The sequence below is a fragment of the Nitrosospira sp. Nsp11 genome (genome assembly GCF_900142705.1).
Classification (GTDB): domain Bacteria; phylum Pseudomonadota; class Gammaproteobacteria; order Burkholderiales; family Nitrosomonadaceae; genus Nitrosospira.
In genome coordinates this window covers 173015-229965 of record NZ_FRBV01000002.1, presented here as the reverse complement: position 1 = coordinate 229965, position 56951 = coordinate 173015, and the positions used below count along the sequence as shown (strand labels likewise).

Genomic DNA, 56951 nt, shown 5'->3' with positions numbered 1-56951 from the left:
CCCTTCGACCGACTGCATCCCTTTCCTGGCAATAAGATATTCGTGTTGCGCTGTGATCAGTTCAGGACTGTAAACATCCATCAACGCCTCGCCTTTTTTTACCGCCTGGCCGGTGGTGTTCACGTAGAGTCGCTGGATCCAGCCCTCGAACTTGGGCGCCATGGTATATAGCCGCCGCTCGTCTGCCTGTACCGTTGCTACCGCCCTTACGGTACGAGTGAGTTCGCGCAGCGCGACAATCTCGGTTCTCACGCCCAGCTTTTGTATTTTTTCGGTACTGATCTTCACCACGGAATTATCAGATGGGGATTCTTCGCCCTCATAAACCGGGAGATAGTCCATGCCCATGGAGTCTTTCTTCGGCACCGGCGATGTGTCGGGGTGTCCCATCGGATTGCGGTAATAGAGAATCTTCGGCTTATGTGTCGACGCCTCAAACTTTTGCGGCTCGACCGTAGAGGTCTCAAACTCAACGCTGCCCCACCAATATCCCGCGGCCACGGCCGCCGCGATAAAGGCGATAACCACTATCAATCTGGTGATGGTTTTCACAGAGGCTCCGCCGGAATGGGCAGGCGGACCGCCGACGGCAGTTTGCCGATGAGAAAATCAATTTCCGCCAGCGCCTTGTTATAGCCCGCCATGGCTGTTGCCAGGCTGATCTCATAGTTAAATACCGTCATCTGGCTATCAAGCAGTGTGAGAAAGTCCACACGGTTGACCTGGTATGCGGATATTGCCGATTCAACCGTAAGCCTGGCCTGCGGCAGGATCGCGGTCTGGTAGAGCCGTGCTGATTGCAAGTTTTGCTCGGCCATCGCCGTCTGCTGGCGCAGGCTGGCGGCCACTTCATTGCGTTGCGCTTCGTACATGCTCTGGGCCTGATCACGCTTCGCCAGTGCTTCCGCAACACGCGGGGCAAGCTTGTTTTCGCGCCACACCGGCAGGTTGACCGCTACAGTCAAGGACACCATGTCGGGGCGCCTGCTGCCGTCCAGCATGTTGTCGCGCTGGCCGTACGCCAGACGTACATCGAAGTCGGGGTAGTAGTTTTTGCGTGCGAGATCAAGCGCTTTTTCGTTCCGTGCCACCATGCTTTGCAGCGCCAGCAATTGCGGCCGCTGCGAAAGAGCGATCTCGCGCAACGATTCCAGGTTCAAGGTTTCTTCGCACAATTGCGGCGGCCCTGGCACAGGCGGGGTAACGATTGCGTTGCGTCCCAGCGCACGAATGAGTTCGGCTTCAGTTGTCGGCCGTTCACGCGCGAGCTTGAGCAGTTCGTCCAGCATTCTGGATACCTGCGTCTGTGCCTTCAGTGCATCGGCCTGGCTTCCCAAGCCTACCCCGTAATGTTGTTCGGCAATGTGGCGCATATCTTCCAGGATCAGTTTATTTTTCTCGACCAGCCGAGTCTTTTCAAGGATGAGTCCCAGATCGAAATAAGCTGCCTTGATATCGCGTGCTACCCGGTTCACGGTTTCCTGATAACCGTGGCTGACACTCTGCGCGTCCTGCATTGCGACGTCCTTGCGCAAACCGCGCTTACCGGGGAATGGCAGGCGCTGGGACAGACCGATCATTTTCATGGTCATGTCTTCACGATTGAAAGTTGATGATGCCAGCGGGGCATTGATCACCCCTGCTTCGAGAATGGGGTCATCCAGCGCTTCGGCCGGAGCTATTCTCTGGCTGGCGGCCTCGCGCTCCCGCAAAGCGGACTGGATTTCCGGATTGCTTTCCATAGCTTCCGTGATCAGCGCAGCCAACGCAGCAGCCCCATTTGTTGCAGAGGCTTCCATGGCTGGTCCAAAAGTAGTCGAGGAACTCTCTGGCGCAACGGCGCCAACGAGAGCTTCCGCCTTTACGTCCGCTGAAAATATAGCCATGGCAAAAAATGCGACAGTTGCCGCACTTCGAATTATTCCGGCTGCTTTTCCTGTACCTGTTGATCTGGTGCTTTCGGCGTTCCTTCCGATTTTGCACAAGTTCCTCGCGGGAAAGCGCCGCTGACCATGAGTAACTGAAATCCGAATGGCTGCGGGCGGCATTTCCTTTGAAAGCGGCTCAAAGTTTCGAACGCCGGGCCGCTGCGATGTAACAAGGAACGAGAGGTTCATTCTGATTTCCTTAACATGTGGTGGCAGAGCAGCCGATAAGCCAGCTAGTACATCGGCCAGCACTTGCCATTAGCACTCACGGCAACTGCAACCTCCATGAGGCGCTATCGCAAAAAATCTTGAATATGAATCACGTAGATGATCGCCGATACATCAGGCGGATTTCTTCTATCGAAGAACTAGGCCAGAGGAGGACGCTGGGGTTGCTGCAGAATGAATGAAGAAAAGCGGGAATTAAAAGAGACGGGATAAGAAAATCCGCCGGTAAAATTCAGGGCGGCGGGCACGGAAGGCAGGCCGTTGCCACTGATGTGGCAAACAACGCCATCGCAGGAAAGAGCGAAGCCCGCCTCATTTGCGGCGCCGTCGTCGCCATGGCTGCCATGGAGTTGCTCGTGAGCATTGCTGTCATGCTGGGCGCAGGCAGCTGGAGTAAAGGCGGATGGGATGGCGGAAGAAATGAGGTGCGTTTCGAGCCCTGCCGACATATTCCTGGCTTGCGCGCACAACGGCATGATTGCTGCGAGCGCACCTTGCAGCGGCAGCGCCGATATGATTAGAATCACTATAAATGTGCGTGTACGCAACATCATGTTATCTAGTATGCTTATTTCTTCTGCGTAGAGCAAGTCCATATACTACAAACGGGGTCTATGAGCGTTTTGAAGCTGAGTCCGAACTCAGGGTTGCGCATAGTTTCGTGAGTCGTGCGTTTCGACGAATATGAATTATCGTAGTACAGGGGCGGATAAATGCAAGTCGACGCCTCAACGCGATCCATAACGCCAATTCATTATGCCAGCGCATGATGAATAAGCCCTGAGTAAGCTTATGAAATTATTTCCATGATCGTGCCGAATGATGGATCGCACTTCACTCTACTTTCATGCTGAAGCAGTATAGAGGCATAATCCACAAGATTGGATTCCCAACTGACCATACCCATCCATGAGCAAAAAAGCCGAAAAAAAAGAAAAGGAATCGGACAGGTCCGAATCCGATATATCCAAAAAAACCTATGAGGATACGCTATACAAACTGCAGATTGAACTCGTCAAGCTGCAGCGTCACTTCATCAATTGCGACGACAAGATTCTCGTCATCTTCGAAGGGCGGGATGCTGCCGGAAAGGACGGCACGATCAAACGCATTACCGAGCACCTGAGCCCGCGCGAGACGCGGGTGGTCGCTCTCGGCGTCCCCTCCGACCGGGATCGGAGTTCCTGGTATTTCCAACGTTATGTTCCATATCTGCCTGCGGCGCGGGAGCTCGTGCTGTTTAACCGCAGCTGGTACAACCGGGCGGGCGTGGAAAAGGTAATGGGTTTCTGTACTGAAGCCGAATATGAAGAGTTCATGAACTCGGTGCTGGATTTCGAGCATATGCTGATTCGTTCCGGCATCAAGCTCCTCAAGTATTACCTCGACATCAGCAAATCCGAACAGGCAAAACGGCTGGATGAGCGCAAGAAGGATCCGCTCGCTCAATGGAAAATCAGCGGATTAGACAAGCACGCGCTGAAAAAGTGGAATCAATACAGCCTTGCGCGCGACAAAATGCTGGCCAACACGCACAGTTTTATATCGCCATGGATAATTGTGCATGCCGACGACAAACCGCTGACGCGGCTCAACGTCATCAAGGATATGCTCAGCCGGCTCGATTACGCAGACAAGGACGAGCGGCTGATTCTTTCAGACCCGCAGATCGTTACCCCGTTTGCGATCTCATCCATCGAGAAAGGCCTGCTGGCCCCGTAATGGAGATTAAGCCGAAATTGCAGTAGAGCCCTCGTGCTGAGGCCTGCCGGCGCTGACCAGCAAAGCCGGAAAGGTCTATCTGCACAGCCGGTAATTTCGATGTCGCAACAATTTCCACTGTAATCCAAGGCAAGGTGAACCCGCAAGGATTGCTATCCTCCGCGTTCCCGTTCGGGCAGCGGCATTCTTTACACTTTTCACAAACCACAGAACATGCTGCGCAAATAGGCCTTTTCGCCAATAGCTTGAGATACTTTAAACATAAGAAAGTTGACAAAGTGCCAGGCAGTTAGTAATCTATCCGTGGCAGCCGAGTTTGCGTGCAGCGCATCTCGTGCAGTCAATTCAGACTCTCAGCAGCTTTCGCATGAAAATAAACAGGTTTCTGATAATGATATCTTCTTTCGGTTTATTGGTTGCCTGCGCACCGATGAGTCGGTATGAGGCGGTAAAAAGTCCTGCCATCCTTAAAGCTGTGCAGGATGCCAGGACATACAACGATCACAACGCGTTGGCAAAGCGTTTTGAAAATCTGGCCAAAGAAATGCGCATGAAGGCAGAGGAACAAAGAAGATTACTTGAGCATTATCAGGAAAAAAGCTACCTCTACGGGAGGCAAGCGCAGGATCGGAAATCGCATACCTGGGCTTTAATGCACCGGTATGAACAAGCGGCAAAGACAAGCCTCGGTAAAGCGGCTACTCACCGGCAAATGGCAGCAAAACTCAAGCAGGACGGTTATGCTACTCCTATCCGGCAAACAGAGAACGCCGCCAATAATCCTAAAACCACTGAAAACAATTGAGATAAGCGTATCCAGGCGATCGTTTTTGTCATATTTATAGACCCGCAATTCGAGGTCACCGATAGCAAGGCCAACCAGGCTATTCCAAAGGTGATCTTTAATCGATGATATGAAATCAATCCGGCTAATATGCAGGGAAGTATCGTTGTTGTCATCAGTAAAGAGGTGCCTCCCGCTAATAATTCTTGTTATCTTTACCGTGATCAGTATCGCCGCGTTACACGGACTGGCGAGGAATATCGCCCAGAAAAGGGATTTTTTCAGCGATCCGTTGTGCACCGCGGCCTTATGGAAAAAAACCTATCACGCCGGCCACAATTTGCCTCAGGCAAGCACGCTGCCAGGAAAGATCAAAACGGCTAAAGGCAGAAAAAGCGTTTAGCTCACCGTAATTCGTCTGCGATCCAAAATAGTAATACTCGGCTATTTATAGGAGCGGATGAGGGAAGTATGCGTCTTTTGCTGAATAGACCGACGGCAGGAATTAAATCAGGGACCGATAATAGACGACAAATCAGGGTTTAACGGTGCCTTATACAAAGCACTGCGTTATCATGGCGGCAGTTCCCTCGACTTCCTCCATGCCTGATATCGAAACCTTCTTTTCCGCTGCCGGCGCGCTTGCCCGTACCGTGCCGGGTTACAGCGTGCGTGCGCAGCAACTTGAAATGGCGCAGGCAATAGCGGAAACCATCGCCGCAAATTCTCTCCTCGTCGCCGAGGCAGGCACCGGCACCGGCAAAACTTTTGCCTACCTGGTCCCGGCGTTGCTAGCCGGCGGCAAGGTGATTATCTCCACCGGCACCAAGACCCTGCAAGACCAGCTCTTCAACCGCGACATTCCTACCGTGCGGACGGCACTCAAGGCCCCGGTGACCGTGGCGTTATTGAAAGGACGAGCCAACTACGTCTGTCATTACCATCTGGAGCGCACGGTGCAGGAGGGCCGCGCCATCCTTGCCAGCCGTGAAGAGGTGAAGTATCTGAAGCTGATTGAACGCTACGCCGCCGCCACCCAAAGCGGTGATAAAAGCGGGTTGAGCGAAGTGCCGGAAAACGCCGCGGTCTGGCAGCAGGTGACTTCCACCCGCGATAATTGCCTCGGTTCGGAATGCCCGCATCACAAGAATTGCTTTGTCATGGAGGCTCGCAAACAGGCACTCGCAGCAGATGTAGTTGTAGTCAACCATCATCTGTTCTTCGCAGACGTCATGTTGCGCGATGAAGGCCTGGCCGAGCTGCTTCCCGCCTGCAACACAGTAATATTCGACGAAGCCCACCAGTTGCCGGAAACCGCCAGCTTGTTTTTTGGAGAATCGGTAAGCACCAGTCAATTGCTGGAGCTTGCTCGCGACACCGAGGCGGAAGCGCTGCGAGGCGCGAAAGATTTTGTTGCCCTGCCCCCTGTCATAGCGGCAATGGAAAAAGCGGCACGCGACTTTCGGCTGACTATCGAGGGCGAGAATACGCGTCTGCCGCTGGCCGCTACGATGAAAAATGCCAAGTTCGGTAGTGCCCTGGACGAGCTGCTGAAAAAACTTGAGGTAATGATAGATATGCTGGAAAGCCAGGCAGAGCGCTCTGAAGGACTAGAGAACTGCTGGCAACGCGCGCGAGAAATTTCCACCAACATAAAACGCTGGCGTGACCAGGCAGAAGCCGAAGGGTTCGTGCGTTGGGTGGAAGTATTCAGTCATGCACTGCAGCTCAACGCCACACCGCTTTCCATTGCGGAAATTTTCAACAAGCAGTTGAGCGGGTCTCCCCGCGCATGGGTATTCACTTCCGCAACACTTTCGGTAAAAGGCGATTTCTCGCACTACAAAAACGAAATGGGCCTGGATACGGAATCAAGCCCCGCACAGTCAGCCTGCTGGGACAGCCCATTCGACTTTGCCAACCAGTCCCTGCTTTATGTACCCGTCGGCATGCCCGAACCCAATAGTCGGGAATACACCGAAGAAGTGATAAAGGCCGCACTGCCGGTATTGAAGGCCAGCCGTGGCCGTGCTTTTTTCCTGTGCACCAGCCTGCGTGCAATGCAACGGGCTCACGAACTGCTGCTGGAGGCATTCAAGCGGGAGAAACTCGATTATCCCATACTGTTGCAAGGCCAGGGCTCGCGCTCCCATATGCTGGAACGCTTCCGTAAAATGGGCAATGCCATACTTATCGGTAGTCAATCCTTCTGGGAAGGCGTGGACGTACGCGGCGAAGCGTTGTCGGTGGTGATAATCGACAAGCTGCCCTTTGCCCCGCCGGATGACCCGGTGCTCGCCGCGCGCATAGACAAAATCAACAAGGAAGGACGCAATGCCTTCATGGAATATCAACTACCGCGCGCGGTCATCAACCTCAAGCAAGGCGCGGGAAGGTTGATCCGTGATGAAACCGATCGCGGCGTACTGATGATCTGTGACCCGCGCCTCATCACCAAATCGTATGGAAAGAAAATCTGGCAGAGCTTGCCGCCGATGAAGCGTACCCGAGAATTGGCTGAGGTGGAGGCATTTTTTGCCACGAATGATGAGGCCGCCGTGGCCAGTGACTCGTAACCCGGCTGGATATTCAGTTTCGTAAACGGTTTTGGTATGGTTGCGATTCTTGCAGGCTTATCCACTGCGCCGAGCTGGCGCAGTTGTTTCGGTTCCGTGCCCTGCTTGGCAGACCGGGCTCTACCCCAAAGCCAAAAGCGCGCTGGTGAGGCGAAGGGCTCAAACTGCGCAAGATCCTGCGCCGGTTAGCGCTTTTATACGCCCACATCCTGGAATGCCTGCAATGCCTCAGACAGAAACAAAATGAAGATGAACATCGATTAATGATGGCTGTTTGTTAAGGAAGAGGTTTTTCAGGGACGAATAACTTAGGTATATTGGAAAACACCTGGTTCGAATACCTCATCTGCCGATCGTTTCAGCGGCGCTAAAAGGCCCCCCATAGTTTAGCGCAGGCCATTGTAGCGAGGGACTTCCTAAGGGTTTCCCTTAGCATAAAATCAGAGTTTCCCCAATGTACTCATAGTATTAATCGAGCTACGATAAGGCCAACTAACCTATTTGCGTTCATTACTATTATGAAAACAAAATCTGGAAAATTCGTTGCCGCGATATCGATGATAGGCCTGCTGGCTTCGCTAAGCGCCCCCGCTACTGCGGCTGATAATTCTGCTGACACCCCTGAAATCCGTGCGGCGGTGCAGAATGCCACCACCCGGAGCGATCATGAGGCCATAGCAAAATATTATGAAGACGCGGCTTCGCAGATGCAGGCAAAAGTGAAGGAACAAAAGGAGCTGCTGGAACAGTATCAGAATAAAAGCTATCTCTATGGTCGGCGGGCGCAAGACTTGCAATCCCATACTGAAGCGTTAATCCGGGATTACGAGCGGAATGTCGCAACAGATATACAAGAAGCCGCTTTGCACCGTCAAATGGCTTCAAAACTCGACGATAACCACGCGACGTCTGGGACTCAGAGCCCAGCGCTTTAAGCGAGCTATTGGTATATTTTAAGTCGAGGCAACATTAGGGATAGTTTTAGTAACTCACCCTTAAATGGTGGCTTATTTCCGGCCGGGCCTTGCGGTGGTGGTAGTCATAAATTTTTGTGGTCGAAATGTTGTCAAGGTCGGCAACATTGTCCAACACATGAGTCGCGGCCTTGGCGCTGCTCATGTGCGGTTCCTTGTTTTCGTTCAAATACCAAGCTTGTTCAGATACTTCCGCACCGCCGTCCAATAAATAGAACTTGCCGCGAGTGTGGCCAGGGTGTGCTGTGCACATTGTTTATCACCGACCGAAAAGTGCATTTAAATCCCGTCTATGGCCGGCAGGGCCCGTAACGCCTTCTACAATGGGAGCTTGGAGCTACGCGGAGGCAACTCGGTTTCTGTTTAACCACCACCTCCGCAACCACCTCCACAGCCGCCATCACCTGAGCAACTGCCTCCATCACCTCCGCAACCACCTTCTGAAGCGTTATCATGCGGTCCACCACTGATGGCGTAGTTATTGTTCAGGACGTGGTTGAATCCGTCAGGTATCTTCAGCGCGTTATCAATCGCGAACAGAGATGGAAGCCGCTCAGGCGAGTACCGATTTATTCCCTCCCAGTCACAGGCCAATCTCCATGCTCTGCTTATGCCCTCAGCAAAGGAAACCGACGAGCTTGCCTCGCTTGCAGGGATATGATGGAGAAAACGACCCATGGTACTCCAGCAGAAACGCTCGTAAGATCGTGTTATCAGAATGAATTCATGCCACGCACGATCCACCACGCGGGAAGGCATCGAAATTTCCTCCTTCCCGCTCATATAGCAAAATTGAAAATACTGACTTAGCCCTTGCATGACGAGGCGCAGATGCTCGTCGGATAGATGAGGATAATGATTCCTTACTTGTTCCATTATTGAATCGGGGAACGCGTACTCATTAATGAAGGCGGAACGATATCCAGTTTGCGCACTTTGTCGGGATCTTTTCGGCTGAGATAATGAAAAAAATAGAAGGAAGCTCAAATAAAGAAAAAAAAGCAGAATATCGCTCTCTTCCGCCCCCCATTTAAACATTCCATACATAACGCAACTACTCCATAAAAGAAGATTGGGCCAAAAATCCGAGTAGTTCTTCTTTTCTTTCAGGAAGAGGTTTCAATGGAATTATTGCTTTCATCGGCATATATTTGCTCCTGCTCAGGAGCCTCCCGGTCATGGATATGCCGGTTTTTTCTCTGCCAACCAGCAATTGATATTCGACCATATTTCATTTCCTTCGGTATGCGTATAAATACGGTCAGTTGGTACGTAGTTGCCAGAAGAGGCTTGAATAAAATCATAAAAATTGGAGAATGAACACATATAAAGCAGCTAGTGGCCTTTATGGATGTCATGACGCGCACGCGATGGATGCGTCAGGAAAGCGTGATAAAAAATGCATCTGGAATTGCCTGCGGATGTCTCGCTTTCCAACCTGAGCTGTATAAAGGAGTCCAGCAGCAGGTTTTGAAAAAGCCTGGAGGTCATCCAGCAGTGGCGCGCCGGATCTGGGATGGTATAAGCCGATCCAGATGATTACGCGGCTTTACTCATGAACATTCGGCAATAGTTATCTGCTCGCCCATCATTACGGTCGTGCGAAGATGCCTGAATGCCCATCAAAGCGGGGTCACGGCTCGGCAGTCGGAATGACAAGTTGCTTCTGCGTTAGATGAGCCCGCGTGACGCGGCAAACAAATATCCGAACACGCACGAAGTGGATACGCCAATCAGTCCGGGGAGCATGAAGCTGCTATCTATAAGGTACTTGCCGGTATGCGTCGTACCGGAAAGATCGAACTGGATGGCTGCCAGGTCGCTTGGATAAGTGGGCAAGATAAAATAGCCATAGCTTGCAGCCGCAAAAGCGATAACATATCCCGGTGCCACGCCAATCGACATAGCCAGCGGCACCATTGCAGTGATGGCGGCCGCTTGGGAATTTACCAGCCTGGAAACCAACAGCAACGCAATCGCGTAAGTCCAAGGCTGGGCCTTCACCAGCCCCGACAGCGCGATCTTCACATCTTCCAGATTCGCGTCGAATACAGTGTTAGCCATCCAGGCCACACCGAATACCGCAACGACAGCAATCATGCCTGCACGGAAAACATCGTTTCGGGCTACGGCTGCGGGATCCGTTTCCGTAAATAAAATAATGAGGGCGCCTGCGAGCAGCATGAATATCTGAATGGTGATCACCATCGATAAAGGTTTACCATCGACAATGGGTCTCAGCGATTCGATTGCGCCAAGCATGGACACCACCATTATCGCGCCGACGAATATGCCCATTGCGATCCATTGGCCGGGCCGCAACTGCTTCTTTTCCAATGGAACGGTCTCGCCATAGACGCGCTTCCAGTTATCGGGGTCGGCAATAAGCGCCTGGAACCGTTTATCGTCATTAAGCTCCTCGCCGCGGAACGCGCTGAAAATACTGACTATTAATACGCCGGCTAACGTTGAGGGAATTGTAATTGACAACACGGTAATAAAATCGATTGCCGCGCCTTCCACGGGTATGACGGCAAGAAATGCCACCAGCGAAACCATTGCCACCGATACCGGGCTCGCGATGATGCCCATCTGGCTGGCAACAGCGGAAGCAGCCATCGGGCGCTCCGGGCGAATGCCGTTCCTGATCGCGACGTCATAAATGATGGGCATCATCGTATAAACGACGTGCCCTGTGCCGCATACCATCGTTAATCCGCAGGTCGTAAAAGGCGCCAGCAACGATATGAATTGCGGATTGCGCCGCAAGAGTTTCTCAACTCCCCGCAACACCACCTCCAATCCTCCCGAAGCCTGCAGCGTTGCCGAGGCAGCCACGACCGCGATGATTGTAAGTATCACATCCACTGGCGGTTTTCCTGGCGATAACTGGAAAACGAATATCAATATGACAAGGCCGATGCCGCTTAGCAAGCCCAGCGCGACGCCCCCTTTTCGCGTGCCATAAACCAGGCAGGCAAGAATGATGGCCAGTTCTAAAAGGAAATCCATGCTGTTCAATTTTTCCAGGTAAAAATGCACAACCGCTTATTTTGAATCCAGGATCAGCCGTTGTGAAAGCCCCCATATCACACAAACACAACAATCGTCCCCTGACTAATTCGTGCCATGGAAAAACAAGAAAGAACATAAATGACTATGTATTTGCCATAATTTCTCATAGTCAGCGAAATGAGCCCCTGCATCCCGGCCGATGCTTATGCAAGTGATTGATCGGAAAAAACGCGGCTGATATTATGCCCCCCTATCCTCGCTGAGTTAGAGCTTTTCACGGGGCAGGATGCGGACATAGCCGATGCGCTCTCGTTCGTGGAAGACCGGTTTAGCCAGATCTGCAACTCATCGATGTTTTATTGCTTTCATGCAATTAATATTTGGTACCAACCTGCTATCTCCAGCAAACGTACAAGCACGTAGCGCGAATACGTAGTTCTACGTATTCGCGCATGACGCACAAGCCATAAAATGGTGTTTATGAAACTAAGACAAAAAATCATTGTATTTGCCACTGTGCCGCTTGTTCTGGCACTTTGCATCATTGCATTTACTGTCTACCACCATGCAACGGATTTAAGTAAAGCTCAGCAAGAGGTTATTCAACCGGCTTTTCGCGCCATCAAGCAAGCCGAGCTGAAGAGCTACGTGACGCTGGCCAGGCATTCGATCGCCCATCTTTATGAATCGGGTCGCACAGACGCCGCCGCGATGGAGGAGGCAAAAGCCATTCTGACGCGGCTGGATTACTCGGAGGACGGCTATTTTTTTGTATACGATCTCAAAGGCACGCTGCTTGTTCATCCGCGCAGGCCGGAGCTAATCGGGCACAATCGCCTGGAATACAAGGATGTCAACGGCTATCCGACCATCCAGAGCCTGATCAGCCGGGCGAATGAGGGCGGCGGTTATGTACAGTATGCAACGGAAAAACCGACTACTAGATTACCTGTTCTCAAGCTCACCTATGTCATTCCGCTGCCTGAGTGGGGATGGGTTATAGGGACGGGAATTTATCTCGATGATGTCGAAAACGCATTAGCCACCGTAGATGCCCAGGTGTCGAGCAATAATTTCGACACCATGCGCTGGATTGGCGCCATTGCGTTCCTGGGAGTGGTCGTGGTGATTACTTCCGGCCTGGTGCTGAGCATCCGCGAGCGCCACGCCGCGCAAGCGGAGGAACAGGTCAGGCTGGCGGGCGAATTGCACGACGACATTTGCCAAAGACTGGTATCCGCCAGACTGCAAGCCGAAACAGGCATTATCCAGTTGACGGGAATTTCCGAGCAGTTCACGCCGGCGCAGAGCACATTCGAGCGAATGGCGGCACAACTGGATAATATCCTCGGAGACATCCGCAAAATTGCCCATGAGCGTTATCCAGATACAATTAGCCCCGGCCTCGATCTTGCAGCCTCCCTCCTTCGACTGGCTCATGATATGAAAAATGCCGCGACCCCTATCGAATTCACCACAGTGGGGATAACAGAGGATTTATCCGGCTCCGTCCATAAAGTCCTTTACCGGGTTGCCCAGGGAGCACTAAGGAATGTCATGGAGCACGCCGCTGCGAGGCAGGCATGGATGCGGCTGGAACGTAGCAAGCGTGGGGTCGTGCTCACCATTCGCGACAATGGCAACGGGTTTGACGCAGGCCGGATCGATAGCGACCCAAGGTTTGGCATGAGTTTGCGCAATATGAAAAAACGGCTGGAAGAGATCGGCGGGCACTTGAAGATTGATTCCACAAGCAGCGGCACAACGGTAATCGCCACCATTCCGCTATCCTTATTACATTACTTATTACATTATTTTCTTCCAAAGCCATGATATATGATCGGCCCATCAACATCATGCTTGTCGATGATCACGAACTGCTATTGAAGGGATTACGAGGCCTGCTGGAAACCAGGCCGGCTTTTCGCGTAGTTGCCGAGGCATCGGGCGTGGAGGAAGCCTTGCGCACGGCAAAAGATAAGGGGGCAATAGACCTGGTAGTGACGGACCTGGGAATGCCGCACGGAACTACCGCTGGCATTGAATTGACCATGAGGCTGCTTGCCGAATTCTCCACTTTACGCGTTCTAATATATACCATGCATAATGAAGACAAGCACATTCTTCAAGCAATCCAGGCGGGTGCGAGCGGTTATGTGTTAAAAGACAGGCCAGCATCCGATATTATTAATGCAATCAACAGGATCGTTAAAGGCAAAACTGTCTTTCCCCCGGTGTTGGAACTCGAACGGCTTTTGACGCCAACCGAGCGGCAAGTCCTGTGGCTTCTTGGCGATGGAAAGTCAAATACATATATCGCGGTGGAGATCGGCATTGCAAAAGGAAAACTCGGTATAACCAAGCGTACTGTAGAGGGTCACCGCTCCAGTATCTGGCAAAAACTAAAAGCCGTATTGCCTGAAGAAGAAGGGGAAAACCCAGCGGTTCTAATAAATATTGCCACAAGATATAGAGATCGCTCCCCTTTCCCCATCATCATTGATACAAAGATAAAGGATAAGTCCTCTCGCTAATTTTTTTGCGTGCGTCCTTGAGGCGTCGGCCCTGTCCAGGCATTGATAAGCTGCGTTTTTTATTGTTCGCAATGCTTGAAGTCGAGGACCGACGCAGAAGGCATGCATTCATGCGCCCTTTCCGCTCCACATGCTGCCTTCTGCGTGTTCGATAAAAGAACGGGACTACCTTTTATTCTTTCGCGCTCGTCACCGCTTGTGCCACACCTTCCGCAAATCCATGCTCCACGTCTTCAATGGACGTCGTGCCACCATAGATTCCGCCCCACGCGAACGTCTTGTCGATATCGAATTCGGAAACTTTCGCACGTTGGGGCAACAGGAATACAGATGCCTTGGCATCAATATGAATTTGTCCAAGCCCGGCAAGCATGAATCTGGCGAAAGCATTGCCTTTTTCATATCGTGTCAACAGCACCGCGATTTCATATTCACGCTTGCCCGAAGAATCGGGATTCTGCAATTTTTGAAAGTCGATCTTTCCCAGGATGTTCCGCGCCAACCGCTGTTTCTCATGTTCGTCGATAAAAACGCCCTCCCCCGCTTCTACTTTCACATCGGCGGTGTCGTTGGCGTCCAGGCGGTGGTCCTTCGGCAATGCTTGCCTGAATGCTGCATTAGGGGATGTTGTCGCGCAGCCGGAAAGCAATAATCCGGCGCCTATCGCTGCCAGGAAACCAACCCTCAATATCTTGATTGAATAGTACATTTTATTGATATTTCCTTTTTTAAGTTAAAATATTTGTGTTCATCAGCCAGCGCATTTATTTCTTCAATACCGTAACTTGATCGACCCTGTCGTCCTTATCGTATGAAACCTGGTAAGCCATCTCATCACCGCTGAAAACCGCTTCCGCAGGTGTGCCGACAACCTCCCACAAACCCAGCGTTGCTACATCGGCAGCGCCATGAAACAACGCCCTGCCGGCTTTTACCCCGGTGCTGTAACCCTGGATAAACTTGAAAACCTCATATTTCCTGCCATCCCGCGTCTCCGAGACGGCAGGAGGACCAAACTCACCCAGAAGCATATTTCTAGAGGTTCCCGACCTGAACAAATCCACATTCTTTTTGTCGGGCTGCTTCGCCGCCATGAAGACCGAGCATCCCGAGTTGAAGACCAATACGGGCGCAAGAAGAAATACTGCCAATAGCTTATGTGTCATGATTTTTTTATTCTCAAAAATTAAAGACGAATGTGTACGAATCCACGCTTTCCTTTAGGAGCGCCCTCGTATTACATAATTCATATCATTGTGTTTAAAAGTGACTATAACCAGGAACTGATATATCCAAATTGGAAGCACATTCCTTTGACTGGTGCGAATAGCAATCTGGCCCTATTTATTCGCCAATACATCGGCTTCAGAAAAAATTCGTCTAGCGATATCCTCCAATTCAGAAGGCCCCTCATCGCCATAGTTGACGCATTTTTCATAGCTGGCCGCGGTAAAGCAAATCCGCATGCCTCCGGCATCCAGCATGTGGAGTCCGGCCGTTTCGACAGTTTCCTCATCCTTCAGGAAGACTGAATAGCGGTTGGTATAATCGTCCGGCATATCGAAAAAGCGAATTCTGTAGAACTCGTTCATTAGGACCAGCAACTTCTTCACTTGGTAAGTGAATGGCATGATTTTGCCGTCCCGCTCCAGCGTTGCGCTACCGGAACCGGCCAAGCTGACTCGCTGAACCGGAAAGGCGGCGTTGCCGGGGTGACGAGTCAGATGGATACGCACGTCGTCGATGCGATAGGTCAACGGCGGTCCGCCTGGTCCAAGGCTGCCGGTAATGACAGACTCAGCGGACATGGCCGCCGGCATCCCCAGGCATGTGATAACCATCAGCAGGGTGCCGGCAAGGAATTCATTCGGTGTCCAAATAAAAGAGCCACGCTTGAGCTTGAATCCGGCAATGAATGCCGCATTCTCAAGCTCACATTTTGAATTAGTCGATTGATCCGTATCGGCTTTGGATATCATGTGACTTCACCCTCCTGGAAAATTGCTGCCAGCGGTTTTAACCGGCAAGAAATTCGGGATCTCGCGTCCGAGTCCCGAATTGTTTAGCCCATCGTGATAACGGATGCACGGCGACGTACAATCGCACCCAGCACAGCGAGACCCGCAAGTAGCATGGCGTAAGTTTCGGGTTCTGGCACGACCGCTACATAGCCGAGATCCTTTAGAATGCCGACTTCGATCGCACTATAGTCGCGCATTTGCGGACCTGCGTAGCTTGCGGGTGACATCAGCGTTCCTTCGATGCCGGGCATCCGGTCGTCCAGATGGGAAACACTGCTGCCCGGTTCCCAAGCGTCCGCTGTATAGAGCGTGACCAAAAAGCCGCCATTCGCGGCCACGGCGTTAGTCCCGTTGAAGAACAGCCCCTCAGACCCGCCTTCGCCCCAATTGCCGACACTGCCGGTATCCCACGCCCCCTGATTCAGCACAAAAGTATGCGGATCAATGATCGGATTGTTGTTCTTGTCCACAATGAAGCTGGAAAACGTGCTCCAGCTTCCATCTTTCATACCGAACGCGCTCGTCCCGGACTGCGTCATTACGGGACTGAAACCGAGCGTATGGGTAAATTCGTGATATAATGTACCGTAGAAGTCGTGCGTGCCTGGATACCATCCCCATCCCCAAGCCGGCGGCGTATTGAAATCAAGTTCCCAATTTGCACCAAAATTGACGTTTACCACACCATCCGCAACATTCCCGTTCAGATCGATTCCATTTTGAAGCTTGGTCCGGACAACCTCTCCAAGATTGAATCCCGCACTGCCCGGATTGGTAAAATAACTGCTTGCCGACGCCAACGTCCCGCTGTAAGGATCGTTTTGCGCATTCGCGGTCAGCACGATAGTGGCCGAATTGCTGAAATGGCTGCCGAACATGCTGGAGAAATTTTCGGCTGCCGTGTTCAGGGCAGCTTGCCGGCTCGCTCCATAGATGGGATCAAGGAATCCTGTTCCCGCGGGATCGCCATATTGAAACTGGAAGGTGATGCCCGCATACGCCGTGGTTCCCAATGACAGGCAGCCTGCCAGCAGCGCAGCGCGCACCATGCGCTGCATCCGATTCTGTTTCTGATGTATCATGGAATCTCCTTGGGTTGGGGTAAAAAAAACTGGTTAACTGTTTTGTATCGGTTTCATTTACTGCTCAGGTTGAACTTTAATCGTGTCCACCTTCGTCCGAATCCGCACAATTACGTCTAAAAGCTACGTAGAAATACGTATCGCGGGTTTTACCGGTGATCCATTCCGAGCCTAGCAACATCGCCCTACCCGTCCGTCATATCGTGCCGTCTGGCATTCCTGGAAGAACTCCTGATAGGACATAGGCGGTTTATTAGGATGTCTGCTGCGCATATGCGCAACATAAGCACTGTATTCAGGCACACCTACCATCAGACGCAGGCTTTGTCCGACATAACCTGCTACGCTCAGCAATCTGGTCATTCGGGTAATTTTTCTAATTGGGGATTCATGGAACATGATTGCCATCCATTATTTTCAAAATTGCGGGTGTCGCTCAGGCGGCGATAGCGGTTCGAACGGGGCTTCTTTGACGGTGGGAGCGTTCATGCCGCGTGCACGTATCACCGTTCGGATACCGAACGCCAATAAGCTGATCAGCATCAGTATGAAGAGGCCTGCCAGCGACGCATTGACATAGTCGTTAAAGATCACCTGCCGCATCTGCTCTATCGATTTGGCCGGCGCAAGGAACATCCCGCATGCAGATGCCTCCTTGTACTGGTCGGCATGTGCCAGAAACCCGATACGCGGATTCATATCGAAGATCTTCTGCCAGGCGGCAGTCAACGTGCAGACCAGCACCCAGGTAGCGGGTAGGATGGTGATTGCATGGTTTGTACACATCTCGATAATCTTCGCAAGACCATACCTGCGGCAGATGGCTATGAAGATTGCCTGAAGACTGAAGCTCCATGGGTACACGTACGCCCATATAGCCAAGTCGGCTGAAAGCCGCGATGAACGAAGTCGCCGGTAGATTGTTCTCGTCGACGCCTGGCCAAGTGGATGACGTTTCCGCCAATGCGGCGGATGTGCCGCTGCCTCCAAGTCTGGCATCGCGCCGCGAGCAGATGTTTCCTAAGCTCGCCCCTGCAGAAATTAACCGGTTACGGCGTTTTGGCACGACGCACACCTGGTAGCCGGGTGAACTATTATTCGAGGCCAGCAAGACCGGACCCGGCATGTTCGTTTTGTTAAACGGGCACGTCCTGGTTACGCGCAAAAATTGCCTTGGAATCGAGGTTCCCATCGTTGAGAACGGACCGGGCGACTTCATGGCTGAAATCGGCCAGCTTTCGGGACGTCCCTCCCTTGTCTATGGGCACGCGCTCGACGTGGTCGAAGCATTGCTGATAGATTCGCCTTCGTTGCGTGCCGTGGTCGTGGCCGAGGCCGAGCTCGGGGAACGAATCATGAGAGCCCTGATCCTACGACGCATGGGATTGATCGAAACCGGCGCAGGCGGTCCGATATTGATCGGTCCTCCCGGCGGCGCCGACATGGTGCGACTGCGGGGATTTCTTTCAAGGAACGGCCATCCTCATCTGGCGCTGGATCCGAAGCTGAATAGCGTCGCGGAAGGTGTGATGAAGCTCCACGAACCGCGTCCGAATGAGTTGCCGTTGGTCGTATGTCCGGATGGAACGATCCTCAAGTGTCCCACCGAAAGGGAACTTGCACGTCGCCTCGGCTTATATATCGAACTGAGCGCTGACCGCGTCTATGACGTTGCGATCGTCGGTGCGGGGCCCGCAGGCCTTGCATGTGCGGTATACGCCGCGTCGGAAGGGCTTTCCGTGCTGGTGCTCGACACCCATGCGTTCGGGGGCCAGGCGGGCGCTAGCGCCAGAATCGAAAATTACCTCGGCTTCCCGACTGGCATCTCCGGCCAGGCGCTTGCCGGACGCGCTTATGTTCAGGCGCAGAAATTCGGTGCTGAAATGGTGGTGCCTGTTGAAGTGACGTCGCTGGATTGCACCTGTTTTCCCTATGCGCTTAAACTGGATTGTGGCGTACGGATTTCGGCTAAAACCGTGGTGATCGCGACAGGCGCAAAATATCGGCGTCCCGCCATACCCGAACTCGAGAAATACGAAGGTCGCAGCATCTATTACTGGGTGTCGCCGATCGAGGCCGCGCTGTGTGGCCAGGAAGAAGTTATATTGGTGGGCGGCGGCAATGCTGCCGGGCAGGCAATAGTATTCCTGGCAAACTATGCGGCGCATGTGCATCACCTGATTCGCGGACCTGACCTTGCAAAAAGCATGTCGAAATCTCTCATTGACCGTATCGAGGCACTCGCGAACGTTACGCTGCACCCGGAATCAGAGATCGTTGCAATCGAAGGCGGTGAAGAAGGCGTGAGCGGCGTTCATTGGCGCAATCGCAAAAATGGCACCATGCAGACGAAATCAATCCGGCGCATTTTCCTGTTCGTGGGTGCCGACCCAAACACCGGTTGGCTCGATAAGTGCGGCGTGAAAGTAAATGATAAGGGTTTCGTTTGTACGGGCCTCGATCTCTCACCCGCCGACTACGCGCGGTTGGCGTATTCGACGGACGATCACTATCCCCTGCCGCTTGAGACTTCGGTACCGGGAGTATTCGCGATCGGGGACGCGCGTGCCAGCTCAACCAAGCGCGTCGCCGCCGCCGTGGGCGAAGGCGCCGCGGCGGTCGCGGAGGTGCATACCCGGTTGGCATAGCAGACAACTATCAAAATAGCATAGCCTGCGGCCGGACTGCTGCAGCATGTCGACAACATACTAATCGGGCGCCACCCTGAATCTTCTGGCAGAAAGAAACCTCTGCCCTCTCCCCTTCCGCCGGAAAATCCCTTATCCAATCAATTCGCGGCAAGCTGCAAGCGGATGAGAATACTCAATCCTCCATCTGGCTCGTTTTGTGCCACGATTTCGCCACCATATAGCCGAATAGCACGATCAGCGATGGCTAACCCGAGCCCGTGCCCGCCGCTTAGACTATCTCTGGCCTCCTCTACCCTCATGAAGGACTCAAAAAGATGGGGTAGCATTTTTTCGGGTACGCCGGGTCCGTGGTCCCGAACCTTAATAATGATGCTGTCCGGAATATCCCGATCTGCCAACATGGTTATTTCTACTGCCGTATCCGGTTTGGTGTACTTGATGGCATTGCGCACGACGTTTTCAATGGCACTGTGAAGCAGTCTGGCATTTGCCTTAACGCTTGCCGAAAACGCGTTCTTCAGCTTGACTTCGCAACCCTTTGACTCCGCTTCGAATTGTGCATCATCGATGAGTCCTTCGAGCAGTTCGCGCATATCAACCTTCTCAATATGCGCAACATCCACCCCTGCCTCCAGGCGAGAGAGTTCAAGAAGTTGCCCAATCAATTCATTCAGCCGTTCTATCTCGGTTTCGATGCGGTCAAGCTCTTGCTCCGCCCGACCGTTTGATCGCTGCCGGGCTAGGCCCAATGCGACCTGCAAGCGAGCGAGTGGAGAACGCAGTTCATGGGAGGCGTCACTCAGTAATTGCCGTTGCGCGCCAAATACCTTTTCGAGCCGTTCAGCCATTGTGTCAAATGCGCCCGCCAGGTCCGCAATTTCATCGCGGCGGTTGCCCATGGATGGGGCGACACGCTGGGTAAGATCACCGGCCGCAATATGCTGGGTGGCACGGCGCAACCGCTCAAGCGGAAAAGTCAGGTAACGGCTGAGCAACAGGCAAATCAGCGCACTTACCAAAGCTGCCACCGCCACGGGCAGCGCAATAACTCTCGGGCGCTGCAAAACTCTGCGCAAGGTAATGCTCTGGAAATCGGGAACCATGCGGTATGCGCTTCCTCCCGCCAACCGTATTCGCTGCAGATGGGACGGTCCTTTTCGTTCCATGCGTTCAGCGTGTTCACGCCTTCGATCCAGCCTTGCAATGATATAAGCGGGAATCTCTCGCTCAAGCACATCTTGTCCTGCTTCATCGATCAAAAAAATGGGTATTGCTTCGCTACGATCCAGATTTTCCAGCCATTCCTTTAGGCCTTCGATTCCATTCTGTTTCGCGGCTGCCTGGCCTTGATTGAAGTATTCCGACAGACGTACGCGCATGCTGCCGATATCTTGTTGTGTTCGTGTATGTTCGAGATAACTCGAAGCAGCAAACATAACCAATGCAGAAAAAATAATCAGCGTAAGCCAGAATGACAGAAATATTTTCCAGAAAAGTCTGTGCATCGTCAGTTACGTGAATAAATATAACCAACGCCTCGGACCGTCTTGATCCGCTCCTGTCCATCGGATAGCGGACCCAGCTTTTTACGCAGATTGCTTACATGCATATCTAGGCTGCGATCATAACGGCTCAATTTACGACCAAGCGCACGTTCGGAAAGATCGGCCTTTGACACCACATTGCCGGCTTCGCGCAACAGTACGCTCAACAGGCTGAATTCCGTGCTGGTCATCGATACGGGATCATCGCCGCAGGTTACGGTACGTGAACCAAAATGCATAACAAGATCATCCATCGCAATCTGATCAAGGCGTTCTTTACCACAATGCAGCTCGCCTTGTGCCTCTGCTCTTCTCAGGATTGCACGGATCCGTGCCACCAGGACACGAGGATGGGATGGTTTGGCTAAATAGTCATCCGCCCCGAGCTCAAGCCCGACGATGCTGTCGACGTCATCTCCACGCGCCGTTAACATCAACACGGGAAGCAAGGACTGCACTCGCAGTTCACGCAATACATCAAAACCGTTCCGGTTCGGCATCATCACATCCAGTATCAATAGATCATACTCGTTAGCCAGGGCCTTGCTCAAAGCCATGTCGCCATCATAAGCAGCGTCGACGTTGAATCCCTCTTCCGTCAGGTAGTCGACCAGCATGCGGCTCAGCTCGATATCGTCATCCGCCAGTAGTATGCTCGCCATCCGTTTTCCCAAGTCAAACTGTTGCAAATGCTTACGTGATCCATTTGTCTTGAATATTGCCAAATTGAGGCGAACAAATATAGCGGCCTCTGGCTTCTTTACACAAATTTACGCTTCCTTAACCCTACTTGACATTGCCTGGCTTTATCCTTTGTTCAAGCCGTGAAGGTTCACGGCGACATTCGTTAAACGCAATCTAGAGGACCAGGCTAATGAAAACAATCAAGAAAATTTCACTGATCGGTGGTTTATTAATAAGCAGTATCGCTGTGGCAGTTCCGCAACCTGACACGGATTCCAAAGATGGCGCACGCGGATGCCATCACGGCAAACACGCCAAAATGATGGGGCAAGGCATAAAAGGCGAAGGACGTTTGCTGGACAGGATGGCGGATCGCCTCGAACTTACTACGGAACAGCGTTCATCGGTTAAAGCCGCTTTGGAAAAGTCGAAGCTGCAAATGACAGCGATAAAAGAAAAGATGCGGACAAATCGCAAGGCGTTAAGAGAACTCGGGCGAGATGGCAGTGACGATAGCCGAGTACAAGCATTGGCACGAGAACGAGGTGATCTGGTGGCAAGCCTCGTCATTGAGCGAAGCAAAATACGCAGCGATATTCACCAGATTTTGACTGATACGCAAAGGGAACAGATGAAGCAGATGCGTTGGAAGCACAGACATGACGGGCATGGGCATGACGATAAGGGGTAAAGCATAACGCTCGCCAGCGGCTTGCCAAAGCGGCCGCTGTCATTTACCGATACTGGAATTCATACTCTCCGCGCGAACTCATGAACAGGGGGAGCGGATACCGAAAGGACACCAGATCGATGCAACCGTAGAGCAAACGCAATATGGATGCGAACGGGTTATGAGCGATCCCGCAGTTCCGTTACACCCTCTCTCTCTGCACAATGGTTACAGCAGAATATTACCCCGTTCTTTTCCAGACCATGACCTATAATTCGCACGCCGCAATGCGCGCAGGTAGGGGCGAGCATCTGAATTGCACATTCAAAGCTATCAAAAGTATAGGTTTTGTTAGAAGCGATAATCTGAAAAGATTTATCGTAGTCATTCCCGCATCCATCACATTTCGGCATAAAGCCCTCCTATATTAATATAGCTGAAAACCGGCAACGCGAAGCGGCAATTCGTACCTAACGTGATCGAAACAAAGCCTGCTCCCGTCCGTTTTGCATCTCCTGATAGTTTCCGTTAAAGATTGCCCTATGTAGTGCGGTACCTGGACTCTCTAATCTGCTCCCACGTCGATCGAGGCCTGATGGCCAAGCTCCTCTAATCAAGGCGCGGAGCAAGACCTCTGGCTCCCATCAGAACACTGCCGGAAACCTACACAGGGGCCACAGCTTGGGCGTGGCGGAGTACATTGTCGGCGGCATGCCGGGCCGCACTGAAATGGCGGAATGCCTTCCTGAATGCATTCACGGAAGCATTCGGGAAAACAAGACGGATCGGAATCGATCTGTGCAGGATTTATAACGCCATCGGCTTGGTGGAGCATGCCGATCATGTGGTAGGGGTTGATTGCCTTGTACAACGAAGCTTCAGCTGTAAACCCTGGGATGTTCGTTATGTTCATTTGTCACCTCCGAATTAGTGAGGATGGTAGTAGAGGATGCTGCTGCGCAGCCATGAAGGCTGGGCAGCAGCATCCTCAAAACGTCGCACGAACCAACCCCCATGGTGGGATGGGGCATAAGGTGGCGTCACAGCTACAAACTCCTGACGCGGGATTGCAATCGCAAAATAGTGTGCATCCCCGATTGAGATCTATCGTTCGTATTATTTGCGGGATTATCGCCGAGGAGTTATTAGCAAAAACATCCTGCTTATTCGCAAGATAATTCCCAGCTTTTTTATAGATCGACGATTCCGCAGTAAACCTTGGCATGTTCATGATTATCTCCTTTCAGCTGATTCAGTTTGATACCGGTTATCGATCGTAGTATGGCGACATCTTGGTGACCAAAAACGGAAATTCCTCGGTTGCATCAACGCGCACAAAGAACTTCTCGGTGAAATCGGTATTGCGATTGGTATATGAAAAGACGACTTTTAAAATTTTTCGGGTGCTGCTCAACGATGATTGGATCACTTCAATCCCCGTCAGTGAATACTCGTCGCCGAATTTTTCTGCGGCTTTGGCATAGATGGCGGGATAACGCATCGCCAGGTAGTTGAGCACCCGGTGCTCGTCGGTTGCCCCGGCGTTGTCCGTCATTTGCATGATCCGGTCGAACAGTTCCTCGGCCGCGGGCCCGAATTGCTCATCAGCCATTTTCTCCGGCTTGGGAATGGCTTTTATAAGTACATCACGGCCGAAAGAATAGATCTGGTCGAATACGACTATCGGCACCATCAAGCCGTTACACATTTCCGGCGGTGCAATAGGGCCGCGCAAACCAATGACGACATCGATGTCATTGGGAGCGGGAGCGGGGCGGATAGCATCCACCAGCATGTCGATATCCGCCGGGTCGCGCGGCTGCAACAAGTAGGTTTCCAGGCCCTGTACCGTCAGCACCCAGCATAACTGGCGCACGAGGTAACGGTTCTCCCGCTGGGACAGAACAGCATGAAAAGCTTGCTGGTCCGTCTTTCCGGCAGTTTCTGTACGTCCGGTCGCCTGGGAAAATTCCTTTTCCGCGGAAAGGTTCGGGAAGCGAGCTTCGACCCGGCCGATTGCATAGACATAAGAGACCACTCCAGTACCATTTGAACTTATGTCTCCAGCTCCCCCGCAACCACAGTTTCCGCTTCCCCCCTGCGGTGAGATTGCCATGTTTGAGCGGGCATCGGGATAAGGCGTGGCGTCCCGTACGTCATTCACCTTGATCGGTTGGTCCACTAGTTGTTCCCTCTGCTGTTCCTTTGCTTCAGTTTGTTCGCTCATATTGCTACTCCTTAAGTAGTAGGGGGTGTTAACGATGTTCAAAAATCCGGAAAATCCAGGCTCAAGAAATTCTCTGTAGCCGAACGCAGCGCCTTAAAAAAAGATAGCACCCTGTCTGTTCCTATTTTTTAGGGACAGGACTGGCCAGGGCTTATGCACACATCATCACATCTCCCGCTTGCACAGCTACCGCAGCACCTCCTGCCCGGTGGGCAGCAGCCACTGCCACCACCTCCCCCTCCGCCACCACTGCCACCGCCGTCTCCGCCCCCACCAATATCAGGAATGCAATCTCTGCAGAAACCGTAAAGGCTTATTCCCAGGCAGCCGACCCAGCAAGCACCACAGGCTACCGGGCAGCCAAGGCAGGCGCTGGTACATAGAACAATACATCCTGCTATCGCCCCTCCACAGGTAATGCTTTTAATCCATCCACACCCCTGGGGGCATCACAACTGTGTTCCATTACTTCGAAAAATCCCGCCAACCGCAAGCTGGTAGCGATTGCTAGTCTGGTAAAGGACGTTTCTGCGGTAAATCCTGGCATGCTCACGATATGTCTCCTTTCAGGTAGGTAAGGTTACCGGTCAGGTCTCGCCAGCCATCTGCGGATAGATTCCGGCATATTTGCACAAGCCGGTAAGAGCCTGGGAAAGCGCCGTCACCCGATCGGCCTGCCGCCTGTTTCGCTGCTTCAGCTCGTTCATTCATACTGTCGCTCTTCATTTATGTATGGGCGAAGCTGCTAACGATGTCAAGAAACCTGCAAAACCGACTTTAAGAAATTCGCTACCTCGTCCGCCTTTGGCTGAAGACCAGCCAGCGGTTAAGTGCAGTTGCCCGGCTTTCACAGCCGCCGCAAGGCTTTATTCCTAAATAAGCGGTTGCACGCTTAACCGCATCGCCAAGCCCAATCTCCTCTTCGGTGATAAATCCGGGGAGACGCACTCGATGCGGCCGGGCTTGGTTTTTATCGGAAGCGTCATTTCTTTCGCCTGGTTTATCGTCAGGTACGTTTTTGCCGACTGATTTTGCCACGCATTTTCCCCCTTCAACTTGCAGTCAACAGGCTTTGGTAGGCTACCGCCGCGTCCAGCAGAGGCGGCACGACCGAAGCTCGCCGCGGCGCAGACGCTTTCGTAGCAGCAAGCTTGATTTGCGCCGCGGTTGCCGTGGAAAATTCCGACCACAGCAGAGCAATGGTGCCGGTCACAAACGGCACAGCGACGCTCGTACCGCCCAGCGTGAGCGTCTGCCCACCGGCGCCCAGGCTGGTAATACTATCGCCAGGTGCGCTCAGGCCGCGCATGCCGATGGAACCGCCCAGGTTCGATTCGTTTATCGGCCTGCCACGCAAATCGCAGGCCACCACCGGGATGACCCACGGATGACGCGTAATGGCAGAACTGCCCAGCGTGCCCTGATTGCCCGCCGCCGCAATGATGAGCACGCCGCGCCTGAGCGCCTGGTTGAGCGCCTCTTCCAGCGCCTGTTCCCCTTTGACGGAAGGCTGTGCCAAGGCAAGGCTGAGGTTTATAACGCGCGCACCCGCGTTGATGCACTCGAGAATCGCTACCGCCAGCTCCTGCGGCGTTGCGCTGGGCATGTGTTCGCGCCCAAAAGTTTTCTCGCTGAAAATCGGGCGTATGAGAACAGTACAGCCGGGACAGATTGCGGGCGCAGCAGAACCTCGCTTTGCGGTTAGGATGCCCGCTATAAAGGTTCCATGCACGCAAGCTGTGCTATTGGCCTGCGTGCAGGTAGCACCGTTCTGGCCGGGAATCTCACGCAAGCGATCTTTTGCCAGATCGGCATGGCCGCTGGAGACGGGTCCATCAATGAGCCCGATCTTCATGTCCGGGCTGCCGCTGGTGCGTGCCATCAACGCCGTGAGCTTGACTAGTTCGGTAGGGAGCATAGAGCTTATCTAAATATTCCCTATTCCCATATCGTTCAGTACGCTATCGAACATAGGGTGACAAACTTTCTTGAGTTGCTCAGTTTACCTGTAGCTGCTTGCCAACTTATTCGCCTCTCACTGGAAGACAACAACAGTCCGAGCGGCTCGTTGAAAACTTTCAAGCTGGCCGACTTGGTTTCGTTGCTTTCATGACGCGTGTGCGCGAGGCGAATAAGGAAGTTTTAATATAAGGAATCCGGGCAAGCCTGATGATTCCGGTTGAGCTGGCCCGGCTTTGCCCGAATAGCCTCTCTGCAAAGAGTCATTCAGTCAGCGTGAGAGTTGCGTGCGCCATCGTACAGAGAGAAACGCGCTCGCCATCTATAGTGGCAACCTTGAAAATGACCAGAGGTGGCTATCATGGATTATGTGAAACCTGTTCTTACCGCGGCGATGCTCGCGCTGGTATTAACCGGATGCGATTCCAAGCAGGAAAATAAGCGGGAAGAAGTACTGGAAAAGAAAGCGGATATCGTGGAACAAAAAGCCGATGTGGTACGCGATCGGGGTGAAGCGACGGCTGATCGGATTGAAAAGCGGGATCCTGGTATGGATAGCAGCGCTACCGACCGCGCGGCTGAGGCTGCCCGCGAGTCTTCGGAGACGCGTGCCGATCAGATGGAGGACCAGGCGGATCGCATCCGGGAAAAAAAGTAAGGGTTTAATAAGATTAACCATCGCATTGCAGAGTGTAGGCTGCTGGGACTCACGTGCACCTACTTTCAATCTGCAGGGGCGGAGGCCGAAGCTTCATTCAGGTTCAGATTCCTGATCATCAGGTTTTTTATACAGTTCGGCGATCTTGTCCGCGAAACGTTTTTCCACTTCCGGACGCTTCAGCTTCAAGGTGGGCGTTAGAAGGCCGTTTTCCACACTCCACGGTTCGAGTGCCAGATGTACGGCGCGAATCCGAGCGTACTTTGGAAAACTGCGCAATGCGGTTTTAATCCTGTTTAGAACAGCAGCTCGCGCAGCGGAATGCGCCAACGACTTTGGTTCGTTGGCCTTGAGGCCGAGGCCGGTCGCAATATTCTCCCATTCGCGCTGGTTCAGTACCAGCAGCGAAGCCAGATAGGGCTTGCCTTCGCCTACTATCATCGCCTGGTCGAATAAGGGGTCCTGAACAATGGCTATTTCCAGATCGCCGGGAGGGACTTTTTCGCCCGTTGAGGTGACAAGTATTTCTTTGAGCCGCCCGCAAATGAATACATGATCGTCAGAAATGCGGGCTTGATCGCCGGTATGAAGCCAACCTTCCGAATCGACGGCAGTCCGTGTCTCCTCCGGTTTATTCCAGTAACCAAGCATGACGCCGGGGGCGCGAGCCAACAGTTCGTCTTTATCGCCAATGCGAATTTCAACCCCCGGCAATGCCATACCTACCGATTCGGGAATATTATCGTCCAGGCGATTGGCTGCAAGTACCGGTGAAGCCTCGGTCAGACCGTAGCCCTGCACTACCGGCAGCCCTAGTCCGATGAAATATTGCGAAATGTCCTTATTGAGCGGCCCTCCCCCACTTACCGCAAGCCGTAACCGGCCCCCAAAGTGAGCCAGAATCTGTTCCGCGACCAATGGCCTTAACACTGGCCAGGCGAACTGATACCACCAGCGGGGCGCTTCCTGTCCCTTCCCCTCCACCGGCTGCTTCCCCCTGTGCTGCACCTGCCTGTATTGCCTGCTGCTGAAGCGTTCCCAGCCGATGGTTGTAGTCCAGCCGAATAACAGTCTGGCGAGTCGTCCTTTCTCCTCTATTTGCTGGCGCATTTTGATACGAATACCCGCGTAAATTTGTGGCACGCCGACAAGTATGCTGGGACGAATGGCCTTCATATCCTCGGCCAGATCCTTGAGAGAACGCGCATGCGCCACGCTGCTGCCAGCCATGACAGGAACATAATAGCCGACGGTGCGTTCGAACATGTGCGAAAGCGGCAGTAATGAAAGATAAACATCTTCGCGATAGCCGGGTATGGCCTTGAGCACTGCCTCGGCATTCCACAGAATATTGTGATGGGAGAGCATGACCCCTTTGGGTTTGCCGGTGGTGCCGGAAGTGTAGACGAGCGTCGCAATCACCCCGGGATCAGTAAGACGGGACTTGTCTGCGTCAGCCTCGCCATCAGCGTGAACATCGCCTTGGCCATTGGCCTGGTCTTCGACTGGCTGAACTCTGGCAGCCTGATCGGGTCTATCGAGCCAGTCGTCCACACCCTCCAGCATTACCCGGTTACCGGCGGCTGAGATAGGATGTTCGACGCATAACACCTTCCCCAAACCAGTGAGATTGGAACACAGCGGAGCAAGCGTTTCCCACCGTCTTTGAGTCCCTATCAGAAGCAGGCGAGCCCCTGAGTCAGCCAGGATATAAGCGATATTGTCTGGCGCATCCGATGGGTATAGAGGCACCACGACAAGCCCCAGAGCCAGCGCGGCCTGATCGAAACATACCCATTCCACAGAGTTGCGCAGCAGGATACCTACCCGTTCGCCAGGAGCGAAATTCTCCTGTGCAAGGGCTCGCTTCCAGCGCCCTGCTAGCGCCCCCGTTTCCTGCCAGGTATAGCTTCGCCATGTTTTGCTTTCGGCATCGAACCACCAGTAAGCCGCGGAATCCGGCGTTCGCTTGATGCGCAAGGCAAACAGCCCGGGCAGCGTCCCTGCCTCCGTACATGAAATGATGTCAGTATTTTGCGATCCCATGAGTCAGGGGCTTGGAAGTGCCAGCGTCGAAGCTCATCATGCTTACCATGGGCGTATTGGTACCAGTACCTAGCCAATGCGCTGCACTCCGTAGCGTCAGGATGTTGATCCGAGACAGTCAGCGATCCAACTAAACCTGCAGTTCCGTCAGATCCGAAATCGTGTCGTACTCGTAGTACCTTTTGTAATCCACCATATCTCCTGGGGTGACAGTGTCCTCATAAATGCTGTACAGCGCATCGTCAATCCGGTGAAACTGGAGGGTATCGGGGGCAGTCATGTCCGGCAAATAGCTTGAATTCAGGTGTCTTTCCTGCCAGGCGGCCCAGATTCGGTCTACATTGCAGTGATGCAGAAAGAATACCGGATCATTGGGCGATGATGACCGTCCCATATCTCCGCCAATCCATACATGCACGCTGTTGTGTATGCGTTCGCTACCGACCCAACCTTCCACCAGATTGCGCAAGCCACCCGCCGAAGACGAACTAAACGGCGAGGTATCGTACGCTGCCTGATCCCGTATAATCATTCGCACCCCAGTTCGGGTAGGAAGTCTTCCCGCATCGCCGAGTTCACGTTGCAGCGATCGGTTTACCGGCCGCAAGTCTCCTGTCCTCAGGCTCATCTCAAGGCGAACCCGCCAATCGGAGCCGGCGAATTGTCCCAGATTTCCATTGCTCCATATGGGAGCTGTGGCAGGTTCGGATAACTCCGCATCCGCTGTCCAGTCCCAGTAGGGAATCCTGAATTCGCTGTCATTCACCGCCCGGCGTAAAAATCCTTCCAGGGTGATTAGAAAATATCTATGCCAGGGTAAAAATGCAGGGCCGGAGTGGGCCGCATTGCGGTCATTTTGATTGGGCGGGGTCATCAACATCATCGACTGGTGATGCCAGAAAACGAATGAGTCATAGATCGACAACCCATCCCGGCCAGGCCATGGAAACTGTGCCGGGTCTTTGAGCCTTCTTACCCCATCAATGAACTTCTGAGCAGCATCGGCGTCAGTAAGAAAATTGTGGCGGATCATTGGTGACCTCCACCGTGGTTAGGATTATGGTCATGCTCGGGACCTGGATCGGATTCAGAGAACGCATCCGGATAGGCATCCATCACTTGTTTCATCAGATCCACGGCGGAATCGTAAGTTACAAACGGTGTTGCATGCGTATAAACTTGCCCGTCCTCATCAACGGAAAGGTGCAGGTCCGCCGGCTCTCCGTCCACCTCGACGAGGTAAGTAGTGATGATCTTGATATTGTGCCCGTTATGCGTAAGTTCGCGCACGCTGGTGGCTTCGTGCTTGCCATGTTCCCCATGAGGTTCGATATATGTCGGAAACTGTTTCTTTACCCAGTCGGGGTGGGATTGTGCGCCTTCCGTTGGCGAGTAGTTTTTTAAAACTGAGACATCCGGATTAATGATCGAGTCTTTTGGCCCTTTTCGAGCAGGCTTCGACTCTTTGCCCTTTTTAGCGCTTCCCTTGGTAGGCGCGTTCTTTTCGTCCATGATAGTTCCTCCATAAAAACCTCAAAAACAAAGAGGCGCTAATCTTTTAACCCCGGTCTTCGTCCATTCTTTTTCATTCAAAACATTTGATTCAAAGAATAGGGATATCTTCCGCTACGCCTTTGAGGTTCAGTACCTCATAGGTAAGTTCTGCTCCAATCGGGTTTATCACGCGACCCCTGCTTCGGATCTTGATCCCGATAGTATCGAATTCCTGCCGTGCCTCCCCTCCAATGTTAACCGGCGGCAAAACCAGCGCAAAATCCACACCGCCCGCATCCGCGTTGGGTCTGAGGATCACTGAGATGAGCAATCCCAATATCGTTTGCTCCTCCGAGATTTCATCCCCCCTGAAGACCAGTTCGCCCTCAACGCCGTGATATTCAAGCTGAGCATCCGAAGGTTTTTCGGTCGCTCCTAATGGAGTGAGTGCTTGGGGAAAAAATACGATGCGGGTAGTCTTGTCGCGATCGCTCAAAGTAAAGCGGTTGGGTTGCCGATCGGGCTGGCCGGAATCATCCAACAACGCCGTTTTTGAATTTTGCGAAGCATGTATCCGGACCCCTTTTACATCTGACGTTAAATTTTCCATGCTAAAAGTGGCTTCAATGGGAGAAATCACCTGCGTCGCAACTCCTTCAGGAGGATCTGCAACAAAATTGAAATCGTAAATACCATTCGGGGGCGCTTGAATATAGATGTAAGGATCCAGTTTGGGATTGGACCAGCCACCGGTGGGTACGGTACCCGATGCCGTAATACGTAATTTGGGCGGAAAACTTTCCAGGACGGCAAGTTCGATTTCAGCGACTTCCAGAATTTTTTCCATATCAGTTCCAGAACGTTGGAGACGAGCTGACATTGCTGCTTCACTGTATCGGCTTCTAAGTTCTTTATAGGTTAGAAAATAGAAAAGGCAAGAATGAGATTCAACAAAACGACCAGGGCACAGGGGCCTGCCGAGATTGCCGTTACACCGCCAATTACCCTTATTAACCCGGGGCAGTAGCGCGTGTTCAGCCTTAAAGAGGAAATTCGCTATAAGTACGAGGACATAAAGTATGGCTTGCAGACCGATAGAATGCCGGGATAGAACTGATGCAGACTTCCTCCGCAGCTTTTTGCAAGTCCCTTACAAAAGACGATTACGGAACAGCCAGGCCGCCAGCGGTAGTGTGATAGCAGATATGATCAGCAGGGGAATCAGGTCATGGACGACTGTCAGCAACCCGACCCCCTCCAGGTAAACGCGCTGCGCCAGATCGATCGCGAAGCGCAACGGATTGATCAGCGTGGCGGTCTGCAAGAATTGCGGCATGTTGCGCACCGGCGTAGCCAGTCCGGAAAGCAGTACCAGCGGCATGATCAGCATGAAAGTGTAAAGCATGGCCTGCTGCATGTTAGCCGAAACCGCCGAGATCGACAGTCCCATGCCGACGCTGGCAATCGTGAACAGGCCCAGCCCTGCGTAGAGTGTCACCAGTGAGCCTGCCATTGGTATATTGAACCAGAACAGCGCTACCGCCAGCACGATGGTGGATTGCGTCAAGCCGATCATGACGATTGGAACGGCCTTGCCGATCATGACTTCCGTCGGCGAAAACGGTGTCACTAGTAACTGGTCAAAAGTGCCATTTTCGCGCTCACGAGCAACAGACAACGCAGACAGCATCAGCGTCTGTATCATGCTCAACGAGGCTATCAGACCTGGCAGGATATTCCAGCGGGTCTCGAGATTTGGATTGTACCAGGCACGTGGCTCGACGGTTAGCGGCGGCCCGGTCCCGCCGCGCAGCGTCGCGTTGAACGAATCGATGACTGCACCGACATAGATCGCGGCGGAGCCGGCCGTATTCGAATTGCGTGCGTCGAGGATCAATTGTACCGGCGCGAATTCGCCTGCATTCAGTTGTTGCTCAAACCTTGGCCCGAACTGGATCACGATCAGTGCATCTCCACTGTCGATTACCCGGGCGATATCGCCCTGCGTCTGAAGCATTGCGACGCGATGAAATACGCCGGTACCATCCAGATGAGCGATCAATTCGGTTGATGCAGAGCCACGGCTTTGGTCCAGCAAGGCATAAGGTACATTGGTCAGGTCATAGGTAGCCGCATAACCGAAAAGAAAACTTTCTATCAATGAGGGAACGACGAGGATGACTCGATTGGCGGGATCCTTGAAAATAGCCAGTAACTCTTTCCGGCACAGGCTGGCGATACGGCGCAGGAAATTCAGCATTTATCAATCCAGCTTCTTGCGGGTAACGGCCCGTGCCAGTCCCAGCAGCACCACGGCATAACCCGCCAGGATCGCGCAGTTCTTGAAAATCAGCAGCCATATGTTACCCGCCAGGAACAAAGTCCTGATCAGTTCCATGAAATACGTAGCCGGCAGCGCGTTGCCGATAAGGTGGATGACAACCGGCACATTACGCAAGTCGAAAAAAAAGCCCGACAGCATCAGCGCCGGCATGAAACTGGTAATCAGTGCGAGCTGGCTGGCCAGGAACTGGTTCCGGGTAACCGAAGAAATCAGCAGGCCCAGTCCCAATGCTACCAGCAGGTAAAGCATCGAGCTGACAAGCACTATCAGCAACGAACCGTACATGGGCACCTCGAACAGGAAGCGCGCGGCGAGCAGGCACATGCCCAGGCCGAGCATTCCCACCATAAAGTACGGAATGATCTTCGCCAGCAGTATCTCGGTGGGTCGTACCGGGGAGACAAACAATGCTTCCAGTGTGCCGCGTTCCCATTCCCGTGCCATTACCATCGCCGTGAGGAAGGCGCCGACCAGGGTCATGATCAGCACGATCAACCCAGGTACAAGGTACCAGGTGCTGGTATTGGCGGCGTTGAACCACATCCGTTGAATCAGTGTGACCGATCCCGGGGCGGCGATGCCTACGCCCGCCCCTGCTACCATTCCACGATCGCTCTGACGTTGCGCCCATTGACTCAGTGCACTGCTGACATAGCTGCGTATGATAAGTGCACGACTGGCGTCGGAACCATGCAACAGCAATTGCACTTGCGCGTTCCCGGCCGCCAGGCGGCGCGAAAAATCGCTCTGTACCTGCACGATGGCATCCACCTCGCGCGCCAGCATCAGGCGCTGCGCGTCATGCATGGAGGTAACCACTACCGGCGAGATATATGCGGAGAGCTCCAGGCCCGCGATGACATCAGCCGCCACGGGCGAAGGATCTTCCAGCACTACCGCCACTTTGGCATCCCTGACATCGAGTGAAAGTCCATAGCCAAAAATCAGGATCAATACGAGAGGCAGGCCGATACCAATAATCAGGTTGCTACGGTCACGCAGTAGCTGGCGAATTTCCTTGCGGGTCAGGGAGATCAGGCGCGACCGGAACCCCCTGATACCTTTATGTCCCTCGTACCCATTATCCGCTTTATCCACCTTGTCCGATTTCTCCGCGGGAAGCCCCTTGCTGCCTGGCTCTGTTCCGGCTTCGTTCATGGGTTGGCCTCCCCGGCAGGGCTTTCGCTGTTTTTCCGCCGCTCCTGCTCGATAATGCGGATGAAGGCCTCTTCCATATTCAATCGGGCGCCCTCTCCACCCGCTTGCATCCGTACCTCCTGCGGTGTGCCGAGCGCCAGCAGCCTGCCGGCATCCTGGATGACAATACGATCGCAGTACTCAGCCTCTTCCATGAAGTGAGTCGTAATGATAATTGTCGTGCCCACCTCCGACAGCGCAGTGATACGCCGCCAGAATTCCCGGCGCTTAAGCGGATCGGTGCCACTGGTGGGCTCGTCAAGGAACAGGATCTCGGGCTCGTGCAACAGGCCGACGGCCATGGCCAGGCGTTGCTTGAACCCACCCGGTAATTGCCCGCTCGGCGACTTCTCCCTGCCCTCGAGGTCAAACTGCTGCATAACGGTATCGATGCGCTCGCGCAAGCGCTTGCCATACAATCCATATGCGCTACCGAAAAACTCCAGGTTTTCCATTACCGAGAGATCGCCGTAAAGCGCGAATTTCTGCGACATATATCCTATCCTGCGGCGCGCTACCGCGCGAGCACGCAGAAGATTGAAGCCGGCGACCTGAAGAAAACCGCTGGTAGCCGGCAGTAGGCCGCAAAGCATCCGGAAGGTCGTAGTCTTACCTGCGCCGTTGGGGCCTAGCAGGCCAAAAATTTCACCTTGCCGAACCGAGAATGAGAGATGGTCCACTGCGATAAAATCGCCGAACTTGCGCACAAGGTCACGCACCTCGATGACAACTTCATCCGGCTCGCGTTTAGCGTTATCTTCCCCGTTACCTCCGTTTTTCGTCCCGCCGGCGGCTTTCGATATCGCTGTATCCATAGGGGCGACATCGTGCCGTTCGCGCAGCAGCACCATAAACCCGTCTTCCACCCGTGCTTCGACCGCGGTGGCCGGGATACCGCCAAGCAAGCTGTCCAGGCGCTGTGGGTCCACCTCGGCCCGGCGAATGAAGCGCACAGATCCACCGTAAGGAACCGCATCAATGATGCAGTCGGCGTCATCCAGCAAGCGCGCCTGGAGGATACGCAAAGGTTGACCTTGCGGCGGTGTAACGATGAAGCACAGGTTGCGCGCGTGTTGGCGAATTTCTTCCGGGGTGCCTTCAGCCAGCAGCTTGCCTTCCTGAAGAACGAAAACCCGGGCGCAGTGCTCGGCTTCATCCAGATAAGCAGTGGTAACCAGTACCGTCAACTGCTCGTCGTCAATCATTTGCTGAACTATCTCCCAGAGCTCCCGGCGCGACAATGGGTCGACACCCACCGTCGGCTCGTCGAGCAACAGCAACTCGGGCGAGCGCACGAGAGTACAGGCCAGGCCCAGCTTCTGCTTCATGCCCCCGGAAAGCTTGCCTGCCGGGCGCGCGGTGAAGCGTGCGAGATCGGTCATCTTTAGGAGCCTTGCGTAGCGGTTCCGCCGCATTGCTTGCGGCACACCATGCAGGTCGGCGTAGAGGTCGAGGTTTTCCTGCACGCTGAGATCTTCATACAGGCCGAAGCGCTGCGGCATGTAGCTGATGCGGTCCTGTACCGCCTGCGGATCGGCTGCTACATCAATGCCCAGTACGTCGAGCCGACCTTCATCGGCCGTCATCAGCCCGGCTATCATCCGCAGCAAGGTGGTCTTGCCTGCGCCATCGGGACCAACCAGGGCAGTGAGCGAACCCATCTGCACTTCAAGCGAAACATCAGCGACAGCTTGAGTCGATTTCCCCGTTTCCTTGACCAAAAAACGTTTATGGACGCGGTTCGCGATCAACGCGACTGCCGGGCCGCTCATCGATGCGCCGTTCCAGCGAGGCTTTTGGCGTCTTGCAAGGGGATGAACACCGTCGCTGGCATGCCCAAGCGCAGACGATCGCTGACATCTTCGACAAAGACACGTACTTCATAGACCAGGCTGGTGCGCAGTTCTTCGGTCTGCACAATTTTAGGGGTAAACTCAGCAACCGAGGAGATATAGCCGACGCGGGCCGGAATCGACTGATCGGGATGGCTATCGGTGACCACGCGCGCACTCATGCCAGGTTTGATGCGGCCCAAATCCACTTCCGACACGTAGGCGCGCACCCATTTCGGGTCGGTAATCGCCAGCGTATAAACCGGACGTTGCGGTGAAGCCATATCGCCCGGTTCCAGCAAGCGCGAGCGCACGACGGCATCGATGGGGGACTTCAATTCGTACAGGCTGAGCTGATGCTTGAGCAAAGCCAGCTCAGCCTGCGAAACGTTCAATTGTGCCTCGGCCTGGGCGATGTCCTCCTTGCGGGGACCGATCACGGCCAATTGCAGCGCCTTTTGGTTGTTTTCCAGCTGCGCCTCGGCCACGCGCTGGCGCGAACGCGCACTGTCCAAATCCTGTTGGCTGACCGCCTCACCGGAAGTCTGCTCGATATTTTGCAAACGCTTGAGGAGCTGTGCGGCAAGATCCGCGTCGGCGCGAGCAGCAGCGACCTCAGCCTTGGCTTGAGCCACCTCTTCGGGGCGTGTTCCGTTCCGCAGCCGTAACAAGGCCTGCTCCTGTACGTTGATCTGTGCCTCGGCCTGAGCGATTTGCAGCCTCAGGGTACGGGTGTCGAGCGTGGCCAGGACTTGTCCGGTCTCCACCCGATCGCCTTCCTGCACGCGCATATCGGCGATCCGTTCGCTCCCGTTGAAAGCTAGCGAGACCTGGCGAATATCGACATTACCGAAGAGCACCAGCGTATCCTTGTCGCCTGCGTGCCTGGAGAAATACCAGCCTCCCACCACCGCGACAATAATGGCAAGCACAGCCACCAGGATAAACCTTTTTTTCATGAGCGCATGGTCAGTTTACCCATAGCAGTACTCAAATTCAGATCGACCTACACAGCCCGGTACCAGCCACAAGAAGCTACAAGAAGCCGGAACATCATTGCGCTGAAGGCGTCATCAAACCGGACCATCAGGCCTGATAATGGCTTCAGCGGCATCTTCCAACGCCACTATCCCGGCGGGAATCGACGCCACGTTGCCGGATGAAATTGCACCGGCCAGCAGGACCAGCGCTGAAGCGAGGTCGAGCACCTGCTTGAAGCTTGCGATATGCTGAATCGCAGACTTGGCGCTCTCTACGTTGGACTGCAGGCGTGCAACAGGAACCTTGCTTTCCGCCAGGACGAAGCTGACGGCGCTGGTGTAGATGCTTGAGGCGGTGTTTAGAAGCGTAATCTCCCGCTCATCGAGCTCATCCCATTGGACTTTGCTCAGACCGGCACGGTTTTTAAAACGCCAATCTCCAAGCGCAATCGCAGCGTCGCGAAACTGGTTACCTAGCTCGAAAGCCTCATTTTCTGAAAGCTTGTCCATGGCTTTATTCTCTGTTCACCGTGAAACATCTAGTAAATCGCGATACGCCGCCCGCAGCGCGTCGACATATGGTTTGAATTGTCGTTCCAGCTCTTCATCGCCAAGGCTATCCCGGTGATCAAATAAATACTGGTGGCCTTGTGCGATTTTCTCCAATATAACGTCATAACGTTGGGCAGCGCGGAGCCGATCATCCACACGACGGAGTGCTTCTACCCTGGCCTCATTTGCCAATGCCATTGCAACGGGTTCCTGGGGATTATTTGGCGCGAGTATGAAGTTATCATAATACCTTCCCACTAGCGCGAATTCGACCTGCAAATCGGCGGCCATGCCCTTCACGACAATCTTGCGGGTCGCCTTGATCACGTCCTGAAGCGGCTTATTGGCATCGCGAATCAGTTTACTGATTTCATGCTCCCGGTATGCGGCCGTAACAGTGCGCGCAAGAAGGGTCGATAGCGCGCCAACCGCGTCCTTCTCGTCATCGCTGAGTAGCGTCACTTTGTTGAGGCGTTCGCTGAGGTCATCAAGAGATTTGTCATAGGTCCGAATTTCGCCGGCGGCAAGACCGCCAAGGCCCTGCATGTAATCCGCCACGGTTTGCTGGAGCACATCGAGACCAGCTCGCTGCGCTTCCCGGCGCATCTTCTGTGCTTCCAGCTCGCTATGAAATTTCTGCGGCTGATATTGCTTGCGCCTTTCGAGTGCTCCGATATAGTCCCTTGTAAGCGCATCATGGGTGGCAGCACTCGACGAAAGCGACGCGAATGCTTTTATTTCCTTGAAATTGGCGCATCCGGACACAACCGTCATCAAGAAGGTCACGGTTAACGCCAACCGGAAGAGCCCGGTTATTCCAAGAGCACGAACCATATGTTATTTCCTGTAGCGCTACGTAAATAACTGATGTTCTTTAAACGGGAGTATCACGGAAATTGAGATGCCAACTCCATTTTCCGGCTCATTTTATTGTAGTCGGAAAAGGACAGCGTTGCTTATTGCTGGGCTTGGGGACCCTGGGAGTTCGGAGACACCAGGAAGACCTGGCTGAATCCCTTTCCGCTAAGCTACGCCAACTGGACCGGCCCGGTCACAATCAGCACATCGCAAAAACATTGCTCGATGACATGTCGTGAGACGCTTCCCAGCAGCAACTCCTCGAAACGGGATCGCCCATGTTTTCCCATCACGATCAAATCCGCCTTTATAGACTTTGCGTGGTCGTAAATGACGTGTCCGGGATGACCGAAAGCGACTGTCCGGAACAAAGCGTGACGGCCGGGCCGATGATCAGCCTTGCGGCCAGTTTGAAGGCCCACTATAAACTCGTTTAAATCGAGACGCGCATCTTCCGCAGCTTTGACATGGTAATCGTGGATAGTGTCATGAGCAGCATTCAGGTACTGCATTTGCTCTTCCAGCACGACATCGAACACGTGCAGGAAAGTTATGTGCGCCTCCGGTGCGATTTCCAGCGCCATTTGCGCCGCACGTCTCGAATTCTCAGAAAAGTCTACTGGAACCAGTACCCGGCGATAGGGCTCTGTGGTCTGGTTCTTTACCAGTAATAAGGGCGTTTTACTCATGCGGGCCAATTTATCGGCGGTGTTGCCGAGAAAAAGGTCAGTAAAAAAATTGCCACCGTGCGCGCCTATAACCGTTAACTTCGCAGCCAATTCATCTGCTCTGGCAACGATTTCCTCCTCGGGGCGCCCAAACTTGACGGTAGGGGCACAGCGAACGCCATAATTGTCCTGCAACAGATTGCAGATAAGTTGTAACTCGCGCATAACGCGCTCGACCAAGGCGGCCTCGGCCGTTGCGGGCGTTTTCTTCAGGACAAGGCCCAGCGCGTTCGGTAATCCGCTTTCCTTGACATTCAACAGCTCAACCGAATTCCAGTTCAGGCTGGCGCATAGCATCGCGGCGCGTGTCCCGGCACGCCCGGCAAACTCGGACAGGTCGGTTGCCACAAGAATTGTTCTGATATTCTGCACGTCGTCTCCTCAATAGGAGTTGAAGTCCCGGCATCGCTTGCCTGCCCTGAAACTCCGCCATGTTTTAATAAAGCACATTGACGATTCCAGGAATACCGCCCCCGTATCGCTGACAAATGGGCTCATACGCGATGAATTCCACAGAATTCGATGTGCTTGACGAGAGCGCCCGCTGTTCGGTGAATCTCCGGGATTGGAGAGACGAGCATATCAAATAACGGAGTCGCGTGGCGGCGCTTTGAGATGATGCACGTTGGGATGATGCATTAATAAGACGTCCTGCGCGACCTCTCGCAAACGAGCGAATTCCCTCGGGCTGAGATGTTGCCGTATAGAAGTAATTTATCCGAGAAGCAATTCCTCTGCTTCAGGAAGTCGTGACCAGCCCGGCTATGCGGCAAAACTTCCGGGTTTCATTTTTTGGCGCCAGCCTCTTCGAGGAGTTGCACTATTTCCTGGTGGCCATTTTGCATCGCTATCTTCAGCGCCGTGGCACCGGCCTTCGACTTGGCATGCAAGTTGGCGCCTGCGTCTAGCAGCGCACGCGCCACGTTCTGACGGCCGTCCTGCGATGCCATCATCAGCGCGGTGAAGCCATCTTTTGATTTGGCATTTACATCCGCGCCGGCGGCAAGCAGCACATATACCACTTCCTGCCGGCCATCCTTCGCCGCCGCCATCAAGGCAGTAATGCCGCCCTTCGATTTGATGTTCGCATCGGCCCCGGCCTCCAGCAACTCATGCACCACCAACTGGTGGCCTTCTTTCGCTGCCGCCATCAGCGCCGTAACCCCATCAGTTGTCCTGGCATTGACATCAGGCTTGGCCGTAAGCAGTGCCTGCGTGACCTTATGGTGTCCCCTCTCCGACGCAAGTATCAAAGCGGTTACGCTATTGCCTGCATGAGCATTCACATCGGCCTTGGCGGCAAGCAGCTCATGCACCACCATCAGGTGACCTTCCTGCGCCGCCGCGATCAATGCGGCCACATCATTGTTCGTCCTCGCGTTCACATCGGCGACGGCTGCGAGCAGCATCTGTACCACGTCCGGGTGATTCATTTCCGATGCCATCAGTAAAGCCGTGAGACCATCTTTTGTCCTGGCATTTACTTCAGCTCTTGCGGCAAGCAACGTCTGCACCACCATCTGGTGCCCATTCTGCGATGCCATAATCAAGGGTGTCGTGCCATTGTCCATGCCCGCATTGACGTCGGCTCCCGCAGCCAGCAGTTCCTGGACCACCCGATGGTGACCATTTTCAGACGCGATCAGCAGCGCTGTGAGACCGTCATTCGTCCTGGCGTTCACATCGGCCCCGGCCGTGAGCAACTCTTGCACGACGATCCGGTATCCTTCCTGCGACGCCGCCATCAGGGGGGTGACGCCGTTGCCGGTGCTGGCGTTGACGTCGGCTTTGGCGTCAAGCAGTGCCTGTACAACTCGAGGAAACCCACCCTCCGACGCTATCAAAAGCGCTGTCAAACCATCGTTTGCCTTGGCGTCCACATTGGCGCCCGCACCCAGAAGCGCCCGTACTACCTGCCGGTTGCCCACCGCCGCCGCTGCCATCAATGAGGTGGCGCCGTTGGTCATGCTGGCATTCACATCGGCCTTCGCGGCAAGCAATGTCTGCACTACCGCCAGATGACCTGTGGTCGACGCGGCCATCAACGCTGTGGCGCCATCTCCCCTTCTGGCATCTACATGGGCTTTGGTTCCAAGAAGTGTTTTGACCTGGGGAAGATCGCCCCTCCTGGCCGCGACAAGCAGGTCACTGTCGGCCCATGCCGCTGCTGAAGCCCAGCACGAGCCCATTAAAGCTATCATCATGCCTAGAACACGCATTCTTCGCGATGCAATCATTCAGATCTCCTTGGTATGGTTTCATTACCTTGGCTTTTGTCCATAGACATCGGCAGCGAGAAGAAGAGCAGGAAAATCGATCACACGAGCCAGAGCTCCTAGGCGATATTCAATTACACCCTATCTTATCTTGGAAGTTCGAGCTTCCAGATACGTCACGACCGCCGCAATTCGCCCACTTTATTGAGCCTGTAACGGCGATAAATAATTTTGCTATTACGCTTAAACCCGATTACAACCTATCTGAGCTGAAAAGCTCAGCAGCCGTTATATCATGGACGAACATTGGCTACTACCCCAACCGATTAGTGGATATTAGCGCTGATTTACAAGCCTGTAGTCCCTGTTTCCCGCAGAAGATGTCCGGATGAAAGGCCCATCTTTTACTGTCGCTTTCGCCGCTCTCCCCTGCTCGCCGTGAGCTTCTGTCACCGAACCGCGGTATTTTTTCTATGCTATCCTGATCAATAGCGCTCATGCGAGTCAATCTATCTGCGATGTCCCTGAAGAAAATTATTGCGGAGTATTTTTTGATAAGCTTGGCGAATAACCGTGCAGGAAATTTCGAATATGAAAAAACTCTGTACCGCCGCCAATCTCATGGAAGCGCAAATCAAGCTCGATCTCCTCGGGCACGCCAACATAGACGCACGGCTGTTTAATGAACATGCGCAGGGCGGCCTCGGAGACATCCCTTTTACCCATGCTTATCCAGAGGTTTGGGTGGTTGACGACAATGATCTTGCAAGAGGCCAGGTAATTGTCAGGGCTTTCGAAAAAACCCCGGTTGAAACACGTGTGGTTTTCTGCCGGGTGTGCACAGAGGAAAACCCGCGTAATTTTCAATTATGTTGGCGGTGCGGAGCAGGGCTCGAATGAAACCGGTGCCATGAAAGATATGATGATTGGGAATAGCCGACTTGCATTGGCAGCTCGGGAATCAGATTGGAAAAATATCCCAAGTAATTGGCGCGGAGCCGGTAAAGCTGGAACCACTGTCTAGTCAACCTTGCCAGCGCTCTTCCGATCTATGACGGCTGGGATATCTTTGGTGGGCCGGGCGAACTTCCCCTTGAGATCATCAACGCCTGATTGAGGCCTGGCGAACTGTTCCAGGTCTGCACGCCGCCGGCGCTCTTCTGAACTGTTCAGCTTCAGCCTCTTATCCCGCTTTTCGACCAAGCCAGGGATCGCTTCTCCATCGCGATTGAAAGACCAGCCAAGCATCGGCGCACCCAATGGCATCTTATCGCCGGGGTTTCCTTCATAACCCGTATTCCAGACGTGCCAGGTTTTGCCATAGCTGTTCATCTTCCCCTTCATCAACTCTTTTTCCGCGGCTTTCGGAATACCCGGGGCAACTAGCTGCCCGGTAAGAATTTCACCATTGTGAGGATGCCAGTATTTTCTTTCGGCTTCCGGCAAGGCAGCAAAAAGCTTTTCGGAAATAATGTATTCGATGCCATTCAGGTTCGCTTCCTCCGTGTTGTCATCAAATAATACGCACTGTGCAAAATCCTCATTTACCTGATGACAGTAATGATGTGCCTCCATCTGGTCTTCCGGAGAATCCTTCATCGGATGAAAACCGACAAGATAGATGTCAAACGGTTTTAATGGAGACTTGCCTTGAAGAAGTTTTGCACCCAACTCCAGCGCCCGTGTTTTGGCCGTCTTTTCCTCCCCGGCGGGTATCGTGTCAGGCAGCGAGCTTGCTTGCGCCATTTGCGTGAGGGAGCCTGCTGCAGAGGCAGTTGGTATTGCGGCGGGTAGTAAAGCAACACATAAAATAATGCGGAAATTTAAACGCAGCCCGTCCATATTATCTCCTTCATATCCCAATATCTCCTTCATATCCCAATTTTTTATTATAGGGATACTGCCGCACGTTTCGGTACGGTAGCGCACAAGGTATAAACAACCGCTGGCTAAAATGTGTACCTTGCGCTCATCCCCACTATTACGTTCCTCCCCGGCGCAGGTTCGTAAAAGCGGCTGTTCCCTTCGTTTACGATTACCGAGCCCACATATTGCGTATCGGTGATATTGTCCAACCGCAAGAATTCGCTGAGCTTCCAGCCGCCGATCTGATGCGAATAGGAGAACCGGATATTTGCGATGCCATATCGTTTAGCGGCTTCGGTATTGGTATCGTTTGCGAAAACCTTGTCACGATAGATTGCTTCAGCTACTGCCGAGAAACCTGGCAAGCCGCGGCGCCATGCCAACTCCATGTAAGCGGTATTGCGGGGCACGCCAGGCAGAAGGTTACCATTGGCTACGGTTGTGGAAAGCCCTCCCGGTCGGAGGTAGGTATATGAATCCTGGAATTCAGCATCGAGATAGGTATAAGATAAATAGGCGGAGAGATCAGCGCCAAAACGGGAGTCGGCTGAAAACTCGACACCACGGCGCCTCGTGTCAGCCGCATTCTGAAAAGTGGTTCGGCCTCCGGAATTCGTCGCAGGCAATATTTCACCGCTAACCAGCGTTTCAAAAAGTGCCAGATTGACGCGTGTATTGCTCGTTGCCAGCCACTTGACCCCTGCTTCGACATTCCGGCTCTTGCTCGGCCGAAGCGCAAAATTGAGACCTGTTGCACCGTCCGGCCTGTAGGCAAGCTCGGCAAAAGTCGGTGTCTCAAAACCTTCCCCCCCGCTGACGTATAGATTGAGCGTGGGCGTGGCCTTATACAGCAGCCCCAGTATCGGAATAACATTGCGGAAAGTCAGGCTGCCGCTGTCATTAGTGTTATCAGACCGGATAAAAAAATCCTCCGACCTGAATTTCACTTCCGTATGGCGCACTCCAGCAGAAAGTATCCACGCTGGTGCAAACTGCCACTCGGCTTGCACATATTGGCTGAAGCTGGAAACCGTATCGTCCTCGTTGCGACGCATATCTCCGCGTACACCCAACGCCATCCCCGAGAAGTTCTCGAATCCCTTGCGCCTTTCTTTGGAAATCTCATAATCGATGCTCGCAGTGACCGTCAGAGGACGCTCCCCCCCGCTGCGATGCATCCATCTTAAACCGAGTCCGCCAAATTCGCGATCCAGGTCGACAACACCTCCCGAGCTCGTGGCCGGAATTTGCGCGCCGCGCGAGACGGCGAGAAACTGCTCAATTTGCCGGGTCCCCGTATAACCTATCAGCTTGATAGTGTTCGCGGAAGAAAATTTATGCGTATAGACGAGGCCCCCCTGGGTATTGTCGATGCTCTTGCGGGTATTGAAGGTAGTAGCGCTTATATCCGCCTGGCGCGGGTTAACGCTCACTTGAGAGCGCGTGAGCCCGAGCGGATCCTGCGTATTGCCCTGGTGCAGCTCGTTTGCTATCAGGGTGAGCGTGGCGTCCTGATTGACCCGATAGGTAAGCTTTGCACTCGCCTGGTAGCGCGTAGCGGCGCTGTGGTCGCGGTAACCGTCCGTCTGAAAACGCGAAATATCGACCATATAGTTGAACGGACCCGCTACCGCGCCTGCTGTACCTCCCGCACCTGTCCCACCCAGTGTGCCGCCAAGCTTGATTTCACCGCGCGTCGTGCCATAGCTGCCCCCCAGCAGCGTGCCGGATATCATGTGTTCCGCCGGACCATCTTCGGTGAATGCCTGTATCACGCCGCCGGAGGCATTGCCATAGATAGCAGAGAAGGGGCCGCGCAGCACTTCAATGCGCTTGGTCGAACCCAGGTTGATATTGGCAGCTTGACCTTGCCCGTCGGGCATGGAGGCAGGGATGTCGTCAACAATCATTCGTATGCCGCGAATGCCGAAAGTGGAGCGTGCGCCAAAACCGCGGCTGGATACCTGCAGGTCCTGGGCATAATTTTGGCGGTTTTGAATGACCAGGCCGGGAACACGAGAGAGCGCTTCAGAGAGATTGACGCGGGGCTGGGAGTCCTGGATCACCAGCCCTTCCACCACGTCTATGGACATAGGCAACGAGAAACTCGATTGTTCTATGCGAGTACCCGTAATGACGACCGGATGGAGGGTGGATGGAGCCCTTGACGATGAGGCGCTTGGCTGGGCGACTGGCCGAACCGGCAGTTGAGTATCCGGCTCAGCATCCGGCTGTGCCAACAAGGAACCTGATGCCGATGCCAGAATGAGCAATACGATTACCGCAGGAGCCGGCATCGGATTTAACTTCTTCAATGATTTTGACTTGTTGCCGATACATTCCAAAATGAAGAAGGTACAGACCAGGCTGTTCCCAATATTTTGAATTGTTCAGCTGTTGATTGAAGCGGGCATCGGCATAATCGACATATATAGCGTCCTTGCCGCCATGAGCCCAAAGACTTCCATTTAATACGTCAGGCTGCCAGGGGCTGCTCCGGGTGGAGGAGATAAAGAAGGAGAAGCGCTTTGGCTCTGCTCCACCTTCTGCTTTCCCGCCGCGACTTCTGCGTTTATCTTTTCCACTATCTCGTTTATCCGTCCCTGCCCTGCCGTTGCAGCTTGATTAATAGTTAGGCTGTCCGCATTTGCTTCCTTGATCATGCAGTCATGGTAGACCTGCATTTGTTTTTGCCAGGCGTTAATTGCACCGACACTTCGATTGAAAGCATCTGCGCTACTCGAGTCGATAACCGGTGTTTCCGGCATGACGCCGCATCCACTAGCGGACCAGCTCCCATTTTCCAGTATGCCCGCATTTGCCGTGAATGCGGCAGTGAGCGCAAAAAAAGCTACAAAGAGATTGACGTGATTCATGACATGCTGTCTCCGTATTGTTTGTGAAATGCGTTAATCCAACATGAATTTGAATGGCTTGAATGGTTGGCGTTTAGTGTTCCCGCCGATAAGGTCGTGACCGCGTTTAACGGCAGCTCATCGTTGTTGATCCGGCAATTCTGGCATCGTACATCGTAGATACCGCTCGTGGATAACTGACAGCTGATTTCCGCACACGGCCTGGCTTTGCACCGCTCAAGCCGAGTCCTTAATATAGAGGATACCCTGCCTGAGGTAAGCACCGGCGCAGCCTTTCGGGTCGCTAGAGGGTGCGGTTGACGGAGTTGTTCGTCGTCGACGGTTTGGGGCGCCAGAAATGGATCAAGCCGCCGGTAAACCCGGCGATACCTAACACCAGAATCAGGAATCCCATCCCCATGCCTGTACCCGTATTTACAAAATCGCCCGCTCTTCTTACATCAAAGGGGATGCTGACCAGATTGGCAACATTGCCGCTGCCGTCATCGCCTATCAGCAGCACCTCGTACTTGGCAAGCGGTTCCAGGTTGACGGCAAGCGGGATATTGCCGGACGTGTATGCTTGAGCAGGCATCGACACTACCTCACGTGCTTCCCCACCTTCTATTTTCACCAACCGTACGATCAGCGGCATTTCGCGAACCTCCGACACCAGTATATCCATCACCAGATTCAGGGGTCCTGCCGGCACGGGAGAGCAAAATGGAGGGTAAGAAGGATGATCGCCATCCGGTACCACGTAAGCATTGAAGCCGATCGGAAATGCGCCGGTTTCGATGACGCATGTACCGCCGGTGAAGGCTTCTTTCTGTTTTGCCTGATTATCAGGACGGTAAAGGCTCGCTGTACCGCCAGAGATAACCTCGCCCTGCTGCGCAAGGGCGGCCGGCTCGAATGACATCATGATGCCGAATGCCAAACCGAATGCCACCAATAAATTTCGTTCAGGCAAATTCACACTGTCTCTCTTTGTCTTCGTTCATATCGTGAGGAACGCAACAGCCAACGGCGGCATCCCACATTTACCCTCAAAAACATATGGGAACTGGGCTCCAAGGAACTTTACGCTTGCTTTCGACTTCAATTAAGCCGGAAATGCGCGATTTTCAGAAAACCTTCAGGCCGCTTTACGAAAGGTCAGGTTTATCTGGCACGCACCCGCTAGGGGATGATACCCATCCTTAAGCGTAAGCACGCCATGGTAATGCAGTCTCGCCGGTCCGCCCCACACCATCACGTCACCATGTGTCAATTGTACACGCATCGGTTTATCCCCGCGCCGGAGGCCGCCCCATAAAAACACAGTTGAAATCCCCAGTGACACGGAAACAATAGGCGCGTCGAAGTCTCGCTCGTTCTTGTCCTGATGCAACGATAGCCGCGCTCCCGGCTCGTAGCGATTGACAAGGCATGCATCTGGCGCGTAATTCGGGAAGCCGGCACTCGCCGCGGCGTCTTGCGCCAGCCTCAGGAATATGCTGGGCATGGAAGGCCATGGCTTGCCACTTTCCGGGTTTACCTTATCATAGCGATAGCCGGTGCGATCCGTTACCCAGCCATAACTACCACAATTCGTTATCGCAACCGACATTCGGAAACCGCCCGGCGTCACCATATGGCGAAATGGCGCAGCGGTTGTGACCTCAGGCAGTTGTGCAAAAATGGCCGCTTCATCCCGTGTCGCAAAGCCCCGAAGCACGGTTGCACCGGGGCATAGCTCCTCCCGCTGGGCCTGACATTGCATCATGCCTTCAAACAGGTTGAACGTCATGTTTATCCCTTTTGGTTCTCAAATTGCATCGTGAAAAATGATACCTGCGGTGTGACGGCGGCCCGAGCGGATGCGGCTGACACCGTGGCGCAAGTTGACCCGATATACTCCCCGTGTGCCTTGCACAGGCCGTTGATGCACGGCAAAAGCCACTGCGTCTCCCTGCCTCAAGGGCACGACCTCGGGACGTGATTGCATGCGCGGCCGCTGCTCGGTCAGCACAAATTCGCCGCCCGTGAAATCCCGCCCCGGTTCGGATAGCAAAATCGTGACCTGGATCGGAAATACATGCTCTCCGTACAAGTCTTGATGCAGGCAATTATAATCACCCGGGTCATATTGCAACAACAAAGGGGTCGGGCGAAGCTGACCCGCTGCGTGGCAGCGCTTGATGAAATCAGCGAGCTTCTCGGGGTAGCGCACCGCTATGCCCATTGCTTCGTTCCAGCGGTTACCAATCGCCACCAGCTTTGGATATATCAAGGCACGCAGTTCGGAAATGATACCGGGCAACGGATAGCTGAAATACTTGTATTCCCCGCGCCCGAAACCGTGGCGCGCCATTACGACCCGGCTTCTGAAAATGTCATCTCGCACATATAATCTGGCAAGAGCGCCGCATTCTTCAGGAGAAACAAATCGTTCGATCACAGCCCTGTGCGTCCAGATCATTCGATATTCGCACCCAATCCAACGTATCCACCCGGCGTGCTATGTTCCGCGCAGGAGCAATACTCCACGATTCGCTTGCCGACGTATTCATGCTTGTACTTTCGACTTCGCCTTCACCTCCGCCTCTTTCTCAAGAAGGCTTTGCTTGCGCTCCACGCCCCAGCGGTAACCTGCCAGCGCTCCGTCGTTACGCACCACCCGATGACACGGAATCGCGACTGCCAGTTTGTTTGTCGCGCATGCCTGCGCCACGGCTCGCACCGATTTCGGCACGCCGATCCGCTTGGCGATATCGGTGTAACTTGCGGTTTCTCCCACTGGAATTTCGCGCAGCGCCTGCCACACCCGTTGCTGAAACGCGGTCCCGCGTACATCCAGCGGAAGATCCAGACCGATACCCGGCGCCTCGATAAAACCGACTACCTTTGCGACAAGTTCTTCAAAATCGGCATCGCAGCCGATGAGGTTGGCATGCGGAAAACCATCCTGCAGATCGTGTACCAGCTTATCGGGATCATCACCCAGGAGAATGGCGCAAATGCCACGGCTGCTTTGACCCACCAATATCGATCCGAGTGAACATTCCCCAACGGCAAAGCGAATTTCGATCTCCGTGCCGCCAGCGCGATAGTTGCTCGGCGTCATTCCCAGCACTTTGCCGGATTTTTCGTAGAAGCGGCTGCTGGATTTGTAGCCCGCGTCAAAAATGGCATCCGTTACTGCACCGCCACGGCCAAGCTCATCGCGTACCTTTTTCTCGCGCTGCGCGGCTGCATATTGCCTTGGTGTCAACCCGGTGACCTGTTTGAACGTGCGATGAAAGTGATAGGGGCTCATGCCAACCTGCGCTGCCAGTTTTTCCAGGGCTGGGGCCGTTTCCGCTTCTTCGATAATACGGCAGGCCCGCGTTACCTTGGCTGCACATTGCTCGGCCCGCGGGGGCCTGTCCGGCTGGCAGCGCTTGCAGGGCCTGAAACCGGCCTTCTCGGCTTCTTCGCGCGTGGCGTAGAAGCGGACATTCTCCGGCCTCGCCAGACGAGCAGCGCAGGAAGCGCGGCAATACACGCCCGTGCTCGTGACGCCGTAATAAAATGTGCCATCCGCTTCGGTGCTACGCGCGATGACCGCAGCCCAACGGGGATCACTGACTGTTTCAGCGGCGAGCTGCGCCTTTTTCGTTAACGCGTTCATGTTGTGCTCCTGTCGACAATCGGATGATCTCGATAACGATTGGTAATTTACCGTGTCGATCACCCTGGCGCATCCCGAGTCTTGCTTTTGAATTCCATTTTACTCATCGTCCTGTCCACGGCTTTGACTACTTTGAGATGCATTGAATTGTCACTGTGGGCAAAAGCAATCCGAGAGCAAGATGTAAGATACAGGGCCATTGCAAAAGCGATACAGGAATGGGAAGGTCGCGAAGGAACTGCGGCTGGAGCAGGCATTGACCAAGGTTGCTGCCACCCGGCCTGGTTCCCGGAGGGCAGTATCAGAAATCTTGAATGTAGAGGCCTGGTCTGTGGTTTAGGCAATCTCATTCAGGGCGAATTCCGGTATCTTGATAAGATTACGTATGATTACAAGATTACGGATCCCTTTATATTTTTAACAGGAGAGGTTAAGAGATCTTCCACGCCTGAGCGGCATTGCCTTTCTTAATGAAAATCAGAATCGAGGACAATGCGATAGCGCGCTTTCCCAGCCGCAAGGTGTTTGATCGCATCATTCACCTTACTTAGTGGAAAGTGTTCAACTTGTGGCGCGATATCGTGCCGCGCGGCAAAATCCAGCATGGATGACATTATCGCAGGACCTCCCGTTGGCGACCCGGAAACGCTTTTTTGGCCAAAGATCAGGTCAAATGCCGGAATGGGCATCGGTTCCAGCACAGCGCCCACGACGTGCATGCGGCCGTTCGGTTTCAGCGTCTTTAGCAAAGCGCTCCAGTCAAGCGAAACGTTGACGGTGACAAGCAGAAAATCAAGCGTACTAGCCGCTTTGAGAATATCGGCGCTGTCGCGGCTGGATACCACGCGATGGGTGCCCAACTTACGTAGCTCGTCAACCTTGGATGAATTCGAGGTGAACGCCGTGACCTCGCAACCCCAGGCATTGGCAAACCGTATGGCCATATGGCCGAGGCCACCGATACCTACGACTCCCACTCGATCCGTTGGCTTGACTCCGTAAGTTGCCAGTGGCGCAAACACCGTAACCCCCCCGCACAGCAGCGGACCGGCGGAAGAGATATCGAGCGCATCAGGCAAAGGAATTGCCCAGGCCCAATGCGAACGAATTCTTTCCGCGAAGCCTCCATGGTGCCCTATGATAGTCGCCCCCGCTTCCCCGCAAAGATTGTTATCGCCTGTCATGCATTGGTGACAGTGCATGCAACTACTGCTATTCCAGCCAACGCCCACTCGCTGACCCATCCGCAAACCTTTCGCATGTTGGCCCAGCGCCACGATTCGGCCCACTGCTTCATGCCCCGGTACCACCGGATATCGGGATAAGCCCCAATCATTATTGATGATTGACAGATCGGAGTGACAAAGGCCACAATACTCCACAGCGATCTCCACTTCTTCGGGCGCCAAGGGACCCGGATCGTAGGAAAACGGCTCCAATTCCTGTTTTGCGCCGTACGCGGCCCATCCATGAATATCCATTGCGTGCCCTCCTCGATTGAATCCCTGCATTAATAATCTTACGCATCCTGCTTGACAATAAAACATTGTTGCCGCTTTTTGTCCTATGGGATATCGCTGTTTTTCTTTCCTGGCAAGAATAAACCAACCAGTACCGCACTGTCCAATTGGAGGCATCCATGTCGAGTCGTACTTCACGCTATTTCGCCCCCTTCAAGGTCGTCAGTATCATAGTTCTCCTGTTGATAGCGGCGGCGATTATCTACGCTGCAGTGCTTTCACTCAAAAACTGGCCCGGCATCAACGTGTAGGGTTGCTGATACAACGAGTCCGACATCTGCAAGGAACCGGGAATGACAAAACGACAGGGACGACTTTTTTTCATTGTTTGCACTTTTCTTTCAGCCGCGGTGTTTATTGGCTTAACCATCGACACCCATACCCGTTTTGCTGAACTCACCAATGAAGAAAAGCTTACACCCGCAGTCATAAGCGGAAAAGACATTTGGCATGCGAACAACTGCATCAACTGTCATACGCTACTTGGCGAGGGAGCCTACTACGCGCCGGACCTCACGAAAATTACGCAGCAGCGCGGCACGCCTTACCTGACTGCTTTCCTCAAGGACCCCTCCCAGTTTTACTCTGAAGAACAGCACAGGCGCCTGATGCCGAACCCTAACCTGAAGGATGCGGAAATCAGCGATGTGATCGCGTTTCTGGATTGGGTCAGCCATATAGACAACCAGGGCTGGCCACCCCGTCCGATCATCGTCTCCGGCACAACGATCCCCGACACGGACATCGGGCAACCGGCGATTCAGGCGTCGGTATCGTCAGACCCGGTCGCGCGCGGAGAGGCGCTGTTCCGTTCGGCGCCACCAGCATGTAATGCCTGCCATTCAGTTGCACCCGGTGCGAACCTGGCCGGGCCAACGCTCGCAGGAATTGGAGCGCGTGCCGCAGCCATTATTGCCTCCCCCGACTACCGGGGGTCCGCCAAGACACCTGCTGACTACATTCGGGAATCCATTACCCATCCGAGCGCATACCTGGTCCCGGGGCCGATGTATTCCGCTAATAAACAGTCTTTCATGCCCGACAATTTCGCTACCGATCTCGATACGGAGCAAATAGACAGCCTTGTTGCTTATATGGAAACCTTGAAATAGGAGGCGCTATGCGTTACCGCTCACAGTCTATTGCGTATTGGTATTTTGCCGTTGCCATGTGCCTGTTCGGTCTGCAACTGGTATTCGGACTCCTGAGTGCGACCAAATATCTTGGACCCGACCCGCTACTGGATTTCCTCCCCTTCGACAAAACCAAGGCCATCCATACGAATCTACTGATCGTATGGGTGCTGACCGGCTTCATGGGGGCAACGTACTATGTGGTGCCGGAAGAATCGCGCAGTGAAATCTACAGCGTGAAGCTGGCATATGCGCAACTGGTCACGTGGACATTAATGGGTGTGACGGCCATCGTGGGATATATGTTTGGATGGACCGCCGGCAACAAAATGCTTGAGCAGCCTTTCCCGCTGAAAATCGTGATTGTCGTTGTCATGCTGATGTTCCTATACAACATTTTGATGACCATCAAGCAAGCCGGACGCTGGACTGTCACAGAAGGCGTGCTGGTCGCGGGCCTTGTATTGGCGGCGTTGTTATATTTACCCGCACTTCTTGAATACGATAATTACACCGTAAGCATTTTCTACCGCTGGTGGACCATCCATCTCTGGGTGGAAGGCGTATGGGAAATGATACAGGGCGGGCTTCTTGCCTACCTCCTTATCCGTTTGTCCGGCGCCGATCGTGAAGTAATGGAAAAATGGCTGTACGTCATCGTCGGACTGGTTTTCCTGGCTGGCATACTGGGTACTGCCCACCATTACTATTGGGTCGGGGTTCCGCAGTATTGGCTCCCTATCGGCGGCTTCTTCAGCGCATTGGAACCCCTGGCTCTGCTCGGGATGGCAATGTATGCATATTTCGCGATGCGCCGCTCGGGGCTTTCGCACCCCAATTCGCTGGCAGTGCACTGGACAATAGGCAGCGCGGTATTTACGGTATTTGGCGCCGGTCTGCTTGGCTTCGCCCACACTTGGCCCAGCGTGAACAAATGGACACACGGCACATTGGTAACGGCAATGCACGGGCATGGCGCTTTTTACGGCGCTTATGCCATGATCGTCATGGCGATAATCACCTACGCGCTACCGAATCTCACGGTTAATCGCAAAGTGGAGGGCTCGAGCGTTGGCTACTGGGCATTCTGGATGCAGGTAATGGGAATGTTCGGCATGACGCTCTCTTTCGGCACAGCCGGCATCGGTCAGGTGTATCTCGAGCGGATTTTAGGCTTGGGCTATCTGGACACGCAACTCAAACTTCAGGTGCATTTTTTGATGCTGCTTGCAACAGCGTCCGTATTTGCTGTCGGTGCCGGCCTTTTTATATGGAATTTTTTCCGGACGCCACCCAAATTGGCCGCTGACGTGTTGGTGGCTCCGCAACACCGCATAATACCCGGCATGGACGATGGAGGGCTCGTCAATCAAAAGCAGTGATCCTGGAAGCGAGCATCAAGGCGTCCGGTACCCCGGCGACGAGGCGCCCTATTACCTGCCATTCGGCCACGAAATCGACGTATTCACCCAATGTCACCAGCGAAGCCTGGCGGTAATGCTGAAGGGTCCTACGGGATGCGGCAAGACACGTTTTATCGAGCATATGGCATGGCGCCTCAAACGGCCACTTGTAACCGTGTCATGCCATGACGATCTATCGGCGGCGGATCTGGTCGGGCGTTTTCTGATACGTGACAACGGTACCGTATGGCAGGATGGACCGCTTTCGCGAGCAGTGCGAATAGGGGCGATCTGTTACCTGGATGAAGTTGTCGAAGCAAGACAGGACGCGGTTGTTGTCATCCACCCCCTAACCGATTACCGCCGTGTGCTGCCCATCGATAAAACCGGAGAGTTAGTTGAAGCTGCGCCAGGATTCCAGCTGGTAATCTCTTACAATCCCGGGTATCAACACGTGTCAAAAGATCTGAAGCCAAGTACGCGTCAACGATTTGTTGCGCTGGATTTCGACTTCCCTTCGCCTGACAGGGAGGTCGAAATTATTATTCATGAAAGCGGCGTAGAACAGGGATTGGCGCATGATCTGGTAGCGCTTGCCGGCCGAATCCGCGGTCTGGCTGATCGGGGCCTCGCTGAAGTGCCGAGCTCGCGCTTGCTGGTTGCGACCGCGCGCCTGATCGCCAACGGTATCCCCCCGCGATTGGCATGCAATGTCGGGCTCGTTTCCCCACTCTCGGATGATCCCAACCTGATCGCAGCCATGCACGACCTGATCGACGCGGTGCTAGTGGATTAGCTTGCTCATCAACTGACCATTCTTGACGATTCATCATGGCAGAACCTGAAGAAATCATCATTGATGCCGCGCGTCACGCAACCGTATTTGTTTCGCGCCTATGGTCTCGCCCGAATCAGGGCCAGGATAATGCCTGCACGCTTGCTGCACACAAGCAACGTCTGGAGTTGCTGCTCGCGGCCGTGCATGGTTATGACATTCGTGTTAATGTTGCTCAGGAACCCGCACCCGTATCCGCATTGTCTCGCCTGTTTCGAAACAGGCCTCGACATATGGTTGAGCCCCGTGCGCTGCCTGCTAATGACGGCGCACAAATCTTCCTGCCGGCGCAGCTTGCGTCGCCCGCTCCACTGCAACTGTTCCGCGTCCTCGCGCTGCAACAGGCCGGGCGGGCGCAACGACGGGCTGTTTTCGGTGATGCGATGCCGAGTGCGCTGGCAGAGGATTTGTTTTATTTAAGCGAAGCGCTAGCGGTCGACCATATGCTCGCTCTCGATTTCCCCGGGTTCACGCACGATCTTCTGTCGCTGCGCCATGCCATGTTGTCGGAACGGTTGCAACCCGCATTATTGAACGCGCCCGAACGCGTAATTGAAGATTTTTATTGTCAAGCGCTTAATGCTCACCCGGCACTTATTCCTTCTCCGTATATCACCGCAGCCGCCGCGAAAGATTCACTAACCTGGGCGATTGAAACAGCGCGGGGAGTCTCAGCGATGTGCGATTCAGGGAAGATACGCTATCGCGGCATGCGCAGTGACCTGTGGCTTGGCAGGACTCTACCTGTGGCCGCAGCGCATCAGAAGCAGCTCGATGCTGCAAATATGCCCGATGCGCCCGCACAAACTCCGCGTACTGCGCGACTGTCACGCCGTCCCGAAGTACGGAAAAAAAGCGAGGATGAAGATGATGCCGTGCAGGGCATGTGGATGCTGCAAATGGATGATCCACAGCAACACGTGGAAGACCCGGCGGGCATGCAGCGCCCTACTGACCGGGATGAGAACGCAGACGCGGGTGATATCGCCGATTCGCTTTCCGAGTTGCCCGAAGCATGCCTCATCTCTAACCCCAGACCGGCACTGGAAGTGTTGCTTTCAGATGATCCCCCTGCCCAGCGAGCTGTGCTACCCCCGGGTTTGACAGCCGCTGGGGCAGGCATCTCATATCCCGAGTGGGATTTCCGCATTCCAGGCTATCGGGAACGGGGTGCAGTGGTACGGCTCCAGGCGTCGCCGCTCGGCGACCCGGCATGGGTTGAATCCGTGCTGGCCAAGCGCTATGGCTTGCTGCAGCAGGTCCGGCGCCGCTTCGAGGGCATGCGGCCGCGCCGTATCCGACAAAACCGCCAAGCAGACGGCCCTGATCTCGACATTAGCGCTTACGTGAACGCCTTTGCCGAGCAACACATGGGGTTACCGCTGGAAGATCGCCTATACCAATCCGTAAGGCCTGCGCGACGTGATATCGCCATCGCATTGCTGATTGATATAAGTGGCTCGACAGATGGCTGGGTTTCTGGTGATTTGCGCATCATCGATGTCGAAAAGGAAGCACTGCTGCTGGTCAACTACGCGCTGATGGCCTTGAGCGATCCATTTTGCATCCTGGCGTTTTCTGGCGAAAGTGCGCAAAACGTGACATTGTGGCCTGTAAAGGATTTCGACGAAAGCGATAATAATCTCATACACCGCCGCATTGCCGGACTGGAACCTCAACGCTATACGCGCGCAGGCGCAGCTATTCGGCATACAACGAGCTTGCTCGTCGCTCGCCCTGCCTTGCATCGTTTACTTATTTTATTATCCGATGGCAAACCGAACGATGTCGATCTATATGAAGGCCCCTATGGTGTGGAAGACATGAGGCGAGCCGTGGCTGAAGCCACGCTGCAGTCAGTGCATCCATTTTGTCTCACTGTCGATCGACATGCGCCTCAATATCTTGCTGGTATATTTGGTCCTGGACACTACGCCGTGCTGCAACACCCCCAATTCTTGCCAGTCGTTCTGGCAGATATTCTCAAGAAGCTAGTCAAGACATAAACAAAATAATCCGTATTTTTTCCGTATATGCTTTGTCATTCACGTGAACTGTCACGTGAACTGATGAAAAATCCAGTGGAAGAGTTCGAGCCGCACGACATCATCAAATCGCCACATCATCCAGTACAATCAGTGTCGCGGTACACGCAAAGGCGCTATAAACAGGCCGGACAG

54 protein-coding genes and 1 pseudogene (1 of these 55 cut by a window edge) are annotated in these 56951 nt (G+C 53.8%); 17 read left to right on the top strand and 38 right to left on the bottom strand.

Annotated elements, in window-relative coordinates:
- From BUA28_RS04115 to BUA28_RS04105, 3 genes are all read right to left on the bottom strand, one after another.
- A protein-coding gene (locus tag BUA28_RS04115) for an efflux RND transporter periplasmic adaptor subunit (RefSeq protein ID WP_072766859.1) crosses the window boundary here: on the bottom strand, nucleotides 1-552 show its beginning. The gene continues 1056 nt to the left of window position 1, outside the view; the window shows 552 of its 1608 coding nt (coding positions 1-552); the start codon lies at nucleotides 550-552; its stop codon lies beyond the left edge, outside the window.
- The gene (locus tag BUA28_RS04110; RefSeq protein WP_072767075.1) at nucleotides 549-1886 is read right to left on the bottom strand and encodes a TolC family protein; all 1338 of its coding nucleotides are present in this window, start codon (nucleotides 1884-1886) and stop codon (nucleotides 549-551) included. Before BUA28_RS04110 ends, BUA28_RS04115 begins: the two co-directional genes overlap by 4 nt.
- 410 nt (nucleotides 1887-2296) lie before the next feature.
- Nucleotides 2297-2710, bottom strand: coding sequence for a hypothetical protein (locus BUA28_RS04105; protein WP_143148429.1), 414 nt, complete (start codon nucleotides 2708-2710; stop codon nucleotides 2297-2299).
- 355 nt (nucleotides 2711-3065) lie between these two features.
- On the opposite strand from BUA28_RS04105, the gene ppk2 reads away from it, so the two are divergent.
- The 4 genes from ppk2 (at nucleotide 3066) to BUA28_RS04080 (ending at nucleotide 8173) form a co-directional block, all read left to right on the top strand.
- Nucleotides 3066-3878, top strand: coding sequence for a polyphosphate kinase 2 (ppk2, locus tag BUA28_RS04100; protein ID WP_072766857.1), 813 nt, complete (start codon nucleotides 3066-3068; stop codon nucleotides 3876-3878).
- A 367-nt stretch (nucleotides 3879-4245) separates the two neighbouring features.
- Entirely contained in the window at nucleotides 4246-4683 is a 438-nt protein-coding gene (locus BUA28_RS04095; protein ID WP_072766856.1) for a hypothetical protein, read from the top strand.
- 581 nt (nucleotides 4684-5264) lie between these two features.
- Nucleotides 5265-7238, top strand: coding sequence for a DNA repair helicase YoaA (locus tag BUA28_RS04085; protein WP_072766854.1), 1974 nt, complete (start codon nucleotides 5265-5267; stop codon nucleotides 7236-7238).
- A gap of 518 nt (nucleotides 7239-7756) precedes the next feature.
- Nucleotides 7757-8173 carry a hypothetical protein gene (locus tag BUA28_RS04080; RefSeq protein WP_072766853.1) on the top strand — a complete coding sequence of 139 codons (417 nt, stop codon included), beginning with the start codon at nucleotides 7757-7759 and terminating at the stop codon, nucleotides 8171-8173.
- Nucleotides 8174-8219: 46 nt separating this feature from the next.
- Here BUA28_RS04080 and BUA28_RS04075 read toward each other — a convergent pair whose 3' ends face one another.
- The 4 genes from BUA28_RS04075 to BUA28_RS04060 form a co-directional block, all read right to left on the bottom strand.
- Nucleotides 8220-8465: a hypothetical protein gene (locus BUA28_RS04075; RefSeq protein ID WP_072766852.1), complete on the bottom strand. Its 246-nt coding sequence runs from the start codon at nucleotides 8463-8465 to the stop codon at nucleotides 8220-8222.
- A gap of 110 nt (nucleotides 8466-8575) precedes the next feature.
- Complete coding sequence (locus BUA28_RS04070) at nucleotides 8576-9088, bottom strand: glycine-rich domain-containing protein (protein WP_218587223.1); 513 nt, start codon at nucleotides 9086-9088, stop codon at nucleotides 8576-8578.
- 178 nt (nucleotides 9089-9266) lie between these two features.
- Complete coding sequence (locus BUA28_RS15770; RefSeq protein WP_178297878.1) at nucleotides 9267-9440, bottom strand: hypothetical protein; 174 nt, start codon at nucleotides 9438-9440, stop codon at nucleotides 9267-9269.
- 443 nt (nucleotides 9441-9883) lie between these two features.
- On the bottom strand, nucleotides 9884-11224 hold the full coding sequence (locus tag BUA28_RS04060) for an anaerobic C4-dicarboxylate transporter (RefSeq protein WP_072767073.1): 1341 nt from the start codon (nucleotides 11222-11224) through the stop codon (nucleotides 9884-9886).
- A 483-nt stretch (nucleotides 11225-11707) separates the two neighbouring features.
- On the opposite strand from BUA28_RS04060, the gene BUA28_RS04055 reads away from it, so the two are divergent.
- Nucleotides 11708-13060, top strand: a complete 1353-nt coding sequence (locus BUA28_RS04055) for a cache domain-containing protein (protein WP_072767072.1) — start codon at nucleotides 11708-11710, stop codon at nucleotides 13058-13060.
- A 23-nt stretch (nucleotides 13061-13083) separates the two neighbouring features.
- Complete coding sequence (locus BUA28_RS04050; RefSeq protein WP_218587222.1) at nucleotides 13084-13761, top strand: response regulator transcription factor; 678 nt, start codon at nucleotides 13084-13086, stop codon at nucleotides 13759-13761.
- A gap of 172 nt (nucleotides 13762-13933) precedes the next feature.
- Here the strand turns inward: BUA28_RS04050 and BUA28_RS04045 are convergent, their stop codons facing one another.
- The 6 genes from BUA28_RS04045 to BUA28_RS04020 all read right to left on the bottom strand — a co-directional run bounded on the left by BUA28_RS04045 (nucleotide 13934) and on the right by BUA28_RS04020 (nucleotide 17650).
- Nucleotides 13934-14470, bottom strand: a complete 537-nt coding sequence (locus BUA28_RS04045) for a hypothetical protein (protein ID WP_072766849.1) — start codon at nucleotides 14468-14470, stop codon at nucleotides 13934-13936.
- 55 nt (nucleotides 14471-14525) lie between these two features.
- Complete coding sequence (locus BUA28_RS04040; RefSeq protein WP_072766848.1) at nucleotides 14526-14927, bottom strand: hypothetical protein; 402 nt, start codon at nucleotides 14925-14927, stop codon at nucleotides 14526-14528.
- A 174-nt stretch (nucleotides 14928-15101) separates the two neighbouring features.
- Nucleotides 15102-15740, bottom strand: coding sequence for a hypothetical protein (locus BUA28_RS04035; RefSeq protein ID WP_072766847.1), 639 nt, complete (start codon nucleotides 15738-15740; stop codon nucleotides 15102-15104).
- A gap of 83 nt (nucleotides 15741-15823) precedes the next feature.
- Nucleotides 15824-16864, bottom strand: coding sequence for a PEP-CTERM sorting domain-containing protein (locus tag BUA28_RS04030; RefSeq protein ID WP_072766846.1), 1041 nt, complete (start codon nucleotides 16862-16864; stop codon nucleotides 15824-15826).
- Nucleotides 16865-17035: 171 nt separating this feature from the next.
- Entirely contained in the window at nucleotides 17036-17227 is a 192-nt protein-coding gene (locus tag BUA28_RS04025; protein WP_072767071.1) for a YbdD/YjiX family protein, read from the bottom strand.
- Nucleotides 17228-17281: 54 nt separating this feature from the next.
- A complete protein-coding gene (locus BUA28_RS04020) occupies nucleotides 17282-17650 on the bottom strand; it encodes a hypothetical protein (protein ID WP_371915206.1) in 369 nt (122 codons plus the stop codon).
- Between the two features lie 113 nt (nucleotides 17651-17763).
- On the opposite strand from BUA28_RS04020, the gene BUA28_RS16045 reads away from it, so the two are divergent.
- The 3 genes and pseudogenes from BUA28_RS16045 to BUA28_RS04015 all read left to right on the top strand — a co-directional run bounded on the left by BUA28_RS16045 (nucleotide 17764) and on the right by BUA28_RS04015 (nucleotide 19512).
- Entirely contained in the window at nucleotides 17764-17946 is a 183-nt protein-coding gene (locus tag BUA28_RS16045) for a hypothetical protein (protein ID WP_218587221.1), read from the top strand.
- Between the two features lie 12 nt (nucleotides 17947-17958).
- A pseudogene (locus BUA28_RS16375) lies at nucleotides 17959-18174 on the top strand (cyclic nucleotide-binding domain-containing protein); the annotation flags it as partial.
- 45 nt (nucleotides 18175-18219) lie between these two features.
- Complete coding sequence (locus BUA28_RS04015; protein WP_371915207.1) at nucleotides 18220-19512, top strand: NAD(P)/FAD-dependent oxidoreductase; 1293 nt, start codon at nucleotides 18220-18222, stop codon at nucleotides 19510-19512.
- Between the two features lie 140 nt (nucleotides 19513-19652).
- Here the strand turns inward: BUA28_RS04015 and BUA28_RS04010 are convergent, their stop codons facing one another.
- Together BUA28_RS04010 and BUA28_RS04005 are read right to left on the bottom strand one after the other, a co-directional pair.
- Nucleotides 19653-21020: an ATP-binding protein gene (locus tag BUA28_RS04010; RefSeq protein WP_072766845.1), complete on the bottom strand. Its 1368-nt coding sequence runs from the start codon at nucleotides 21018-21020 to the stop codon at nucleotides 19653-19655.
- A 2-nt stretch (nucleotides 21021-21022) separates the two neighbouring features.
- Entirely contained in the window at nucleotides 21023-21721 is a 699-nt protein-coding gene (locus BUA28_RS04005) for a response regulator transcription factor (RefSeq protein WP_072766844.1), read from the bottom strand.
- 212 nt (nucleotides 21722-21933) lie between these two features.
- Here BUA28_RS04005 and BUA28_RS04000 point away from each other — a divergent pair, with 212 nt between their 5' ends.
- Entirely contained in the window at nucleotides 21934-22434 is a 501-nt protein-coding gene (locus tag BUA28_RS04000) for a Spy/CpxP family protein refolding chaperone (protein WP_072766843.1), read from the top strand.
- Between the two features lie 1246 nt (nucleotides 22435-23680).
- Here BUA28_RS04000 and BUA28_RS03985 read toward each other — a convergent pair.
- The 3 genes from BUA28_RS03985 to BUA28_RS03975 all read right to left on the bottom strand — a co-directional run bounded on the left by BUA28_RS03985 (nucleotide 23681) and on the right by BUA28_RS03975 (nucleotide 26558).
- Entirely contained in the window at nucleotides 23681-24640 is a 960-nt protein-coding gene (locus BUA28_RS03985) for a cyanobactin maturation protease PatG family protein (RefSeq protein ID WP_072766840.1), read from the bottom strand.
- A gap of 151 nt (nucleotides 24641-24791) precedes the next feature.
- Nucleotides 24792-24914 carry a hypothetical protein gene (locus tag BUA28_RS16210; protein WP_256598225.1) on the bottom strand — a complete coding sequence of 41 codons (123 nt, stop codon included), beginning with the start codon at nucleotides 24912-24914 and terminating at the stop codon, nucleotides 24792-24794.
- 777 nt (nucleotides 24915-25691) lie between these two features.
- Entirely contained in the window at nucleotides 25692-26558 is an 867-nt protein-coding gene (locus BUA28_RS03975) for a S8 family serine peptidase (protein ID WP_072766838.1), read from the bottom strand.
- A 402-nt stretch (nucleotides 26559-26960) separates the two neighbouring features.
- Between BUA28_RS03975 and BUA28_RS03970 the strand changes: the two genes are divergently transcribed.
- On the top strand, nucleotides 26961-27257 hold the full coding sequence (locus BUA28_RS03970; RefSeq protein WP_143148428.1) for a hypothetical protein: 297 nt from the start codon (nucleotides 26961-26963) through the stop codon (nucleotides 27255-27257).
- Between the two features lie 93 nt (nucleotides 27258-27350).
- On the opposite strand, the gene BUA28_RS03965 is transcribed toward BUA28_RS03970, so the two are convergent.
- From BUA28_RS03965 to BUA28_RS03910, 12 genes are all read right to left on the bottom strand, one after another.
- Complete coding sequence (locus tag BUA28_RS03965) at nucleotides 27351-29303, bottom strand: AMP-dependent synthetase/ligase (RefSeq protein ID WP_072766837.1); 1953 nt, start codon at nucleotides 29301-29303, stop codon at nucleotides 27351-27353.
- Between the two features lie 130 nt (nucleotides 29304-29433).
- Nucleotides 29434-30336, bottom strand: a complete 903-nt coding sequence (locus BUA28_RS03960) for a tyrosinase family protein (RefSeq protein ID WP_072766836.1) — start codon at nucleotides 30334-30336, stop codon at nucleotides 29434-29436.
- Nucleotides 30333-30815, bottom strand: a complete 483-nt coding sequence (locus BUA28_RS03955) for a hypothetical protein (protein ID WP_072766835.1) — start codon at nucleotides 30813-30815, stop codon at nucleotides 30333-30335. Before BUA28_RS03955 ends, BUA28_RS03960 begins: the two co-directional genes overlap by 4 nt.
- Nucleotides 30816-30906: 91 nt before the next feature.
- Nucleotides 30907-31644 (bottom strand): hypothetical protein, encoded by a 738-nt coding sequence (locus BUA28_RS03950; protein ID WP_072766834.1) that lies wholly within the window; start codon nucleotides 31642-31644, stop codon nucleotides 30907-30909.
- Nucleotides 31645-31947: 303 nt separating this feature from the next.
- Nucleotides 31948-33057 carry an ABC transporter permease gene (locus tag BUA28_RS03945; protein ID WP_072766833.1) on the bottom strand — a complete coding sequence of 370 codons (1110 nt, stop codon included), beginning with the start codon at nucleotides 33055-33057 and terminating at the stop codon, nucleotides 31948-31950.
- A gap of 3 nt (nucleotides 33058-33060) precedes the next feature.
- Nucleotides 33061-34299: an ABC transporter permease gene (locus BUA28_RS03940; RefSeq protein ID WP_083569864.1), complete on the bottom strand. Its 1239-nt coding sequence runs from the start codon at nucleotides 34297-34299 to the stop codon at nucleotides 33061-33063.
- A complete protein-coding gene (locus BUA28_RS03935) occupies nucleotides 34296-36110 on the bottom strand; it encodes an ATP-binding cassette domain-containing protein (RefSeq protein ID WP_072766832.1) in 1815 nt (604 codons plus the stop codon). Before BUA28_RS03935 ends, BUA28_RS03940 begins: the two co-directional genes overlap by 4 nt.
- Nucleotides 36107-37129 (bottom strand): HlyD family secretion protein, encoded by a 1023-nt coding sequence (locus tag BUA28_RS03930; RefSeq protein WP_072766831.1) that lies wholly within the window; start codon nucleotides 37127-37129, stop codon nucleotides 36107-36109. The genes BUA28_RS03935 and BUA28_RS03930 overlap by 4 nt, the downstream gene beginning before the upstream one ends.
- A 114-nt stretch (nucleotides 37130-37243) precedes the next feature.
- Nucleotides 37244-37660, bottom strand: coding sequence for a hypothetical protein (locus BUA28_RS03925; RefSeq protein ID WP_072766830.1), 417 nt, complete (start codon nucleotides 37658-37660; stop codon nucleotides 37244-37246).
- 15 nt (nucleotides 37661-37675) lie between these two features.
- Nucleotides 37676-38536 carry a hypothetical protein gene (locus BUA28_RS03920; protein ID WP_072766829.1) on the bottom strand — a complete coding sequence of 287 codons (861 nt, stop codon included), beginning with the start codon at nucleotides 38534-38536 and terminating at the stop codon, nucleotides 37676-37678.
- A 194-nt stretch (nucleotides 38537-38730) separates the two neighbouring features.
- Nucleotides 38731-39660, bottom strand: coding sequence for a universal stress protein (locus BUA28_RS03915; RefSeq protein WP_072766828.1), 930 nt, complete (start codon nucleotides 39658-39660; stop codon nucleotides 38731-38733).
- Between the two features lie 413 nt (nucleotides 39661-40073).
- Complete coding sequence (locus BUA28_RS03910) at nucleotides 40074-41525, bottom strand: ankyrin repeat domain-containing protein (protein WP_083569863.1); 1452 nt, start codon at nucleotides 41523-41525, stop codon at nucleotides 40074-40076.
- Between the two features lie 570 nt (nucleotides 41526-42095).
- Between BUA28_RS03910 and BUA28_RS03905 the strand changes: the two genes are divergently transcribed.
- Nucleotides 42096-42404, top strand: a complete 309-nt coding sequence (locus tag BUA28_RS03905) for a putative signal transducing protein (protein ID WP_072767067.1) — start codon at nucleotides 42096-42098, stop codon at nucleotides 42402-42404.
- Between the two features lie 120 nt (nucleotides 42405-42524).
- Here the strand turns inward: BUA28_RS03905 and BUA28_RS03900 are convergent, their stop codons facing one another.
- From BUA28_RS03900 to BUA28_RS03860, 8 genes are all read right to left on the bottom strand, one after another.
- Nucleotides 42525-43346 carry an OBAP family protein gene (locus tag BUA28_RS03900; protein WP_083569882.1) on the bottom strand — a complete coding sequence of 274 codons (822 nt, stop codon included), beginning with the start codon at nucleotides 43344-43346 and terminating at the stop codon, nucleotides 42525-42527.
- Between the two features lie 107 nt (nucleotides 43347-43453).
- On the bottom strand, nucleotides 43454-45667 hold the full coding sequence (locus tag BUA28_RS03895; RefSeq protein WP_083569862.1) for a TonB-dependent receptor family protein: 2214 nt from the start codon (nucleotides 45665-45667) through the stop codon (nucleotides 43454-43456).
- 171 nt (nucleotides 45668-45838) lie between these two features.
- Complete coding sequence (locus tag BUA28_RS03890) at nucleotides 45839-46246, bottom strand: hypothetical protein (protein ID WP_072766827.1); 408 nt, start codon at nucleotides 46244-46246, stop codon at nucleotides 45839-45841.
- A gap of 283 nt (nucleotides 46247-46529) precedes the next feature.
- Nucleotides 46530-47204: a hypothetical protein gene (locus tag BUA28_RS03885; RefSeq protein ID WP_072766826.1), complete on the bottom strand. Its 675-nt coding sequence runs from the start codon at nucleotides 47202-47204 to the stop codon at nucleotides 46530-46532.
- A gap of 159 nt (nucleotides 47205-47363) precedes the next feature.
- Nucleotides 47364-48017 (bottom strand): DNA oxidative demethylase AlkB, encoded by a 654-nt coding sequence (gene alkB / locus BUA28_RS03880; protein ID WP_072766825.1) that lies wholly within the window; start codon nucleotides 48015-48017, stop codon nucleotides 47364-47366.
- 18 nt (nucleotides 48018-48035) lie between these two features.
- Nucleotides 48036-48689 carry a 2OG-Fe(II) oxygenase gene (locus BUA28_RS03875; protein ID WP_218587219.1) on the bottom strand — a complete coding sequence of 218 codons (654 nt, stop codon included), beginning with the start codon at nucleotides 48687-48689 and terminating at the stop codon, nucleotides 48036-48038.
- Nucleotides 48690-48776: 87 nt separating this feature from the next.
- Complete coding sequence (ada, locus tag BUA28_RS03870) at nucleotides 48777-49880, bottom strand: bifunctional DNA-binding transcriptional regulator/O6-methylguanine-DNA methyltransferase Ada (RefSeq protein WP_072766824.1); 1104 nt, start codon at nucleotides 49878-49880, stop codon at nucleotides 48777-48779.
- A 467-nt stretch (nucleotides 49881-50347) separates the two neighbouring features.
- Nucleotides 50348-51361 (bottom strand): NADPH-dependent aldehyde reductase Ahr, encoded by a 1014-nt coding sequence (locus BUA28_RS03860; protein WP_072766822.1) that lies wholly within the window; start codon nucleotides 51359-51361, stop codon nucleotides 50348-50350.
- A 158-nt stretch (nucleotides 51362-51519) separates the two neighbouring features.
- Here BUA28_RS03860 and BUA28_RS16205 point away from each other — a divergent pair, with 158 nt between their 5' ends.
- The 5 genes from BUA28_RS16205 to BUA28_RS03840 are packed head-to-tail and all read left to right on the top strand — an operon-like array spanning nucleotide 51520 to nucleotide 56777.
- A complete protein-coding gene (locus BUA28_RS16205) occupies nucleotides 51520-51651 on the top strand; it encodes a hypothetical protein (protein ID WP_256598224.1) in 132 nt (43 codons plus the stop codon).
- Between the two features lie 42 nt (nucleotides 51652-51693).
- Nucleotides 51694-52512, top strand: a complete 819-nt coding sequence (locus BUA28_RS03855; RefSeq protein WP_072766821.1) for a c-type cytochrome — start codon at nucleotides 51694-51696, stop codon at nucleotides 52510-52512.
- An 8-nt stretch (nucleotides 52513-52520) separates the two neighbouring features.
- Nucleotides 52521-53915, top strand: coding sequence for a cbb3-type cytochrome c oxidase subunit I (locus tag BUA28_RS03850; protein WP_072766820.1), 1395 nt, complete (start codon nucleotides 52521-52523; stop codon nucleotides 53913-53915).
- A complete protein-coding gene (locus BUA28_RS03845; RefSeq protein WP_083569861.1) occupies nucleotides 53887-54732 on the top strand; it encodes a CbbQ/NirQ/NorQ/GpvN family protein in 846 nt (281 codons plus the stop codon). The genes BUA28_RS03850 and BUA28_RS03845 overlap by 29 nt, the downstream gene beginning before the upstream one ends.
- Nucleotides 54733-54767: 35 nt before the next feature.
- A complete protein-coding gene (locus BUA28_RS03840; RefSeq protein ID WP_072766819.1) occupies nucleotides 54768-56777 on the top strand; it encodes a nitric oxide reductase activation protein NorD in 2010 nt (669 codons plus the stop codon).
- Nucleotides 56778-56951 lie beyond the last annotated feature (174 nt).

What these genes read in the sequence shown, in the direction of transcription:
- BUA28_RS03930 (WP_072766831.1), bottom strand. Translation starts at nt 37,129, where the DNA reads ATGAAAAAAAGGTTTATCCTGGTGGCTGTGCTTGCCATTATTGTCGCG.
- BUA28_RS03920 (WP_072766829.1), bottom strand. Translation starts at nt 38,536, where the DNA reads ATGGTTCGTGCTCTTGGAATAACCGGGCTCTTCCGGTTGGCGTTAACC.
- BUA28_RS03965 (WP_072766837.1), bottom strand. Translation starts at nt 29,303, where the DNA reads ATGGGATCGCAAAATACTGACATCATTTCATGTACGGAGGCAGGGACG.
- BUA28_RS03850 (WP_072766820.1), top strand. Translation starts at nt 52,521, where the DNA reads ATGCGTTACCGCTCACAGTCTATTGCGTATTGGTATTTTGCCGTTGCC.
- BUA28_RS03860 (WP_072766822.1), bottom strand. Translation starts at nt 51,361, where the DNA reads ATGGATATTCATGGATGGGCCGCGTACGGCGCAAAACAGGAATTGGAG.
- BUA28_RS04110 (WP_072767075.1), bottom strand. Translation starts at nt 1,886, where the DNA reads ATGGCTATATTTTCAGCGGACGTAAAGGCGGAAGCTCTCGTTGGCGCC.
- BUA28_RS04020 (WP_371915206.1), bottom strand. Translation starts at nt 17,650, where the DNA reads ATGTGTACAAACCATGCAATCACCATCCTACCCGCTACCTGGGTGCTG.
- BUA28_RS04075 (WP_072766852.1), bottom strand. Translation starts at nt 8,465, where the DNA reads ATGTGCACAGCACACCCTGGCCACACTCGCGGCAAGTTCTATTTATTG.
- BUA28_RS03875 (WP_218587219.1), bottom strand. Translation starts at nt 48,689, where the DNA reads ATGATCTGGACGCACAGGGCTGTGATCGAACGATTTGTTTCTCCTGAA.
- alkB (WP_072766825.1), bottom strand. Translation starts at nt 48,017, where the DNA reads ATGACGTTCAACCTGTTTGAAGGCATGATGCAATGTCAGGCCCAGCGG.
- BUA28_RS03900 (WP_083569882.1), bottom strand. Translation starts at nt 43,346, where the DNA reads ATGGACGGGCTGCGTTTAAATTTCCGCATTATTTTATGTGTTGCTTTA.
- BUA28_RS03955 (WP_072766835.1), bottom strand. Translation starts at nt 30,815, where the DNA reads ATGGACGAAAAGAACGCGCCTACCAAGGGAAGCGCTAAAAAGGGCAAA.
- BUA28_RS03890 (WP_072766827.1), bottom strand. Translation starts at nt 46,246, where the DNA reads ATGAATCACGTCAATCTCTTTGTAGCTTTTTTTGCGCTCACTGCCGCA.
- BUA28_RS03855 (WP_072766821.1), top strand. Translation starts at nt 51,694, where the DNA reads ATGACAAAACGACAGGGACGACTTTTTTTCATTGTTTGCACTTTTCTT.
- BUA28_RS03905 (WP_072767067.1), top strand. Translation starts at nt 42,096, where the DNA reads ATGAAAAAACTCTGTACCGCCGCCAATCTCATGGAAGCGCAAATCAAG.
- BUA28_RS03925 (WP_072766830.1), bottom strand. Translation starts at nt 37,660, where the DNA reads ATGGACAAGCTTTCAGAAAATGAGGCTTTCGAGCTAGGTAACCAGTTT.
- BUA28_RS04055 (WP_072767072.1), top strand. Translation starts at nt 11,708, where the DNA reads ATGAAACTAAGACAAAAAATCATTGTATTTGCCACTGTGCCGCTTGTT.
- BUA28_RS04050 (WP_218587222.1), top strand. Translation starts at nt 13,084, where the DNA reads ATGCTTGTCGATGATCACGAACTGCTATTGAAGGGATTACGAGGCCTG.
- BUA28_RS04015 (WP_371915207.1), top strand. Translation starts at nt 18,220, where the DNA reads ATGAGAGCCCTGATCCTACGACGCATGGGATTGATCGAAACCGGCGCA.
- BUA28_RS03935 (WP_072766832.1), bottom strand. Translation starts at nt 36,110, where the DNA reads ATGAGCGGCCCGGCAGTCGCGTTGATCGCGAACCGCGTCCATAAACGT.
- BUA28_RS04070 (WP_218587223.1), bottom strand. Translation starts at nt 9,088, where the DNA reads ATGGAACAAGTAAGGAATCATTATCCTCATCTATCCGACGAGCATCTG.
- BUA28_RS04005 (WP_072766844.1), bottom strand. Translation starts at nt 21,721, where the DNA reads ATGGCGAGCATACTACTGGCGGATGACGATATCGAGCTGAGCCGCATG.
- BUA28_RS03910 (WP_083569863.1), bottom strand. Translation starts at nt 41,525, where the DNA reads ATGATTGCATCGCGAAGAATGCGTGTTCTAGGCATGATGATAGCTTTA.
- BUA28_RS04060 (WP_072767073.1), bottom strand. Translation starts at nt 11,224, where the DNA reads ATGGATTTCCTTTTAGAACTGGCCATCATTCTTGCCTGCCTGGTTTAT.
- BUA28_RS16205 (WP_256598224.1), top strand. Translation starts at nt 51,520, where the DNA reads ATGTCGAGTCGTACTTCACGCTATTTCGCCCCCTTCAAGGTCGTCAGT.
- BUA28_RS15770 (WP_178297878.1), bottom strand. Translation starts at nt 9,440, where the DNA reads ATGGTCGAATATCAATTGCTGGTTGGCAGAGAAAAAACCGGCATATCC.
- BUA28_RS03840 (WP_072766819.1), top strand. Translation starts at nt 54,768, where the DNA reads ATGGCAGAACCTGAAGAAATCATCATTGATGCCGCGCGTCACGCAACC.
- BUA28_RS04040 (WP_072766848.1), bottom strand. Translation starts at nt 14,927, where the DNA reads ATGACACATAAGCTATTGGCAGTATTTCTTCTTGCGCCCGTATTGGTC.
- BUA28_RS04080 (WP_072766853.1), top strand. Translation starts at nt 7,757, where the DNA reads ATGAAAACAAAATCTGGAAAATTCGTTGCCGCGATATCGATGATAGGC.
- BUA28_RS04085 (WP_072766854.1), top strand. Translation starts at nt 5,265, where the DNA reads ATGCCTGATATCGAAACCTTCTTTTCCGCTGCCGGCGCGCTTGCCCGT.
- BUA28_RS04035 (WP_072766847.1), bottom strand. Translation starts at nt 15,740, where the DNA reads ATGATATCCAAAGCCGATACGGATCAATCGACTAATTCAAAATGTGAG.
- BUA28_RS03945 (WP_072766833.1), bottom strand. Translation starts at nt 33,057, where the DNA reads ATGCTGAATTTCCTGCGCCGTATCGCCAGCCTGTGCCGGAAAGAGTTA.
- BUA28_RS03940 (WP_083569864.1), bottom strand. Translation starts at nt 34,299, where the DNA reads ATGAACGAAGCCGGAACAGAGCCAGGCAGCAAGGGGCTTCCCGCGGAG.
- BUA28_RS03950 (WP_072766834.1), bottom strand. Translation starts at nt 31,644, where the DNA reads ATGGAAAAAATTCTGGAAGTCGCTGAAATCGAACTTGCCGTCCTGGAA.
- BUA28_RS16045 (WP_218587221.1), top strand. Translation starts at nt 17,764, where the DNA reads ATGAACGAAGTCGCCGGTAGATTGTTCTCGTCGACGCCTGGCCAAGTG.
- BUA28_RS04095 (WP_072766856.1), top strand. Translation starts at nt 4,246, where the DNA reads ATGAAAATAAACAGGTTTCTGATAATGATATCTTCTTTCGGTTTATTG.
- BUA28_RS03975 (WP_072766838.1), bottom strand. Translation starts at nt 26,558, where the DNA reads ATGCTCCCTACCGAACTAGTCAAGCTCACGGCGTTGATGGCACGCACC.
- BUA28_RS03895 (WP_083569862.1), bottom strand. Translation starts at nt 45,667, where the DNA reads ATGCCGGCTCCTGCGGTAATCGTATTGCTCATTCTGGCATCGGCATCA.
- BUA28_RS03845 (WP_083569861.1), top strand. Translation starts at nt 53,887, where the DNA reads ATGGAGGGCTCGTCAATCAAAAGCAGTGATCCTGGAAGCGAGCATCAA.
- BUA28_RS03985 (WP_072766840.1), bottom strand. Translation starts at nt 24,640, where the DNA reads ATGAGCGAACAAACTGAAGCAAAGGAACAGCAGAGGGAACAACTAGTG.
- BUA28_RS04030 (WP_072766846.1), bottom strand. Translation starts at nt 16,864, where the DNA reads ATGATACATCAGAAACAGAATCGGATGCAGCGCATGGTGCGCGCTGCG.
- BUA28_RS04045 (WP_072766849.1), bottom strand. Translation starts at nt 14,470, where the DNA reads ATGTACTATTCAATCAAGATATTGAGGGTTGGTTTCCTGGCAGCGATA.
- BUA28_RS04105 (WP_143148429.1), bottom strand. Translation starts at nt 2,710, where the DNA reads ATGATGTTGCGTACACGCACATTTATAGTGATTCTAATCATATCGGCG.
- BUA28_RS03960 (WP_072766836.1), bottom strand. Translation starts at nt 30,336, where the DNA reads ATGATCCGCCACAATTTTCTTACTGACGCCGATGCTGCTCAGAAGTTC.
- ada (WP_072766824.1), bottom strand. Translation starts at nt 49,880, where the DNA reads ATGAACGCGTTAACGAAAAAGGCGCAGCTCGCCGCTGAAACAGTCAGT.
- BUA28_RS04010 (WP_072766845.1), bottom strand. Translation starts at nt 21,020, where the DNA reads ATGCACAGACTTTTCTGGAAAATATTTCTGTCATTCTGGCTTACGCTG.
- BUA28_RS04000 (WP_072766843.1), top strand. Translation starts at nt 21,934, where the DNA reads ATGAAAACAATCAAGAAAATTTCACTGATCGGTGGTTTATTAATAAGC.
- BUA28_RS04025 (WP_072767071.1), bottom strand. Translation starts at nt 17,227, where the DNA reads ATGACCAGATTGCTGAGCGTAGCAGGTTATGTCGGACAAAGCCTGCGT.
- ppk2 (WP_072766857.1), top strand. Translation starts at nt 3,066, where the DNA reads ATGAGCAAAAAAGCCGAAAAAAAAGAAAAGGAATCGGACAGGTCCGAA.
- BUA28_RS03970 (WP_143148428.1), top strand. Translation starts at nt 26,961, where the DNA reads ATGGATTATGTGAAACCTGTTCTTACCGCGGCGATGCTCGCGCTGGTA.